The following is a 57671-nucleotide window of genomic DNA, read 5'->3' as shown; positions in this document are numbered from 1 at the left end:
CCTGCATCTGATGGCGCAGCTTTGCCAGCGTATCGGCGTCATGCTGAAGGGCGAACTCGTCGAAGTCGGCGATGTCAGGCAGGTCAGCCAGGCGCCGCTCCACGACTACACGCGCAAGCTTTGGAACGCCATTCCCCAGCTTCCGAGCAGGCCTCATCTTTCAGGAGCATTGGCATGAAGTCCGAGGCACATCCGTCCCCGGCCGGAGCCGTCATACGGCTTGAGGAGATCAGGCGCCAGTTCGGCCCGGTGCATGCGCTGAAAGGTGTCTCCTTCTCGCTCTTTCCCGGCCGTGCGCTGGCACTTGTCGGCGAATCCGGCTGCGGCAAGACGACCTGCGCCCGCATCATCGCGCGTCTCGACAGGCCGACCGGCGGCAAGCTGTTCTTTCATGGGCAGGATCTGACGGCCCAGGGGACGGCAAAGGACGAGCGTCTTTATCGCAGGGACGTGCAGATGGTCTTTCAGGATCCGTTCTCGTCGCTCAACCCTGCCTTCACCGTCAGCCATCATCTGTCCCGGCCGCTGCAGCTTCATAGCCAGAACACGTCGCGGACCGGCCTTCAGAATGGCATTACGGGATTGCTGGAAAGCGTCGGCCTGGATCCGGCCGTTTCGATGCAGAAGTTTCCGCATGAACTGTCGGGCGGCCAGCGTCAGCGCGTCAATATTGCCCGCGCGCTTGCGGTGGCGCCGAGTGTGCTGGTTGCCGACGAGCCGACCTCGATGCTCGACGTTTCCATCCGCAAGGACATCCTTGATCTGCTCGCCCGGGTGAAGCAGGAGAACGAGCTGGCGATGCTTTACATCACCCACGATATTGCGACGGCGGCCCACGTGGCCGAGGAGATCGTCGTGATGTTTGCCGGCCAGATGGTCGAATGGGGCGATACCGAAACGGTGCTCTCCAGTCCGCGTCATCCCTATACCCAGCTGCTGCTTTCTGCAGTGCCTGACGGCGGACGGCCCTTCGTGACCGGCGGCAGCGCGCGCTTCCTCGAACAGGCCGAGCGCGTCCGGTCACTCAGCCGCCCGGAATCCACCGTCATCGATAAGATCGGTCCCAATCATTTCATGCGCACCCTCGGTGCGCAGAGCTAAACAGGACGTCTTCATGGATTATCTCGTCAACTTGTCGACCCTTCCGCAGGACAAAAAGTCACCCGACGCCATGGCAAAGGCAGGCGTCACCATCCGCCGGGCACTGCCGCCTGAACTAAAGCTGATCATCCGCTGGATCGACGAGCATTTCGGCGAAGCCTGGGCAGGCGAGGCAACGGTTGCGATGACGCGCCAGCCGCCGACCTGTTTCATCGCCACGCGCGAAGGCAAGCTCGTCGGCTTTTCCTGCCACGAGGCGACCGCACCCGACTTCTTCGGGCCGACAGGCGTGGACGAAAGCCTTCGTGGGCTTGGCATCGGTCGGGCGCTGCTCTTTGCCAGCCTCAATGACCTGAAAACCATGGGCTACGGCTATGCGATCATCGGCGATGTCGGTCCGTCCGCCTTCTACGAAAAAGCCGTCAATGCCATTCCCATCCCTGATTCCACCCCCGGCATTTATGCCGGCATGCTGAAGAGCTGATTTCGACAATACGAATAGGAAAGAAACGATCATGTCCACACCGCGACCTCATGCCCTGCGACTCGAAACAGTCTGGAACCCGCCGGCCGAGGGCAAGGATTTTTCCTATGTCCTGCAGCTCAAGAACCTCAATGCCGAACCGCTGTCCGGCTTCTCACTCTGTGTCAGCGGGCCTGGGCGGATCGATCCCGCCGGTCGCGTCGAGGGTGCGACGGTTTCCAGACGGCTGTCGAATTTCACCCAATTTCATCCTCCGGAAGGCTTCGTTCTCGATAGGGGCGAGACCTGGAGGATTTCCGTCCATGCATTGAGTTGGCAGTTCCGTCATTGGACGGATGGTGCAACGAGCGCCTATCTGGCCTTTGCTGACGGCAGCACAGTCTCGCTTGGGCTCGAGCCGACGCGGTCTTCCGCCAGCAATGCACCATTGAAGCGTGGCGCGGAGATCTTTCCGGTACCTGCCACTGCGCCCGTTCAAGTTTCGATTATTCCCTGGCCGAACCACGTGGCCGTCGGTTCTCGTCAGCCCTTGCCGGCAGGGTTTTCGCTCCAGGCCGACGATCCGGACGCAAAAGCGGCTGCCGACAGCTTTAAGGCACTGGTCGACCATCTCTTTGCTGTCGAAGGCATCATCCGCACTGCAGCGGAAGGTGCTTCAACCGTCAGATTGAACAAGACTGCCGGTTTCGGCCCGGAAGCCTATCGGCTGAGCTTCGAAGGCGAGGCGATCACCGTTGAGGCGAGCAGTCGCGCCGGCTTCCTCTACGGCCTGGTGACGCTCGGGCAGATCTGGCGCGGTGCGCGCCTGCACCCAAGAACCTTCCAGTTCCCCGCCTCGGGCGAGATCGTGGATGAACCGTCAATGGGCTGGCGCGGGTTGCATCTCGATGTCGCCCGCCAGTTCTATGGCGAGGCCGAAATCAAGAAGCTGATGGCGGTGCTGGCCTGGAACAAGCTCAACCGTTTCCATTGGCACCTCTCCGATGACGAAGCCTGGCGCGTCGAAATCGATGCCTATCCGGCGCTGACCGAAATCGGCGCGTGGCGCGGTCACGGCCTTGCTCTGCCGCCGCTGCTCGGCTCCAGCCCGGCCCGCACCGGCGGCTATTATACCAAGGCTGCCATTCGCGAAATTGTCGCCTACGCGCAAAGGCTCGGCATCGACATCGTGCCGGAGATCGATATACCCGGCCATTGCTACGCCATGCTGCAGGCCATACCGGAACTGCGCGATCCGCAGGAAGCCGGCAGCTACTATTCGGTTCAGGGCTTCCCGGACAATTGCATCAATCCTGCCCGCGGAAAGACCTATGAGGTCATCGAAACGATCTTTTCGGAACTCATCGAGCTTTTCCCCTTCAAGACCATCCATATCGGCGCCGACGAAGTGCCGCTCGGCGCATGGTCAGGCTCGCCGGAGGCGCTCGAAAAGCTGCGTTCGCTCGCCGGCAATGAGGTTGCCGATGCGCATGCCAAGCGCTTGAACGTGATCACCAACACGCATGGTGCTGACGATATCCACGGCTCGGGTGCGGCTATTCTGCAAGCGGAATTCCTGAAGCGCATTCAAAGTTTCCTCGCCTCGAAGGGCTGCATCACCGGCGGCTGGGAAGAAGCGGCGCATGGCGATGTCATCGACAAATCGAAGAGCTATCTCTGCAGCTGGCGCAATGTCGAAGTCGCCGCCGAACTTGCCAACCGCGGTTATGAGATCGTCGTCTGCCCGGGGCAGGTCTACTATCTCGACATGGCGCTGCGGCCCGACTGGGACGAGCCGGGCGCCAGCTGGGCCGGCACGTCGGATGCCGAGAAGCTCTACACCTTCGATCCTGTCGGCGGCTGGACGGAAACGCAGAAGCAGAAGCTTCGCGGCATTCAGGCCTGCATCTGGTCGGAACCGATGACCGATCGCGCCGTCTTCGACCGGCTCGTCTTTCCGCGCCTGTCTGCGCTTGCCGAAACGGGCTGGACGAAACCATCGTCCAAGTCGTGGGAGCGTTTTAGGGCGCTCGCAGGGCTGATGCCGCTGCTCTACGGGCTGCAGCAGTGGTAAGCTCGGGTTAGGATTGGGACCTTTTTTGCCATCACCGGAGACGGTGATGGCAACTCCCTCCCGTTCCCGCCCGCAGCGAACAAAGGTTTGTCGAGTGCAGGGGCCTCACTGCCGTTGCCGGTAGGCAGAAGGTGTGACGCCTGTGCCCAACTTAAATGCCCGTGTCATGTGGCTCTGGCTGCTGAAGCCGCAGGCCGAAGCGATCTGCGCGATTGGATCCGGGCCGCGCAACATCGATTTGGCGCGCTCGACACGCCGGTGGGCTACCCAGCCATGCGGGGATACACCGTAGCTTGCCCGAAACATCCGCTGAAAATGAAACGCACTGAGCTGCCCGATCGCAGCCAGATCCTGCAAGCGGATTGTCTCATCGAGATGGGCCTCGATATACTCCAGGCTCCGGCGCCGCACATGAGGAGCGAGCCCGCCGCTGATCACGCAGGAACGCATCCCTCCATAACGCGGATCGACGAAGAAATCGATGATCGCCTGCGTCATCGCTTCTTCAGCCAGCAGATGACCGCCCGCCGACATCGCTTTCGTCATCTGCCGAAGCGTGTGCGCCAAGGCGGGTGCATCTGCAAAGGTCACTTCCGGAACGGTCATGAGACGAGCATCGCGGTCAAACGTCTCAGCAAACATCCGGCGCATCTGATCGTCGGGGACATAGAGATGAACGAATTCGAAGAAGTCGGTGATTTCCCATTCGGACGAGTGTCCCTGTGGCATGATGCACAGCGCTCCCGGACGGCCGCGCGCGCTGAAGCTGCCATCCAGACGACGCGTTCCGGCGCCACCCTTGAGATAAAGACTGAACGTATGACCGTTCGGCCGCTCGTAGCTCATCCTGTCCTGCGCATTGCTCCAGACGGCAGCTGATCGCCCGAAACCCAAATCGATGGCCTGTGACATCCGCGCATTGGGAGATGCCGACAAAAACCTGAAAACCGAGAGGCGGCTATCTTTCAACAATTCTTTCCCACACCTGGCCACGCCTTGCGAACAATACTGATGGACGGCCCCCATGGCGAGCAGGAAGTCCGGGCAAATCGATTTCATAGCAAGAATCTGCAAGAGACCTGCTCACGGTTCGCCTACTCGTCGAGAAAACGAGGATCACTCTATGGCAAATGCCGCTCTCTTCATCGCGACCGTTCTCATATGGGGGACGACTTGGATCGCCATTGCGATGCAGGTCGGTCCGGTGCCGGTCTTGGTCTCGGTCTTTTACAGATTTGCGGTCGCAGCAGCGATCCTCATCGCCGTCCTGGCTGTCATGCGGCGGCTCAAGCTCCCTGCCTTGCGCGATCAACCTTTCATCCTTGCGCAAGCGCTCTGCCTCTTTAGCCTCAACTTCATTTGTTTTTACAACGCCGCCGCCTCTATTCCGTCCGGGTTAATCTCCGTGATCTTCTCGCTCGCAACGATCTACAATGCGGTCAATGCGCGCCTCTTTTTCGGCGACCGCATTACAGGCCGCACGCTTCTCGCAGCGGCGCTCGGAGCAACCGGCCTCCTCCTGCTTTTCGGACAGGACGTCGTCGTCGATTTCGATATGGGCACGTTGAAAGGGATCGGGCTCGCAGCGCTGGGCACGCTGTTCTTCTCGCTGGGCAACATGGCATCGCGTCGAAACAGCGCAGTCGGAATCTCACCGCTGACCGCCAATGCCTGGGGCATGGCCTATGGCACGATCGTCCTCCTCTTCCTGATTGCCGTGACGCAAACGCCGATCGTGGCGCCGCCTGACATCACCTATCTTGCCGCTCTGCTCTATCTCGCGGCAATCGGATCGGTGATCGGCTTCACCACCTATCTGATGCTGGTGTCGCGCATCGGCTCCTCACGCGCGGCCTATGCCACCGTCCTGTTCCCGATCGTCGCCCTGTCGTTGTCGACGGTCTTCGAGGGCTACCACTGGAGCGGTCTAGGCCTGATCGGCCTAGCGCTGACGCTTCTCGGGAACGTGGTCATCTTTGCGCGGCCTCTGGCCCGTCGCTCGCCGCAGGCAGACGCAAGGATGCCGGCAGGCAGATGAGGGCCGGCGTCGGCAATCTTCTAGCCGAGCGGCTTTTGCAGAACGTCGAAGCGTGGATTGGTCTCGGAAAAGATCGGCAGGGCCGCGGCGCCGAGGATCGCCGTATCCTTGCCGGTCATGCCGATCATGACGCGGGGTACCGTCCGCTTCTGATTGGGATCGACCGGAATGTGCAGCGGCTCCAGCCGCCCGGCGAGCCGCTGCATCAGCGATGTAGATATGCTTCCTCCGAGCACGATAGTCTGTGGATCGAAGGCCAGTTCCAGAAAATCGACGGTCTGCCGCAGCGGCTGGACCGCCTGATCCAGCCAGGCATCCAGACCTTCGCCGCCTCTGGCGATCAGCGCCTCGAGTTCATCCGGCAAAAGCTCTTCGGCATTCGCAATGCCCATGAATTCATAGGCGACAGTCGGCGACACGTAGCGGTCGAGACAGCCGCGCTTGCCGCAGCTGCAGAGCCGGCCATGCGGCTCGACGATGATGTGGCCGATCTCGCCGGCATTCTGCCGGCTGCCCTTGTAGAGGTGCCCGTCGAGAAACATGCCGGCGCCGATGCCGCCGCCGCCCGCAAGGAAGAGATAGACGAAGCTGCTGAAGCCGCGGGCAACACCATGCAGGCGCTCGCCGATGGCAGCCGCCGTTGCATCGTTCTCGACAAGCACCGGCATCCTGACGCGCCGTTCCAGCTCGTAGCCGACGGGGAAGTCCTGCCAACCGGGCAGGTTCTGCGGGCTGAGCGACGTGACCCCTCCCTCCGCATAGCGACCGGGCAGGGCCATGCCGACACCGAGCAGCCTGTTGCGATCGAAGGAGAAGGCTTCCTGCAGATCCTCGACAATGGAACCGAGGACAGGCATCGCCCGCTCGGGATCGGGATGTTCGACATGGCGTTCGATGCGTGCACAGACGGCGCCCGAGAGATCGGTCAGCACACCACTGGCGCGCTGGCTGCCAAGTTCGATGCCGATGGAATAGGCCCCGTGTGGGTTGATCGAATAGGGAATGATCGGCTGGCCACGCGCAAGCTTCTGCGCTTTCGCCGGCACGAGCAGGTGAGAGCGCTGCAGTTCCTCGACTATGTTCGATACCGTCTGCGCCGTCAGCGCGGTCATGCGGGCGATCGCGGCGCGCGACAGCGGACCGTTGGTACGGATAGCCTCAATCACGACACGCCGGTTGTGTGACTTGGCCTGCTCGAGATTGGTGCCTGAAATCGCTTTCATGGTGTCTTTATGGAGTTCGAGTATCACCATTGCCACAGGATAATCACGTGGGGAAGGGGAGAAGTGTGCTGTCTTTTCAATGTGATCGCCACGACAATTGATATGGGTTGTTCCACTGGTTCTTAAAGTATCACTTTAATGGCTGCGTCGCTGCGATCGATGCAGTTGACGGCATCGGACATGCATCGAATTCATCCAGAATGATAAGGATCCGTCATGAAAATCGTTTGCCAGCAATCGACGGCGCCAGGATGAAGTTCTATGGCAGACGGAAAGCCTAACCAATTGGGACGAATCATGAATTTGCGCATCAGCCGCACCGCGGAAAACTCGGTACTCCTCGGCGTGCTGCTGATGCTTCTCGGCGATTTCCTGTTTTCGCTCAACGACGCCATGGGGAAATGGCTGGTGGCGAGCTTTGCGGTCGGTCAGGTCTTGGTAATCCGTTCGGTAGGCTCCTTTCTGATCCTTGCGCCGATGATTGCCGGGCAAGGACCGCGCTCGCTATTTCAGGTCGAGCGCGTGCCCCTGCAGATCCTGCGGGTGATCCTGACGACAGGGGATGTCGCGTTTTTCTACGCCGCAGTCGCCTACCTTCCGCTCGCCGACGTGATGACTTTCTATATGGCGGGTCCCATCTATGTGGCCGCTCTTTCGCACTTCTTCCTCGGCGAAACGATCGGCTGGCGCCGCTGGCTCGCCGTTATCACAGGCTTTATCGGCGTCGTGATAGCGCTCAGACCCTCGACGGCGATGCTATCCTGGCCGTCGATCTTCGGCCTGATCGGCAGCCTTTCCTTTGCGCTGACACTGATCCTCGGCCGCCGGCTGCGGCAAACGAACGATGCGATTCTCGTGACATGGCAGACGGTAGGCGCCCTCGTCACCGGTCTAATCTTAAGCCTGGGCGACTGGCGCGCCATGTCCGCCCTCGACTTCGTCGCGATGCTGGCACTCGGCATCGTCGCGGGCAGCGCTCATTTGATGATCACACGCGCGCTGAAACTTGCCCCGGCTTCCCTGCTTGCGCCGCTCCAATACAGCCTGTTGCTCTGGGCAATCGTGCTTGGCTATATTTTCTTCGGCGAATTGCCGGACAGGCAGATTCTGATCGGCTCCGTCATTATCGTTCTCGCTGGCCTCTTCATCTTCCATCGCAAGAACATCGCTGAGGTCACGTCCAAAGCCGATGTTTCGCCCGATGGGCATTAGAGGTTACGCGATCTTATGGCGACTTTCACTACTGGGGAGGTCTGGCCTCTCATCGTTCTCATAGATTGAACTCAGCTCGATATCCGTCGCGGTCAATCGCATTAGAAGATGTGGTGACCGCGCATCCCCTTCAGGGGACCTAATGGGCGAAAGGATAATTTTCTCGTCGAATTTCGATTGGTGCAATTGCTGCTTGCCACGCACCATTCCAGGTTTGGGTGCAGCACGGAGTCGCTTTATGATCCGCAGGCTGGTGTGCCATAGGAAATCGAGAAAACTACGCGGGTTTTTAATAATCGCCCAAGCGGCCGCGATTGAAAGGCGCAGGTTCCTCGCCTTTCTATACTGCCGGAACGCCCATCTTTGAGTAAGCGCGATGGCGCTTTCGGCTGCATAGCTAGGAAGCTGCGGATTTGCGGCGATCGAGCGCTTGATTACTTCCAAAACGCCTTGGCCCATTCGCGCGTAGTTGGAGGACATATTGCCGGGATATTTCCGATAACCCACCAGGCGTTCGGGAATGGCCTCCATGTAATAGCGCGCGGCAAGTTTAAGTTCGAAATCAAGGTCTTCGCAGCCGCCAATATCGGCTTGCGCGTATGAGCTATCAAACCCGCCTATCTCAAGCGCAACGTCCCGTCGGACGAGAAGCGCACTTCCGTTGCCGATATATTTGAAATTCAAATGTCGGGCGTAAATATAGCCCCTTGCGATATCGGATGTACCAGGCCGGATGATGTCGTCGTTCTCGTCGATGATATAATGCAGCGCGTAGACCGCAGCCCATCGCGGGGATAAGCGGGTGAGAGCGTTTACCTGCTTCTCGATTTTCGTCGGGTGCCAGAGATCGTCGGCGTCAAGAAATGCCACGAATGGGCCTGATGATGCATCGATCCCAGTATTCCTTGCAGCAGCCACACCGCGATTTGGGGTGGTAAGGAGGCGAATCCGTGAATCCGTTATCGCTATCTGCTCGACCAGTTTCGCCGTGTCGTCCGTGGAGCCGTCATTAACAACAATGATCTCTAACGCCGTATAGGTCTGGCGCATAGCGGATCGAAGCGTGCGCTCGATATAGATGGAAGCGTTAAAAGCCGGGATGACTACTGAAACCAAAGGCTGAGCAGTATAAAGAGCGTCTCCTCGATTCATAGATTATTCCTTATACCACTGCCGGAACCAGGCAGATCTGTTGTTTCATGAGGCTGGCGACCGACGATCGATGACTGACGATAACAAGTGTTCGGCCCTGATATTCTCTAAGCAGAAGGGAAAGCACCCGCGCCTCAGTCGCCTCGTCGAGCGCATTGGTGGCTTCGTCCAGGAGCAGTATCTCCGGCCGCCCGGCCAGCGCACGCGCCAGGCCAATGCGCTGCCGCTGGCCGCCCGAAAGCCTTATCGCCTCATCGCCCAACCATTCATCGAAGCCGGAAGGCAGTTTCTCGATGAACTCCGTAGCGCAAGCCAGATCGGCGGCCCGACGGACATCCTCTTCAGAAATTTCGCGGCGGAACCGGATGTTGTCGAGGACCGTACCCTCCATCAATTCGACATCCTGGCCCGAGACTGAGAGTAGCCGCAGCCAGCTCGATCGTTCGATGGCCGAAAGATCCTTGCCGTCGATGGTTATGCGGCCTTTGCTCGGCTGGATGAGATCAAGAAGCATGTTGAGGATCGTCGTCTTGCCGGAGCCGCTCGGCCCCGTCAGCGCGGTCGTCTCTCCTATCCTGATGGCGAAGCTGACATGGCTGACAGCGGGAACACTGCTGCCTTCATAAGAGAAGGAGACATCTTGAAAAACGATCTCCTTCGGTAGTTGGTTGAGCCTTTCTCCGCAGACAACTTGCCTGGCATCGTCTGCTTCGGAAATGATCGCCAGAACGTTCTGCAAGGAGGCTTCCATGCCATGCAGGGCAAGGATCTGGGAATCAAACTCCTTGATATACGGTTGAAGCCTGTAAAGAAGAATGGTGGCCGACAATGCCGCGCGGAAGTCTACCGGTAGAAATTGGGAAGACAGAATAATTGTCAGGATCACGCCGAACGTCAGCGCCTCGCTCAGAAGCGACGTCGCCGCACCCATTCGGTCGGAGCGGGACCAGGTTTTGCCGGCATCCGTGGAAAGGGCATCGAAGATAGTCTCATGGCGCTTTTCCAGACCAAAGCTTTTCACTGCCTTCAAGGTCTGCAACGTGGTCCAGGTTAGTTGCGTCAAATCTTCCATCGCCGCAAGCGCGGAGACACCGATACGCCTGTAGGTCTCGGCAAACAGGCCGAGGGTCAGGTTATGGATGACGCCGAAAATGAGCCCGAGCACGGCGATCGGCCATGCCATCACGAGCATTCCGGTCCCGAAAATGAAGATGGTCCCGAGATTGATTCCGAGCCGAACCAGGCTCGCGTGAGCCGAAGCGACCGCATGTGACTCGGTTGCTATTACATTCATGAGGTCGCTGCGCTCGTAATGCTGAAAGCGCTGAAATGGGATCGTCAGGACTTTTGAATAAAGACGGTAACGGATGTTGCCGCTGATTTGCTGGCTGACGATGCTCGCGATGATCGAATTGGTAAAACCCAGAGCAATCCTGAGGATGATCGCGCAAACGAGGATGGCGGCCAGCATCGACTTCGATATCGCGGCTTCGAACCCGCCGAAAAATGCGGGAAGCCCGGCGATTGTAGCGCTGGAAGGAGAGCCCTGCTGGCCGAGAAGAAAAACGAGGCTCACCAGGAGAGTGACGCCCACCATTTCCATCAGACCGCCGAGAATGCCGGTTACGATCATTACCGAAGTCTTCAGCCGAAGCGAAGGAACGAGTTTCAGAAGCTCGCGGAAACGAGCTGCCACGACCAGATTGAAGGCTCCTGTTGGCTTGGCGGTCACCGGTTTTCGCACGGCCGTCATGCGCCACCCACATGCGGTTTGATGAACACGCCAGTCTGATCAGCTGCCGCTTCAAAACTGTCACGGAATGACGTGCCATTCTTCGGGAAAGCGAAAACTGCCATGGCTTCCGCTATCGGCGGAGCTGGCGGCTTTCCGGTCATGCGTCCTGGCAGTCGATTTGCCAATCGTCGTGCCCGGCTTTTCGCTGACCTCCAGATTAGACGAACACCATGGATGACGAGCCGCAGGGAGAACCGCCTTACAATCATCGGCGCCAGCTTTTTGATCTGACCATGGTCCTTACTGGACAACGCCTTGCGAAAGTACCATCGTGCGGTGTCGTATTCCGCGATAGTGGCGGCGGCAGCAAGATGCGGGTAACGTTTTTTGACGTCTGCCATCACCAGGGCATGCGATTTCAGCATGCGATAGGCGTTGCTCGACATGTTCCCCTGAACAAAACGGTATCCTGTCAGAAAATCTGGGACCGGAACGAAGCGCAGCCTTTCGGCGAGCGCCAGATAAAGCTTATGGTCCTCGCATCCCTCAGCGTTTTGATCGCGTAGCGACGGATCGTAGCCACCGCATGCCAGGACATCCGAACGCGGCATGAGCGGCGTGCTGCCGTTGCCGATAAAATTCTCCCGAACCATGATTTCGAAGACGTCGCCCTTGTACAGCACGGGTTTCGAATGGGCGAAAATCACGTCGTTCACATCGATGGCCGCGTACCAGTTGTAGGCGACCCCATGCCCGTCGGGGAGGCTTGCGAGCGCTCGGAGTTGCAATTCGATCTTGCAGGGATGCCAGAGATCGTCGGCATCGATCGGGGCAATATAGCTGCCGGCTGCTTCGCGGATTGCCAGGTTGCGGGCGCGAGCCACGCCGCCGTTTTCCTGTCTCAGGACCCTGATGCGTGGATCTTGAAGGCGATATTCGTTTGCCAGTTCGTAGGTTCCGTCCTGCGAACCATCGTCAACCACAAGGATTTCGAGGTGTCCATGGGTCTGGTTCGATACGCTGCGAAGAGTATTCGCAAGTGTTTTCGCGGCGTTGTAGGCAGGAATAACAACGGTGACCAAGAGGGGCGGATCGACGTTCATGGTGCGCTATCCAATGAAGGCGTCGGGTTGGCCCATCAGTTCCGCAAAGGCCTGGAGAGGACGGTCGCCACGAACTTCAAGGCGTGGCAGGGATAAGGGATGGTCCGAAAAGCTCGTCCTTGCTGGCTTTGTTGAAAAGCCGGTCTCGTAGCCCGCTTGAGCAAGAATGCCAGGAACGCGGAAGTCGGTGGAACCGAAAGGTAGCGCGATGGACCTCACGGCCTCGCCCAGCCGGCTTTCCAGCGCATCGCGCGAAAGAACCGCTTCATTCAACAATGTAGCATTGTCCAGCGAACTTGCCGGCCTGTGAGACGCGAGATGAGACCCGAAACCGATTCCTTGCCGGTGCAGGCTCTTTATATCGGCCCAGGACATCAGCGGTGCCGTATCCCCATAACCGGCATCCCATTCCGACCTGCCGCCCACCTTATCCGTCACCACAAAGACGTCCGCGCTGAACCCGCTTTCGGCCAGAATCGGAAAGGCATCGGTGAGAAAATCGAGATAGGCGTCGTCAAAGGTCAGAACGAAGGGTCGCCCCTTGATGGGTTTGCCGTCACGCAACAGGTTGGTCAGGCTCTCGGCGCTCAGCGCATAATAGCCCTGCCGCCGGAGGAACTGCATCTGCTTGCGGAAGTCATCCGGCATCACCCGAAAACGGCGGAGCGGGTCCGGCCCGTCGAGCGCGATTCTGTGATACATGAGTACCGGAACCGAGGTCACGACCTCATTTGCCCTTGCGGCCTCGCGATCGACGCCGGCCGGCCCCCAGATAATGTATTTGGCGACGTCTGTATCGAGAGGCACACCATGGGGCTCGATATGCACGACTGGGACTGCCGTATTGCGCTTTGCGAACCGATGAACGGCATAAAGCTCGGTCTCGATCGTTTCCTCCAGTATTAGATCAGGCAGGTTTGACAGGACCTTTTTGATCGTGCCCATGCCAAACGGATTGTTCCAGTCGAACCCGGTTCTGCCAGGCTCGTCGCGCCGGAGATGGGCGTGGGCCGTGACAAGGTAACCGCCCGGTTTCAAGGCGGCCGCGATTTTCCCGCACACCTGTTCCAGACTTGCCTCGTCATCCATGAAGTAGAGGACCTCCGAACAGACAATCAGATCCTGTTCGGGCGGAAGTTCGTTTTCGACGAAATCCAGGACGCGAAGCTCCACGTTTGGAAGATCCCGGCATCTCTCGGCTGCCCTTTCAACGGCGCGGCTGGAAATGTCGGCAGCCGTCACGAAGCCTACTTTTTGCGCAAGCTTTACCGTGAACAGCCCTTCCGCGCAGGCAAGCTCCAGGGCCTTTGCGACCCCATTCGGAATGAGGCTCAGCGTCTGCTCATACTTGACCTGTTCATATACCGATACGTAGTTCCACGGATCCGGGCGCTCGAAAAAACGTTCCCAATATTCCTTTTTTGTCGCCGCTTCAGGCGGAGCCGTTTGTATTCCTCCTACCTCAGAAGGCTTGTCGGTCCTCGCGACGGCAGGGGTGGCGCGCCGTTTCTGGTAGTCGGATTCCGTCTCCAGCAAGCACGCGTCATTATTCTCTCGTCCTCTAGCTGCAGTTTCGACGAGTGCGGTCAGATGGACCTTTTTCAAGAGATGCTTGATCTGCCGCCGTCGCCCGCTGGGCTGTCGGACAATTTTGCCGAAAGCTCTCATATTGCGAACGGCTCCGGTCGCCCAAGAGCGGGCAAAGGAGAATGTTAAAGGCGTGGGTAGCCGATCTTCGGCCTGTAATTCTTCGACGATAAGTCGGATCTGAGTACGAACGGAGAGATCTCCCCATAAGGGGCCGACATGCGATCCGATATAGAGCCCTCCAGCAAAGACGTGCAGCAGCAGCGTATCGGCCCCGTCAACCTTGGGGACCCGGGCCAGTTTGTCGATATCGATGGCGGCCACCTGCAGATGGCCGAGCGCGAAGGAGCAAGACATGTCGGACGCCGAGATCGACCAGACAACGAGTTCTTCCACCCTGCGCCCGGTGCCGGGCAGGGAGTGCCGCTCAAGCAATTGGACGAGATCGAGGAATGCAGGCTTCCAACGCTCCAACACGTCGATGAGATTGGCGGGGCGCACGACTTTCAGGCCGATCTTCAATCCGTGCAATATCACTTCACTCAGGAAGTTTTCATAACCGGAAGCGTCGGGAAATTCGGGCAGAAGCTCTGCAAGCGCGGCAAGTGCGTCTCTCTCACAGAGGTTGACTGAGGCGACCCAGGCGAGCATTCGCAGTTGACCGAGAGCAGGCGCCGTCCATCGGGCGTCCTCATCAGAGTGTGGATGTCCCTCCTTCAACCATAGCGCTTGCGCCCTGTTGGTGACGCGGACTGCATCCCTCAGCATTTTCAGCGGGTCACTGGAGAGAGAGCCGGTCTTCATGCGATAGAAGGCAAGGCACCCGTCGACCTGCCGGAACGAAACTCCTGCAAACGCCATACGGAGCCAGAGATCCCATTCCTCGCAAGTCTGCAGTTCGACATCCAAACCGCCCAGCCGGATGAAAAGGTCTCGCGGAAAGACCACCGTATGAATGGCGAGCGCACAGAAGGACGAGAATTCCCACTTTGCTCTGTCGCCTTTGAGATCGGGGGGTATTTCGACATGCAGCATCCGGCCGTCCGGCGTGACACGGCGATGGCTGCAATAGGCAATGATCGGTTGCTGGCCATCGGCGGCAACCGGCAGCATGTTTTCGATGAAAGCAGGGTCCAGCCAGTCGTCCGCATCAAGCATGCAAAGCAGGGGAGCGGTCGCAAACGCGGCGGCTGCGTTACGCGCTGCGGATGCGCCGGCATTTGGCTGACGGTGGATCAGGATCCGCCTGTCCGCTTTCGCAAAGACCTGGAGCACTTGCCAGGTATCGTCTTTCGATCCGTCATCGACGACCACCGCCTGCCAGTTCGACGCCGACTGTTTTTGCAAGCTGCCGAGGCAGTCGGCCAGCGTTTTCGCCGCGTTGTAGGCGGGGATAAGGAACGATATGTCCGGCTTCGATGCGGTTACCATGCCGGCATCTTCCAGCGGCGAAGCACATACCAGGCGCCGTTCAGGCATCCCAGTATTTCCTCCTTCAGAAAGAAGGTGTCCGAGGTCGCTCCCCCGGGCAGCCGTTTCCCCAATTTTCGAAAGTAGTACCGGGGCAGGGCAAAGAGGATGCGCCGCAGATTGCCCCGGTTTCCGGTGTTCTGGTACTGGACCAGCAAAGCCGCCACATGACCGCTCATATATTGACGGATCTGTTTGGCGAGCCCTTTCATCTCCTTGCGATGGAAATGCCAGGAAACTGCCGTCGGTTCGTAGCGGCAAGTGCCGCCGTGATGGAGAAGCCGATTCCAGAACTCGGAATCGCCCGAACACCCTGCCGCACCCATATCCAGCCGCACGTCGAACAATCCGATATCGTCGAATACCTGGCGCCGGAATGCCTGGCTTGCACCCGCGCCGATCAGCCAGGCAGGCGCCCCGAATGGCGCGCTCTGGCGATAGAAGTCCTGACCGAAGTCCTGACGCTTATAACCTCTGCCAAATCCCCAATGGGTTTCGAATATCAGCTGCGCGGGCGTGGAAAGCTCTCCGGGAAGGACAAGGCCGGTAACGCATCCGATCTCAGGCCGGTCAAAGGCCTTCATCAGGTTCTCCAGCCAACGTTCGTGCAGGACAACGTCGTCATCCGTGAACGCCAGGAACTCGGTCTTTGCCGCGCGTACGGCGGCATTGCGAGCGTAATCCAGACCGACCCTGTTCTCGCGCACATAGGTCGCGCCGGCCGCCTCCACGGCGCGGCGGGTAGCATCGCCGGTTGAGGCGTTGTCGACGACGATGACCTCAACCGGAGACAGAGACTGCCTGGGGATTGACGCGAGGCATCTGGCCAGTTCATCCGGCCGATCCTTGGTGCAGATCAAGAGGCTGACGTCGCGGTTCCTGATCGGCGTCTGCATCACGTTCCGAGCATGTTCGATGGACTCTGGCAGTACGGCGCGCGCAGCCAGCGCACTTTGGTCTTCCGAGGCAGTGAGATAAGCCTGACCGACTGGAAGGCCTTCGGAAACGAAGATGACCAGCCCCGCGCCGATCGTCGCGCCATTCGCGCCTACGCAATCCGATGAAAGATCCAGGTATCGGATAGGCACGGGAAAGACATTATCCCTCATGTCACGCGGTATAGCGCCACTCATAACCACACTTTGTGCCAGGGTCGGAATACGTTCAGCGTCCTGTCTTGGCCAGTTGGAGGGATTCCGCCTGCGCCGCAGTGATGTCCATCTCCTGTCTGAACCAGTCCAATGTCCTTGAAACGCCTTCCTCATAGCTGATCGAGCACGACCACTCGGGCATGACGTAGTTTGCATTCGTCAGATCCGGCCGTCTATTCGTGGGATCATGCGGTGGCGAGGGCTCGAAGACGATAGGAATTCCGCCCATCAGGCGCGAGACATACTGAGCCACTTCGAGGACAGAGATCTCCCGATCGTTCCCGACGTTGAGCGGCCCCCGGTAGTCTGTGTCGTTCATCCAGAAATAACGCGCAAAGCCGTCAATAATGTCATCGACGTAGCCCCAGCTGCGGGATTGCATACCATCCCCGTACACGGTAAGGGGGCGGCCCGTCAGTGCCTGCGAGACGAAGTTGGAGACCGCCCTGCCGTCGTCCGGTCGCGTCCTTGGTCCGTACACGTTGAAGGGGCGAACGATTTTGACATCCAGCCCCTGCGTGCGCTGCATTTCAAACAGCAACGACTCCGTGCAGCGTTTGCTTTCGTCATAGGACGAGCGAGGCCCGGTGCAATCGACCTGCCCTTTATAGGATTCCGGCTGCGGGGAAACGAGCGGATCGCCGTAGACCTCTGAAGAAGACGTAAAGCAAAAGCGCCCCCCTTTTTTCAGAAGGTCCAGGAGACGGAAAGCTCCGATGAGATTTGCCGAAATGGTCCTCTTGGGTTCACTCATGTACCACGGCGGCGATGCGGGAGAGGCAAGGTGGTATACTTCGTCAAACTTGTCCGAAGTCTGAAGGTTTTCAACATCGGATCTTACAAACTGGAAGCGAGGGTCCCGGATATGGAGAATATTGGCCTCAAGTCCAGTCCAAAGATTGTCGACAACGATGAGCTTTTCGATGTCGCTGCGATTTAAAAGTCTATCGCACAAATGTGATCCGAGAAAACCGGCACCGCCTGCTACAAGCACTTTCTTCATGACTTCTCCTGCGGATCGCGTGTTTCAACTTGCCTATGAGAGTAGTTACAATTGAGAAAGCTCGTCTGTACCAGGAATACCTCCGCCGGATCTCCGACGGCTCATCGCGCGTGCAAATGATCAACGGCTGAAACGAAAACTGCCTTCGATGTTGCCGCACATGGCAGCCCTCGCCAGATCAAACTCCATCCAGGCAGCCCTCCTAGAGGATCACTTTCGACGCCCATACGCTGTCCTCGATTACCAGCAACAGGGGTGTTTAGCTTTTTTGTGCGCTGCAGAACACGGACTTTAGTCTGATATGATCTACTTCATCCAAAGTAGACAGAGGCGATCAAATAACCTGAGATATGCTTTCCACGCCGCGCGTAATTCATGGTTGAATCTTTCGGGAAGCGGTGTTCGACTTGAACAACAAGTTTCATCTTATTCAATCGCTGCGGCCGGAATAGAGAGGTGGCGCTCCTGTTCCGACGATAGGTCGGAACTCGTCCCAACAGGCACGTCTATTCTCTTCCGCAGATGGAACCGCTTTCTCGATTGACAGAACCGTTCTCGTCGCTATTCTATTATAAAAACCTTCATAACATAATTGTGGAACATCAAATCGGGAGCATGAAATGAAGACTTTTGTCGCATTCCTTCTCGGCACTGCGCTGGTCGCCTTGCCGGCAACCTTGGTGGCTCAGGAAAAGGGTGGCGTTGCCAACGTCGCGACGATCGGCGAGCCGCCGACGCTTGACCCGATGTCCTCGACTGCCGACCTCGTCGGCATCGTCACGCAGCATATTTTCGAAACGCTCTATACGTTCGACAAGAAGTGGAATGTCACGCCGCTTCTGGCCGAAAACCTGCCAGAAATCAGTGCTGACGGTAAGACCTATACGATCAAGCTGCGCACCGGCATCAAGTTCCACGATAACTCCGATATGACCTCGGAAGATGTCGTTGCCTCGCTGAACCGCTGGATGAAGATCGCCTCGCGCGGCAAGCAGGTAGCAGGCTTCATCGACTCCATCACCGCCGCCGATCCGGCGACTGTCAAGATCGCCCTGAAGCAGCCCTATGCGCCGTTGACCTCGCTGCTCGCCTTCAACAACTCGGCCGCTATCATCATCCCCGCTGAAAAACAGGATGAGCCGATGAAGGAATTCATCGGCACCGGTCCCTACATGCTGAAGGAGCGCAAGGCGGACCAGTATATCCAGCTCGTCCGTTTCGATGGCTATAAATCGCGTGACGGTGAGAGTGACGGTTATGGCGGCGCCCGTCACCAGTATCTCGACGAAATCCGTTTCGTACCGGTTCCGGACCCGAACACCCGCGTCGAGGCCGCCGTTTCCGGCCAGTACGATTATGTCGACTCGATCCCGGTTGAATCCTTCGACAAGCTGAAGGCATCGAGCGCGTCGCAGCCGGTCATCCTGAAGCCATTCGGTTATCCGGTCTTCGTCTTCAACACGAAGGAAGGCCTTGCCAAGAACGTCGAGGTCCGCAAGGCAATCCGTCAGGCGCTCAGCATGGAAGACATGCTTGCGGCCGCCTTCGGCAGCACGGATTTCTATACGCTCGACGGTGACATCTATCCAAAGTCGTATGTCTGGAATACGGATGCCGGTGTCGAGGGCAATTACAATGTCGCCGATCCCGAAGGCGCCGCCGAAGCGGCGAAAAAGGCCGGCTATAATGGCGAGCCGATCCGCATTCTAACCAGCCGCCAGTATGAATTCCACTACAAGATGGCGCAGGTTGCGGCCGAATACCTGAAGACAGCCGGCTTTGCCGTCGACCTGCAGGTCGTCGACTGGGCGACGCTGACGCAGCGCCGCACAGATCCGAAGCTCTGGGATATTTACATCACCCACAGCCCCTTCCTGCCGGAACCGGCGCTGATCGGGTCGCTGTCTCCGAGCTCGCCCGGCTGGTGGGATACGCCGGCGCGCAAGAGCGTCGTCGATGCCTTCACGTCCGAGGTCGATCCGCAGAAGCGGATTGCACTCTGGGCCGATGTCCAGAAGGCCATGTATGACGAATTGCCCTACATGAAGATCGGCGATTTCAACGCCGTCTCGGCCAAATCGACCAAGCTTGAAGGCGTCGATCCGGCTCCGTGGCCATATTTCTGGAACGCCTCGGTCAAGAAGTAACGCTCAATCGCGGGATACCGGTGCGCCCTGCGCCGGTATCCTTCTTCCATTGTGCCGCCCGGCACCGGGACAGACTTCATGATACGTTACATTTTTCAGCGCCTGCTTGGCATGATCGTGGTGATGTTCCTCGTCGTTACGATTGTCTTCATCATCGTGCGCGTCACCCCTGGCGATCCGGCTGCCGTCATGCTCGGCCCCGATGCGACGCCGCAGGACGTCGCCGATCTCAGGGCCAGCCTTGGTCTCGATCGATCGATCGGCGTGCAATACCTCTATTATGTAGGCCAATTACTGAAGGGCAATCTCGGACAGTCGATCTTCCTCAACATGCCCGTGACGTCTGCGCTGCTCGATCGCGCCGAACCGACCTTTTTTCTGACGATCTTCTCGCTTGCTATCGCCAGCCTCATCGCGCTTCCGATCGGCATCTACGCCGCCTACCGCCGTGGCTCCTTCGTCGATCAGGCGGCAACGACGCTGGCGATGTTTGCCGCCAGCATTCCGAGCTTCTGGCTCGGCCTCATCCTGATGCAGGTCTTTGCCGTTCGCCTCGGCCTGTTCCCCGTTTCCGGATATGGCGGACCGGGCTCGACATTCCTCGACCGCATGTACCACCTGACCTTGCCTGCCTTCGCGCTCGGTATCGTCTCCTCGGCGCTCATCCTGCGCTTCACCCGGGCCTCGATGCTCGACGTGCTCGGCGACGATTATATCCGCACGGCGCGGGCCAAGGGGCTGATCGAGCGCAGGGTTGTCCTCAAGCACGCCCTGAAGAATGCGCTGATCCCGATCCTGACCGTCCTGGGTCTCACCGCCGCCGTCCTGATCTCTGGCGCCGTCGTGACCGAGACCGTCTTTGGTCTTCCGGGCGTCGGCAATCTCGTCGTCTCGGCCGTCCTGCGTCGCGATTATCCTGTTATCCAGGGTGCGCTGCTGGTGATTGCGGCGCTCTACGTCCTGATCAATTTTGCGATCGACATGCTCTACCTGCTCGTCGATCCGAGGGTGCGCTACTGATGACGGATATTGCGATCAAGCCGGCCGAAAGCGAAGGCCGCAAATTCATCCGCCAGTTTCTAAAGCGCAAGACAGTCGCCCTTGGCTTGCTCATTCTCACAATCTTCGCACTGCTGGCGATCCTGGCGCCATGGGTTGCACCCTATTCGCCGTCGAAGCTCTCGATCATCAACCGTCTGAAGCCGCCGAGCGGGACATATTTCTTCGGCACGGACGAGTTCGGCCGGGATGTGCTGTCGCGCACCATCTTCGCTGGCCGCCTGTCGCTGCTCGTCGGCGTCGCGGTCGTTGCCTTGTCGGCGGCGATTGGGGTCACGCTCGGCCTGCTTGCGGGCTTCTTCAAGAAACTCGACACGCCGATCGCCCGCCTGATCGATGCGATGATGGCCTTCCCGGATATCCTGCTGGCGATTGCGCTTGTCGCGGCTCTCGGCCCGTCGCTGACGACGGTCATCATTGCGCTCTCGATCGTCTATGCACCGCGTCTTGCCCGCATTGTCCGCGCCTCGACGCTGGTCATCCGCGAGTTGCCCTATGTCGAGGCGGCGCAGGCGCTGGGGATTTCGACTTTCCATATCATGACGCGCCATGTGCTGAAGAACCTGCTTTCGCCAATTCTGGTTCAGGCGACGTTCCTCTTTGCGAGCGCCATGCTCGCCGAGGCGGGGCTGTCTTTCCTTGGTCTCGGCGTCAGTCCGGAAATCCCGACCTGGGGCACGATGATTGCCGCCGGCCGGCAATATATCGGCCAGGCCGACTGGATGACGCTATTCCCCGGCGTCGCCATCATTCTCTCCGTGCTTTCGCTCCAGATGGTCGGTGACGGTCTGCGCGATATGCTCGATCCTAAACTTCGAAAGGACCTTTAAATGACCGGTGAAATAGCGGGCAAGCCGCTTCTCCTCACCAACGTAAAACCCGTCGGCTTCGGCCCTGGCACGCCCGAGGGGGCAATCGACATTCTGGTCGATGCCAATGGCAAGATCGCCAAGCTCGGCCCATCCCTCGCTGCGGGTGATGACGTGATGCGCGTCGACGGCAAAGGCGCCTTCGTCTCGCCCGGCTGGGTCGACCTGCATGTTCATATCTGGCATGGGGGCACCGACATCTCGATCCGGCCGTCCGAATGCGGCGTCGAGCGTGGCGTGACGACACTCGTCGATGCCGGCTCTGCCGGTGAAGCCAATTTTCATGGCTTCCGCGAATATATCATCGAGCCGTCGAAAGAACGGATCAAGGCCTTCCTGAACCTCGGCTCCATCGGGCTGGTCGCCTGCAATCGTGTTGCGGAACTGCGCGATATCAGGGATATCGACCTTGACCGTATCCTCGAATGCTATGCCGAAAACAGCGAGCACATCGTCGGCATCAAGGTGCGCGCCAGTCATGTGATCACCGGCTCCTGGGGTGTCACCCCCGTCAAGCTCGGCAAGAAGATCGCCAAGATCCTCAAAGTGCCGATGATGGTGCACGTCGGCGAACCGCCGGCGCTCTATGACGAGGTGCTGGAAATCCTCGGCCCCGGTGATGTCGTCACCCACTGCTTCAACGGCAAGGCAGGTTCAAGCATCATGGAGGACGAGGACCTCTTCAACCTCGCCGAACGCTGTGCGTCAGAGGGCATCCGCCTCGATATCGGCCATGGCGGCGCTTCTTTCTCCTTCAAGGTGGCGGAAGCGGCAATCGCCCGTGGTCTTCTTCCCTTCTCGATTTCCACCGATCTGCATGGTCATTCGATGAACTTCCCGGTCTGGGACCTGGCGACGACCATGTCGAAGCTGCTCTCGGTCGGCATGCCCTTCGATAAGGTGATCGATGCCGTCACCCATGCGCCTGCGTCCGTTATCAGGCTATTGATGGAAAACCGCCTGAGTGTTGGTGCTGCCGCTGAGTTTACGGTCTTCGATCTCGTCGATTCCGACCTCGAAGCCACCGATTCCAATGGTGACGTCTCGGTTTTGAAGAAGCTCTTTGAGCCACGCTATGCAGTGCTGGGCAACGAGGCCTTCACCTCCAGCCGTTACGTGCCGCGTGCTCGCAAGCTGGTGCGCCACAGCCACGGATATTCCTACCGATAAAACCAGAGCATAAAAGAATCGCATGATAGGAGTTTGCGTGAACCAGTCTCCCGCCACCGCCGGCCCGCCCGTTACCGCAGTTCAACCCAGCGCAACGCCCTATGAGCGACTATCAGCGCTTGGCATAGAACTTCCTGCCCCACCGCCGCCAATCGCCAATTTCGTTACCCATGTGCAGGAGGGCAACATGCTTTACCTGTCGGGGCAGGGGCCGCGCGAGGCTGATGGATTCATGCATGTCGGCAAGGTCGGCGACGAGGTCGGCGTCGAAGCCGCCTATGCACATGCAAAACTTACCGGCATCAATCTGCTTTCCGTCATGCATGATGCGCTCGGCGATCTCAGCCGCGTCAAGCGTGTCGTCAAACTGCTCGGCATGGTCAATGCCGTGCCGTATTTCGTCGACCATCCCTCGGTCATCAACGGCTGCTCGGACCTCCTTATCGATGTCTTCGGCGAAGAGGTTGGACAACATGCCCGCTCGGCCGTCGGCTTCGGATCGCTACCGGGCAATATCACCGTTGAAATCGAGGCGATCGTCGCGCTCAGGGATTAATGAGGATGCGCATGATTGTTCCGGCCCAACAGATTGAAATTGGAGACACCCATGTCTGAGGACATCCGCACATCGATCGGCCTTCGCCCGGTCATCAACGTTTCCGGCACGATGACCAGCCTCGGCGCTTCGATCGTCGTTCCCGAGGCGATTGCCGCCATGTCGTCGATCCTGCCGCAGTTCGTCGAAATCAACGATTTGCAGCGCAAGGCGAGTGCCGTCATTGCCCGATTGACCGGCGGCGAGGCGGGTTTCGTCACCGCCTCCTGCTCGGCCGGCATATCGCTCGCTGTCGCGGGCGCGATCACGGGCAATAATCTTCTCGCCATTGAGAAGCTGCCCGATGTCGTTCCGGAGAAGAATGAAGTCCTTGTCCAGATGGGCCACGTCGTCAGCTATGGCGCGCCGGTCGATCAGGCGATCCGCCTTGCCGGCGGCAAGGTGGTGCTGGTCGGTCAGGCAACCTCCACGCATCGTTTCCACATGGAGCATGCGATTACCGAAAAGACGGCGGCTGCCGTCTATGTCGTTTCGCACCATGTCGTGGATTATGGTCTGCTGAACCTCAAGGAATTCGTCGAGATCGCTCATGCCAGGGGTGTTCCCGTCATCGTCGATGCTGCCTCGGAATATGATCTCAAGATCTTCCTGGAACAGGGGGCCGATGTGGTGCTCTATTCCGGCCATAAGTTCCTGGGCGGTCCGACTTCGGGCATCGTTGCCGGCAAGAAGGAATTGGTGCGCAACGCCTTCCTCCAGAACATGGGCGTCGGCCGCGGCATGAAGGTCGGCAAGGAAAGCATCTTCGGCGTCATGGCAGCACTTGAGGCCTGGGAAAGGCGGGACCATGCCGGCATCCGTGAGCGTGAAACAAGCTATCTCAACCTCTGGAAACAGACACTCGATGGCCGCCCCGGCGTAACTGCATTGATCGAGCCGGATCCGACCAACAACCCGCTCGATCGCATGCGCGTGATCATCGATACCGAAGAAGCGCATATCACCGCCTGGGATCTCGCCGACGCGCTCGGCGGTGGTTCTCCGCCGATCATCGTGCGCGACCATGAGGTCGAGCACCGCTACTTCTATCTTGATCCCTGCAATCTGCATCCGGGCCAGGAGAAGATCGTTGCCAGTCGTCTGGCTGAAGAGCTCGACAAGGCACGTGCCTCCAACGAGATCATCGCGACGCCGATCGAAAACCGCAGCAAGCGTCGCTTCGAAGGCGTTCTAAAGTGGCCGGACTGATCAGAATATCAGGATAAACTAAGGAAGCGATCATGACAGGCATCCAAGCACAATCCATCGCAACGGCAGAGCCCGTTCTCTCCGTCCAAAAGCTGACGACATCATTTCTGGTCGATGGCGCCTGGAAGCCCGTCGTTCGCAATGTCTCCTTCGATGTCGCTCCGGGCGAAACGGTTGCCATTGTCGGTGAGAGTGGCTCCGGCAAGAGCGTAACCTCGCTGTCGATCATGCGGCTGCTGCAGGCAGATTCCAGCCGTATCGAAGGCAGGATCATGCTTGGCGGGCGTGATCTACTCGCCCTGCCCGAGGACCAGATGCGCAAGGTCCGCGGCAATGACGTTGCGATGATCTTCCAGGAGCCGATGACGAGCCTCAATCCGCTCTTCACGATCGGCGACCAGATTTCCGAGGCGTTGCTCTGCCATCGGTCGATGTCGAAGGCCGAAGCCCGCGCCGAGACGATCCGCTTGCTCGAAAAGGTGCGAATTCCATCGGCTACCTCGCGCTTTAACGAATACCCCCATCGCTTTTCCGGCGGCATGCGCCAGCGCGTGATGATCGCCATGGCGCTTGCCTCACGGCCGAAGCTTTTGATCGCCGATGAGCCGACGACGGCGCTCGATGTGACGATCCAGGGCCAGATCCTCGATCTGATCAAAATGCTGCAGGAGGAAGAGGGGACCTCGGTTCTCTTTATCACACATGACATGGGTGTCGTGGCAGAGATCGCCGACCGGACCGTCGTCATGTATCGCGGCGAACAGGTGGAGACCGGAGCGACCGCCGATATCTTCCATCGCGGCAAACATCCCTATACCAGAGCGCTTCTGTCGGCGGTGCCGGTGCTCGGTTCCATGCAGGGTTACGAGCGGCCGCTGCGCTTTCCTGTCGTCAATACAGCAACGGGAGAATCGGACATTCCGGTCGAGACGGCCGATACGGTCGCTGCGGCCACCCGTCCGGTGCTCGAGGTCAGGAACCTCACCAAACGCTTCGACATTCATTCCGGCATGTTCGGCAAGCTGACCGGCCGCGTCCATGCGGTCGAAAACGTCTCCTTTGACCTTCATGCCGGCGAGACACTGTCGCTCGTCGGCGAGTCCGGCTGCGGCAAGTCCACGACTGGGCGTGCAATCATGCGTTTGATCGATGCCCAGAGTGGTTCCGTCATCGCCGACGGCAAGGATGTGCTGGCGCTCGATAAGGCGGGCATGCGCGAGGTGCGCAAGACCGTGCAGATGATCTTCCAGGATCCCTTTGCCAGCCTCAATCCGCGCATTCGGGTCGGCGACGCCATTGCCGAGCCTTATCTGGAACACAGAATGGGAACGGCAAAACAGGCAAAGGAACGCGTCGCAGACCTTCTCGTCAAGGTCGGCCTGACGCCCGACATGGCCTCACGCTTCCCGCATGAATTCTCCGGTGGGCAACGTCAGCGCATATGCATTGCGCGTGCGCTTGCATTGGAACCCAAGGTCATCGTAGCAGATGAAAGCGTGTCGGCTCTCGACGTGTCGATCAAGGCGCAGGTCATCAATCTGATGCTGGACTTGCAGCAGAGCCTCAATCTTGCGTTTCTGTTTATCTCACACGACATGGCCGTCGTCGAACGCGTCAGCCATCGTGTTGCGGTCATGTATCTCGGCGAAATCGTCGAAATCGGCCCGCGGGCGGCCGTGTTCGGCAACCCACAGCATGCCTACACCAGAAAGCTGATGGCGGCAGTGCCGGTTCCCGACCCTGATCGCCGCCGCGAGAAGCGGGCTGTCGCCAATGATGAGATCAAGAGCCCCATCCGCCCAATCGACTACAGTATCAAACCGCTCGAATATCGCGAGATATCGCCGGGACATCTGGTCGCCCTCTGATGACCCCTGTCAGCCGTAGCTGCTAGGGTTCATCGCTGCCACGGTCTGCAAACTGTCGGCGCCGGGAGCGCTTAGTGCTTGGTATCGTCGGCTCGAAGCTGGTCGATCGCGTCAAGCGCTTCGTCCGCCGTCCAACCGGCGCGCAATGCCGCGGCAACGAGCCGAACCTCCGCCTCCATTTCAAGCCTTAAGTATAGCCCCTCCAAGGCTTCCTTGGCCGTAACCACGTGATCGTCATGCGGCACAACTTCAGCAATCCGTGCGGTCATAGACACATTCCTTTCCTTCCTCGAAGTGGGGTTGTGCTTCTTGTTAGAGCGATAACAGGTTTTTGTGCGTCCCAGAGGGAAGATACGCAGCAGCGCCGATTTTGTTCCATCGACCATTGCGAGCGTTGAAGATTTGCAACGGCGCTTGTCTGCCGCCGCGATGGACGGCGGACGAAATTGCGGTAGAACGACAGACCTCCATCAAATCCGGAGGCCAGAGGGACCGTGACAATGCCGCGCTTGCAAGACCTGATAGACTGGATCATTGCCGAAGGACTATCTGCGGATACCATTGAGACGCTTTTGCTGGGCGTTGCGAAACGACTGACGGATCTCGGATGTCCAATCCTTCGTGCATCGATCGCGATGCCGTCGATCGATCCTCTGCAGCGGGGAATTTCGGTTGCCTGGTATCGTTCTTCCGGTTTCTCGACAGAGGTTCAAGGGCATGATGAAGCGGGTCAGGAATTGTTCCGGCGCTCCCCCATCTCCTACCTCCTGGAAAACAATCAGCAATATGCGCGTTGGCGGTTGCCGCCGGGACCGGATGCTCCGCGGATTCCACTCCTGACCGAGCTGGCGGAACTCGGAGCTACCGATTATCTGATGAGGCTTGTTCCATTCCCCGGCGATACGAGATTGGCGGGCGTCAGTTTCTCAATCGCCGTGGATGATCCCGATGGCTTTTCGAATAGTCTGATTGCCGATCTGGAGAGGTTGGTGCCGGCGCTCTCACTCGCCTGTTGCCGCATCGCGACGACGCGGATTGCGAGAGATGTCCTTGCTGTCTATACGGGCACAAGAACCAGCGAAAATATCCTCAGCGGTCATATCAGGCGCGGCGACGGTACGGCGGTCTATGCCGCGATCCTTCTTGCCGATCTCAAGAACTTTACGTCGCTCAATGAAAAGCATCGGCCCGAACGCATCGTCGCCTGGCTCAACGAGCACTTCGAAGCTATCGGCGCTCCGGTCGAACAGGAAGGCGGCGAGATCCTGAAGTTCATGGGCGACAGTCTGCTTGCCATCTTCCCTGCCGATATCGACAACCCGGCCGAGGCATGCGGCCGCGCTCTGTCGGCGGCACGAGCGGCCATATACGCCAATGCTGACGTCAATCGCAGGCGAGCGGAAGCGGGAGAGCCGGCGCTTCTCGTCGATATCGTCCTTCACGTCGGTGAAGTGTTCTACGGGAACGTCGGCGCGGCCCGCCGTCTTGATTTCACCGCCATCGGCAGAGCGGTCAACGAGGCGGCGCGCATGGAGAGGCTGGCGGACGATATCGGCCACAGCCTGCTGGCATCCGCCGATTTCGTCTTGCAGGCGCCAGGCCGTTTCGAGAAAGCCGGCATATTTCCGCTCAAAGGTGTTGCTCGTCCTGCCGCAATTTACGGTTGGCCCGATTGATATTGGGCTCGGCCATCCGGTTCTGCGCGACCGCCGGAAGGCGGTCGATCATCATTGCGATCGGTGGAATGTATCGGTTGTGCATGTAGCGCGCTCGCGCGCGCCACCAGTCCATTCATCAGCAGCCAAAGTATGAATCTCACCGCCGCCCCCGGTTCAGACAACAGATATGCTGCGCATATAGCCCCGCCAGCCGCCGAGTGCCGTGATCTCTTCTGCGTCCTTTACCGCATGGGCTTCGCAGAGGAAGCACGATACGCTGGAGCCATCCTCGAGCGTGACCTTGCCGATGCCGAGCGGGGCAGGGATCTTGGCAACGAAACGGCCGAAGCCCTCCGGTGGCAGCGCCCAGACCTCAATCTCCAGTCCATGCCCGTCATATCCCGGTTCGCGGAGGAGGCCGGGCTTCTGCGGGATGGTATTCGGGAGCAGGAAGAGGCGGTAATCACCTGCGGTGCGGCACGTCCTTACAAACTTGCCGCCCAATGTCGTCAGCTCATGATTGAGAGGCATGCCGGTCAGATGCGCGCCGACCACGGCGATGTCGATGGTATCGTCTGTCAGCGAGGCGACACGGCTCTCCTCGGGAATAGCCGCAGCGCGGTCGACACCCATCCCGGCTGCGGCTGCGCGATGCAGCGCATCGGCAAGAGGAGCCAGCGCATCGTCGGTGAAGGCTGGCGCAACGAGTGTCACGCCACCCGGCAGGCCATTGGCGCCGAAGCCGGCGGGAATGGCGATCGCCGCGCAATCGAGCAGATTGACGAAGTTCGTGTAGCGACCGAGCCGGCCGTTGAGCACGATGGGGTCGGCGAGCATATCTGCAACCTTATAAGTCGTCGGTGCTGTCGGCAGCAGCAATAGATCGGCCTTTGCCCATTCCTCTTCCGTTTTGCGCCTGAGATCTTCGAGCTTGTAACGGCCATTGAAGGCTTCGACGGCAGTCTTGCCTTTCGCGCCTTCGATGATCTTGCGAACCGTGGGATCGAAATCGGTGGCGTTACTCGACAGGAAATCTTCGACGGCCGCCAGGCGCTCGGCAACCCATGGGCCGTCATAGAGGAGAGAAGCCGCCTCACGGAAGGGCGCATAATCGAAGGGAACGATCGTCGCGCCGAGCGCTTCGGCCCGCTCGATTGCCTGATCGTAGAGGGCTTCAACGTTGGCATCGCCGAAGAACTCCCGCTCTGCGCCGTCGAGAACGCCGACGCGCAGGCCCGCGACCGGAAGGGAAGCCGGCTTGGCACGCCTGGAAAACGAGTCGGCCGCATCGAAGCCCTCGGCAACCTTGCGGATTGAGACGCCGTCGCCGACAGTCGCGGCAAAGATGGTGATGCAGTCGACACTCTTGCAGGCCGGTACGGCGCCCGTATTCGACAGCAGTCCTGGTGTCGGCTTGATGCCGACGAGATTATTGAAAGCGGCCGGCACGCGGCCCGAACCGGCCGTATCCGTGCCGAGCGCGAAGGTGGCGACGCCGGACGCCACCGTCACCGCTGAGCCGGAGCTCGAGCCGCCGGAGATGTAGTCGGCATCGAAGACCGATCGCGGCGCCCCGTGGGGTGAGCGCGTACCGTTGAGGCCGGTCGCGAACTGATCGAGATTGGTCTTGCCGATCACGATCGCACCTGCCGCCCGCAGCCGTGCAACGACAGTTGCGTCCTTCTCGGGATGATAGGCGAAAGCCGGGCAAGCGGCGGTGGTCGGCAGCCCCGCCACGTCGATATTGTCTTTCACCGCAAAGGGAATACCCCAGAGCGGCAGGCTGTTCGGCTTGGGGGCACGTTCCATCAGAGCTCGTGTTTCAGCCCGCAATGTATCCTCGGGCGTCGGCGTGATGAAGATTGCCGGATCCTTCGAGGCGGCACGACGTGTAATGACGGTTTCGATGACATCGAGCGGGCTTTGGCCGGCCTCATAGGCTGCGCGAAGGCTTGTCAGATCAAGAATGGTCGGCAGCATGAGTCAGCACTCCTCTAAAACAACAATGATATCGCCCGCTTTGACGTTTCGTCCGGGTCCGGCGCGCAGGTCGCGGACACGGCCCGGCGCATGCGCGGTAACGTTGATTTCCATTTTCATGGATTCGATGATGGCAAGCGTGTCGCCGGCCGCAACCGGTGCGCCCGGCTCGACCAGCAGTTTCCAGATATTGCCGGGTACGGCGCTGGCAATGCCGAAGCATCCCTCGGGAATATCTCCGTCCAGGCTTTCACCTGCGCCTTCGTCCGTGACAAAGCTGTCGAGGCCCGCCTCCTTCCAACGTTGGCGTTCGGCATCGAAGGCCGCCTGCTGGCTTGCCTTGAAGGTTCCGATCGAGGCGGCATTGACCCGCAACTCCCTCTCGTAAGCGGCATAGGAAAATTCCGTTTCCTCGATCCTCACAGGATAGCCGCCATATGGGAAAGCACTGCGCGCCTCCGTCAGCTCCTGGTGGCTGACGGGAAAGAAGCGGATCTGATCGAAGAAGTTCAGCAGCCAGGGCTTGCCCTTGGCAAAGACTGGTGTCTGCCGCCAGGTGTTCCACACTTGGATGGTGCGGCCGAAAAGCTGATAACCGCCGGGACCTTCCATGCCGTAGATGCACATATAGGCCCCGCCGATACCAACGGCATTTTCCGGCGTCCAGGTGCGGGCGGGATTGTATTTCGTCGTCACCAGCCTGTGGCGCGGATCGATCGGGGTCGCGACCGGTGCGCCAAGATAGACGTCACCGAGGCCGAGCACGAGATAGCTCGCATTGAAGACGACGTCGCGCACGGCCTGCTCATCCGCCAGCCCGTTGATACGGCGAATGAATTCGATATTGGACGGGCACCAGGGCGCATTCGGCCGCACGAGTTCCTGATACTTGCGCATGGCAAGTTCCGCATCCGGATCGTTCCAGGATAGCGGCAGATGTACGATGCGGCTTGGCACCTTGACGTCCTGGGCGGCCGGCAGGCTAGTCTCGATCTCAGCCAGCAGGCCGATTAGGCGTTTGCGGGTCAGGGTCGTGCCGTCATAATGGATCTGCAATGAGCGGATGCCGGGCGTGAGGTCGATGATGCCGGGCAGGCAGGCCTCGGATACGGCCTGCATCAAGAGGTGCACCCTCAGCCGCAGGGCGATATCAAGCGTCATCGGCCCGTACTCGACCAGCAGATTGTCATCGCCCTGACGGCGATAGACGACCGAGACCGGTCCATCCTCGCGTTTGCCGATAACAGGCGAGCCGGCTTCCTCCTTCGCCCGATGCACCACCGGACCGGCGATGGGATCTTCGGGCCGCGCGACGGGATGAAAGCGGATGCGATCACCCGGCTTGAACTGGCCCATCTTCCATTGTTCATCACGGGCGATCACCGCCGGGCAGACGAAACCGCCAAGGCTCGGCCCATCGGGGCCAAGAATGATCGGCATGTCGCCGGTGAAATCGATCGCGCCAATCGCATAGGCATTGTCATGGAGGTTGGAAGGGTGGAGACCAGCCTCGCCGCCATCGCTGCGAGCCCATTTCGGTGCCGGGCCGATCAGGCGCACGCCGGTGCGGGCGCTGTTGAAATGTACCTCGTAGCTCGTTGAAAACAGGGCCCGGATATCGCCATCCCGAAAGAAATCGGGTGCGCCATGCGGACCATAGACGACACCGACGTCCCAATCGCGCGTCAGATCCGCCGGCTCTGTCGCCGGCTTCGGCGGCTGGGCTGCGGCCTGACGGGCAAGATGCAGCACATGTCCTGTCTTCAGCGCACCGGTGGCGTTGCCGCCGAACTGACCAAGCCCGAAGGTGGCGCGTGAGCCGAGCACGACAGGAGCGGCAAACCCGCCTGCCACAGCAAGGTAGGCCCGCTGCCCCGGACCATCGATGCTACCGATCGAAAGGGTTTGACCGGCGCGAATGGTGGCCGGCTCATCATGCGGCAGTCTTACGCCATCGACACTCATCGCCATTCTGGCGCCGGCGAGTGCGATCACCGTGTCCGTATGGAATTTCAGTACCGGGCCGGACACCGTCAGCTCCAGCGCCGTAACTGTATCATCATTGCCGACGAGACGGTTGGCGTGACGGAAAGAGCGTTCGTCCATCGGACCGCTCGGTGGCACGCCGACATGCCAGAGACCAAGCCGGCCCGGCAGTTCCTGAATGCTCGACTGCGCGCCGGGTGCAATCACCTCGACGACATCGGGCAGGAAGGAGAAATCGCGCAGTGCCGTCGTTGCAACCTTGCCGCTGGCAAGAAGTTCGGAGCCGACAATGGCGCGAAGATAATGCAGATTGGTTTCGATGCCGGATAGCGATGTAATCCTAAGCGCTGCCTTCAGCTTTTCGATCGCCGCCGGACGGTCCTCGGCGGAAACGATGATCTTGGCCAGCATCGGATCATAGAAAGGCGTCACTTCGGTGCCGGTTTCGATCCACCCGTCGATGCGCACGTCGTCAGGAAAGACGACTTCTGTCAGCAGACCCGCGCTCGGGCGGAAATCCGCATGCGGCATCTCGGCATAGACGCGCACTTCGATCGCCGCTCCCTGAGGCCTCAAAGCTTCACTATCCGAGAGCACATCCTCGCCGGCAGCCTGGCGGATCATCCATTCAACAAGGTCGATGCCGAAGACGGCCTCGGTGACGGGATGTTCGACCTGCAGGCGGGTATTCACCTCGAGAAAGTAGAATTCCTCGCGGACCGGGTCATAGATGAACTCGACGGTACCGGCGGATTCATAGGAGACGGCAGCGCCGAGATCGACTGCAGCCTTGTGCAGACGGGCACGGGTTGCTGCCGAAAGGCCGGGGGCCGGAGTCTCCTCGACCACCTTCTGGTTCCGTCGCTGCAGCGAGCAATCGCGCTCGCTAAGCGCGATGACCTTGCCTTTGCCGTCGCCGAAAATCTGTACCTCGACATGCCGGGCCTCCGCCACAAAACGTTCGATATAGACGCGCGCATCGCCGAAGCTTGCCCGCGCGGTACGCTGCACGCTTTCGAACAAGGCCGTCAGGCCTTTCGGATCGGCGCAGAGCTGCATGCCGATGCCGCCGCCGCCGGCCGTGCTTTTCAGCATCACGGGATAGCCGATTGTCTCGGCCGCAGCGAGCGCTTCCTCGGCGCTCGAAAGTAAGCTGGTGCCGGGCAAAAGCGGCACGCCGCTCGCCTTGGCAAGGTCTCGCGCCGTATGTTTCAGGCCAAAGGAAGAGAGGTGTTCGGGGCGGGGACCGATGAAGGCGATGCCTTCGGCGGCAAGGCGTTTGGCAAAACCGATATTTTCCGACAGAAATCCATAGCCGGGATGCACTGCTTCGGCTCCTGTCGCCTTGCAGGCGGCAATGACGGCGTCAACATTGAGATAGCTTTCGCTGGCCGGTGCCGGCCCGAGGCGGACCGCTTCATCCGCCATCATGGCGGGCATGGCGAAGCGGTCGGCATCGGAGTAGACAGCGACAGAGGCAATGCCCATCCGCCTCAGTGTCTTGACGACGCGGACGGCGATTTCGCCCCGGTTGGCGATCAGGACTTTCTTGAACATGCTCAGTCCTCGCCATCCCAGATCAGCACGCGGATCGGCGTCGGGTCGAAGCCGTTGCAGGGGTTGTTGATCTGCGGGCAGTTGGAGATGACGCAGAGCACGTCCATCTCGGCGAGAAGTTCCACATAGTCTCCGGGTGCGGAAATGCCGTCGACGATCGTCATCTCGCCATTCGGCTTGATCGGCACATTCATGAAGAAATTGATATTCGGGACGATATCGCGCTTGCTCATGCCGTGCTTGCTGACTTCGAGCACGAAATTGTCGCGGCAGGCATGCAGGTATTTCGTACCGTGGCCGAAGCGCACCGTATTGCTCTCGCAGGAGCAGGCGCCGGCGGATGTGTCATGACGGCCGCAGCTGTCAGCCGTCATGGTCAGCATGACATTGCTTTCGTTCGACATGATCTTCGTGCCGACGCCGATATAGGCGGCGCCCTGCATGCGCATCGTATCCTGATTGGAATAGCGCTCGGAGAAATCATCGGCGCGGTAGAAGAGCGTGTCGATCGCCTGCTGGCCGAAACTGTCCTCGATGCGGATCGTCTGGCCCTTGCGCACGATGCCGGACCATGGGGCTTCCGCAGCGATGAAATGATCCTGAGCGGCATTGTGCAGGCTGCGGGCAGGGGAGGTCTGAATGAAATCGGACATCGGTTTCTCCTCAGGCCTGCATCAGGGCGTTGTTTTCGAAGCCGCGCACGGCTTCGGCGGTTGCTGTGCGGCAAAGATCATCCGTAGCCGGCATTGCTGCCTTGTAGCGGGTGATGACAATGGGCTTCGGCTGGTAGGCAGGATCGGGATCGAGCGGATGCGGACAATTGGAGAAGCCGACCAGCATGTCCATCTCGGCGCGCAGTTCCACATAATCGCCGCTGTTGGAACGTTTTCCCTGCCAGCCAAAGTTCCCGGCCTCGGCAAGGCGCACCGGCGCGAAGAGATTGAGGATGCCCGGAATATCGCGACGGTCGAGGCCGAGCTTGACGGCAACGAGGACGAGGTTGTCGCGGGTGTTACGGGTCTTTTCGCCGGGATATTTCGCCGCGTTCGAGGCTGCCGTCGAGCCTCCCATCAGGCAGTCATGGGCGCCGGAACTATCCTCTGTTATCGAGAACATGACGCGGCCCATGTCGGAGAAAATCAAGCGTCCCCTGCCGAGGGCCGTCGTCCACTGAACCTTGGCGGTGTCGACGAGATTGATCCGCTCGCTCGTATCATCGGCATTCCAGGCGACGAGCGCCACCGTGGAATTGCCCTCGGCCTGATCGACCCGGATCGCCTCGCCGCGCTGAAGTTTGGTTGACCAGTACCAGCCGCCGGGAATGGTTTCCTGATGGATGATCGCGGCGGCGTCGATCGCCGGCGCCGGCAGCTGACTTGCCCCGGGCAGCGCCTTAGGCGCGAATTCCAGGCCCTTCTTCTGATGCTCCTCGTAGCGCGCGCGATTGGCGGCGATCTCTTCCGGTGAGCGTCTCACATGCATCATAGCATCTCTCCTGACGGTGCCAGGTCGTCCCGGCCATGCCCCAGGGAAGCGACCGGGCCGTCCCGGTCGGGGCTGAAAATCGATGACTGGCCGGCGAGGCGCGGAGGCCAGATGGAAATATCCTTGGTAATGGTGGCGCCGTAGCGCTCCTTCTCTTCCGGACGGTCGCGACGGCGTTCAAAGGCGACGACGCGGCTCGCCAGTGTGAAGGCCTCGCGCATGTCATGCGTGACCATGACGACGGTCATCTGCGTTTCGTGCCAGAGCCGCTTCGTCAACGTGTGGATCTCTGCGCGGATGCCGGGGTCGAGTGCGCCGAAAGGCTCGTCGAGCAGCAGCACTTTTGGCTTCATGATGAGTGCTTGGGCGAGTGCCAGGCGCTGCTGCATGCCGCCGGAAAGCTGTGCTGGATATTTGCTCTCCGAACCTGCAAGCCCGACCTCTGAAATTAGTCGGCGCGCTTCGTCGATGGCGTCGCGGCGAGCTGCGCCGAAGAGCTTTGCCTTGTAGCGCGCGGCGGACAATTCCTTGCCGAGAAGCACGTTGCCGAGCACTGTCAGATGCGGAAAGACGGAATAGCGCTGGAAGACGACGCCGCGATCCGATCCCGGTTCCGGCGGTAGCGGCTCGCCGTCGAGCAGGATTTTGCCTTTCGTCGGTTGCTCCTGGCCGAGCAGCATGCGCAGGAAGGTGGTCTTGCCGCAGCCCGACGGGCCGACGAGGGCGACGAAGGCGCGGGAGGCGACGGTCAGCGACACGTCCTCCAACACGATCTGGTCGCCATATTCCTTCCAGACCTTTTCGATCTTCAATTCGCTCATGCCTGCTTCTCCAGTTCCGACCAGGGGAAGACGGCGATGCGCAGGCGATCGAGCAGTGCATTCATGACCACGGCAAGCAGCGTGATCCAGACGACGTAGGGGAAGATGATATCCATCGAGAGATAGCGGCGGACGAGGAAGATGCGGTAGCCGAGACCGGAATCCGAGGAGATCGCTTCGGCCGCAATAAGGAACAGCCAGGCCGGGCCGAGCTGGAGTCTCAGGCAGGTGATCAGCCGCGGCAGGACCTGCGGCAGCACGACGCGCAGGCCGATCTGCCAGGAGGAGCCGCCAAGCGTTTCGGCCTTGACGATCTGCTCGCGCGGCAGTTCCAGTGCCTTCAGTGCCAGGTCGCGGATCATCGTCGGCGCGACACCGATGACGATGAGGGCGATCTTCGACGTCTCTCCGAGCCCCATGACGATGAACAGAATCGGCAAAAGCGCAAGCGGCGGAACCATGGAGATCGCGGCAACAAACGGGGCAAGCAGCGCCCTCAGATAGGGCAGCATGCCGATCAGCATGCCAACTGCGAGCGCGATCGCAGTCGAGATGCCGAGGCCGGAGAGCAGGCGGATCAGGCTTGCCCCCGTATCCGACCAGAGCAGAAATTCGCCGGTCCGCTGGTCGGCGACGAAGGCCAGACGGTTGATCGCATCGGCAAAGCCGGCAAGGCTCGGCAGAAGCTTGTCATTGGCGTTCTCAGCCAGTCGCGCAGCCGAGCCGAAGGCATAGGCAAGGGCGAGCAGCACGAAGGGCAGCAGCATCAAGGCAAACTGCGCGCCTCGGCTCGGCCTCGTGTTGATCCAACGCATGGGAAATGCTCCGCTGGTGAAAGGACGGGGCGCGGCTAAGCCGCGCCGCCATTGCGATCAGAGCGAACCGTCGGCGGCTGCCTTCATGTAGGTCTCGGTGAAGCGCAGCTTCACATTGCCGGTATCACCCAACACCTTGCCATCAGGCATTTCGATGCCGATGACGTCAGCGGAGGGCGCGCCATTGCCGAGCAATCCCTTCTCAAACAGGAAGTTGCGCACCAGATCCATGGTCTTCGGCAGGCCGGGCGAGGCAGTGAAGGCAACTGCATCGGCTGGCTTGTCGAACAGCTTGGTGGCGGCAAGCTGGGCTTCGAAGCCTGCGAGATCGGTGCCCGAAGCCGAACCCATGGCCTCGCGGGCAGCTTTGCCTTCGGCGGTATCAGCACGCAACAGGGCTGCCGTCTCGTACCAGATGCCGGCCAGCGCCTTGCCGAAATTCGGATTGTCCTTCAGCACGCCGCTATTGGCGACCATCAGGTCGATGATTTCGCCCGGCACCTGCGAACTGTCGAAAACCTTTTTGGCGGTGGGATCTTCGAGAATGGTGGAGACCAAAGGGTTCCAGGTGACGACGGCGGTGACATCGGGCGTCTTGTAGGCCGCAACCATATCAGCATCCGACGTGTTGACCACCTTCACGTCACGCTCGGTTAGCTTGATGCTTTCGAGCGCGCGGGCGAGCAGATAGTGCGAGACGGAGAATTCGACGAGATTGACGTTCTGGCCTTTGATATCGGCAAGACCCGCCTTGTCTTTAAGGATAACGGCATCATTGCCGTTCGAGAAGTCGCCGACGATGACGGCGGTCGTATCGACACCGCCGGCAGCCGGGATCGACAGTCCATCCATGTTGGTCAGCGTCACCGCGTCGAAGGCGCCGGCCGTGTACTGGTTCATCGACTCCACGTAGTCGTTGAACTGCGTGACATCGATCTTGATGCCGTATTTGTCGGCCCATTTCTTAACGATGCCGTGGTCAGCCGCATAGCCCCATGGCATCCAGCCGACATAGATGGACCAGGCAACCTTGAATTCGGTCTTCTGCTCGGCCCTGCCGATAGAGCCAGATCCGAGCGCCAGCGAAGCGGAAAGCGCAGTTATGGAAAGGATTCTCGAAAAAGTCTGCATTGAAATTCCCCTTTTGCTTTTCTTCAAAAGGGATCGGCAATGACCATCGTGCCGCCAATCCCTTGGCTTACGAGGTCTCCCGGGCTTTTGTCCCGCCGTGCACCCGACAGGATTTCTCCCCCGTCGGTAGTAGCTCTCGGACCAGTCGCGCTTTTTACAAACGCCGGAACCCTAGCCACCAACTCTGCTTTTATCGAAGCAAGCGCTGTGCCAGATTATGAATGTGCTTGATTTTCAAAGATCGGCAGACGCCGAGCTTCGTTTTAGATGAAAAGTGCATACTCATGCCTAATTTATGGGCTGATCGTGGCTTTGTGTAAGCAGGGTGCATAAAACTGACGCGCTTCCACGACTGAGCATGGTGCCGTCATTCGTGCCAACGGGGTGATTTCTTTGGCGCCTGCACCGCTGGAAACAGTGATTGCCGCCTGGTTACGAAGCTAGGGCCGTGCCCAACTGGCGGTCTGACGATCTACGGAATATCTCTCGACTCCAATTCCGGGCAGCTTTCTTCGTTTCCGAACGTGATCTCCTTGCGATCTCCGTCAAGCGTCAGTCCCCTGAAGATCAGAACGTTGTCGTCGCGATAGACGATCTCGCTTCGGTAAATACCGGCGCGTATTGCTCTGTTCTTTGCCCGGCTGACGTTGCATTGGCCGATCGGCGGCGAGACATGCCAAGTGGACGTGCCTTGCGTATCGGTTTGCCAACCGGCAGCGGAAACAAGCATCGAACTGACGAGCAGAGCAAATGCCGACAGTAAAAGTTTGAGCGGCAATCGAGATTTCACGACGGTACTCCCAGGCAATTCAACTATCGATGCCGCTGCTATTATCTGAAATTGCTTGCCAGATCATCCGATGGTGCGCCGACCGGCTTTGACTTTTCAGGGAATGGTGAACAATCACGCTCATGATCGATGGGAGATGCCTCCCGGGGATTCATGTTTTAGGTGTCGTGCATGTGCCACGAAGCCGTGCCAGCAGTCGGCGATGAGCTCGATGCCGCTGATCCGCTTTCTTAAAGATCTGAAACAACCCGCCGTTCTCAATCCCGCGGCACGCCTGGAAGTGCCGCCGTTTCGCCGAACCAGTCGAGTGCGGAACTGCACCAGATCTGGCTCTTCGGCTTCAGCGCGACACGCTGGTTGATGCTGCCCCAGCGGATGCCCCAGCTAAGGGCGTCCTCGTCGACGCCCGTGGTGAAAAGCGGCGAGCCACATTCCGGGCAAAAGTACTGCAGGCGCTTGCGGCCGTTATCGGCGGTCTTGGTATAGAGTTTCGGTGGATTGCCTGTCAGGCGCACGGCCTCGCGCGGCACACTTGCGGTGACGCGATAGGGTGAGCCGGTCAGCCGCTGGCAATCCGTGCAATGGCAGATGGAGATCGCGTCGGGGTCGATGTCGGCCTCATAGGTAACGAAGCCGCAATGACATTGCCCGTCGATATTCATGAAGGCTGGTCCTCTCACCGCACGAACTTGACGGAAGGTAGCGGCTCGCTGCCCGGCGTCAATGTGCGGCTCGCGACCCGTGACAAGGCCAAGTCTCTGGCTTGCAGATCGTCCGGCGCTTACCAACATGTCCGGTCAAAGTGTTGGATTTGCCCGCCTCGGCGCTTTGAAGGCGTCTTGCGGACGCGTGGCCACTTAACTCCTGCCGTCGGAAGAGATCCCAATCGCAAATCCGTCGCCACGTGGATCATGGGCGCCAAGTGCCACGCCTTCCGCATCGATGGCAATCACGCCTGCCTGTCCTGCAAGCGGGCTCTGCGCCTCGATCGGAGACAGCGCGTGGCCTCGTGCCATCAATTCGGCAAACACCGCTTCACCGGCATCGCTTTCCAGCTTGAGGCTGTCGCGGCTGTCGGAAAAGGTCCTGCCGAGAAGAAAGCGCGGACCGGCCAGCGCCACAGCCGGCTCCTCCTCGAAATCGATCAGCCGCGTCAGCAGCATCGCCAGTGTCTGTGGCTGCCCATCGGCACCCTGCGTGCCGTAGAGCAGGGCGGGTTTGCCGTTTCGCAAGCCGAGGCCAGGGTTCAAGGTGTAGAATGGACGTTTACCGGGAGCGATGCCATTGACATGTTTGGGATCGGCCGAGAAAGCCGCACCGCGGTTCTGCCAGAGAATTCCGGTATCGCCGACGACCACGCCGCTGCCCCAATCGAAATAAGTGCTCTGCAAGACGCTGACGCTGCCCCCCGCTGCGTCGGTTGCGGCGAAGAACACGGTATCGCCGCTACGAAAGGGAGCCGGCCATTCGAGGGCTCTTACGGGATCGATCGAAGCTGCCGCCTGCGCGAGATGTTGCGTGCTCAGCCAGTCCCCCACCGGCTGCGGTGCGACATCGGGATCGGCAATGCCGCCACGGTCGAGAAAGGCGCGTTTGACGGCTTCGACGCAAAGATGCAGATGGTCGGCGCTGCCGGCCTTTTTGGCGGCGAGATCGAAATGGGCGAGAATGCCCATGATCGCCAGTGTCGACAGACCTTGTGTCGGCGGCGGCGGAGCAAGCAGCTCGAAGCCGCGATAGGGGAGGCTGAGTGGCGCTACTTCGCGCGTTCCGGTCGCCATGAGATCGCCGGCGGTTAATGGGGAGCCCGCCGCCTGAAGCCCTGCCGCGATCCTCGCGCCGAGTTCGCCGTCGTAGAAGGAGCGCGGTCCGTCGCGGGCGATCAGCGAAAGCGAGTGCGCCAAATTCCTCTGCCGAAACAGACTGCCGGTTTCAGGTGCTGCGCCATCCGGCATGAAGAGCGTTGCAAAACCCGGCCAGCCGGCCACTTCCGCCTGTCGGAATGTGAGCCAGAAGCTTTGCGAGCGCGTGACCGGAAATCCCTCTTCGGCGTGGCGGATCGCATCGGCAAGCAAGGTAGGGAAACCGATCTTTCCGCCCCAGTGCCGTGTGGAATAGTCGTATGCGTGGCGCCAGGCGTCGACGGCGCAGGCCGAAGTCAGTGCAGAAAGCGGTCCCCGCAGCGGAATGCTGCCGTCGAAATTCGGCAGTTCCCGCGCCGCCTGGCCGATGCCGAGAAAACATGTCCTCCGTCCACTGTGATCTGCAACGATCCAGACGGAATCGCCGCCGAGCCCGCAGAAATGCGGATAGACGACGGCAATCGTGCTGCCGATGGCGATGGCAGCCTCCAGCGCATTGCCGCCAGCTCGCAGGATCGCCGCGCCTGCCTCGCTCGCCAGCGCATGCGGAGACGTCACCATGCCGCTGCGTCCGGCTGCCTGTTTTCCGAAGTACCGGTCTGCCGGTGTCGCCATGTTTAAATCCCGCTGGATCTATGGTCTGTAAAGCGCGCGATAGTTTCGATAGCCCCGATCATAAACGGCAGCGTTGTCGGGGTTGGGGGTGATCCATTCACCCTGGCCGACAAAGGCTGTTACGCCGGACCAGTCCCCGGTGAGCCCAGCGCCGATCGCCGCCGCCCAGGCGACGCCGAGGCACGAGCCGGGATGGCCGGTGAGACCCTGCAGCGGTTGCTGCAGCACATCGGACACGATCTGCATCCAGATATGGCTCTGCGATCCTCCGTCCGAGACGATGAAACGCGTCGTCGGATGACCGATGTCGTTCAGGACGTCGATGTGATGACGCAGCGCATAGGCATAGGCCTCCAGCAGCGCCCGCCAAAGATGGCCAATATGGTGCGAGAGCGTCAGCCCGTCGATCAAGCCGCGTGCGCTGGCATCGTGGATCGGCGTCTTCTCGCCGAGGAAGTAGGGCAGGATCGTCAGCCCGTCCGCCCCGGCCGCGCACTCCGCGGCCAGCCGATCGAGATAGCGGTGCACCGATATTCCCTCCGCCTTTGCCGCGATCTCCTCGCGTCCGGCGAAGGTGCGGACGAACCAGTTAAGTCCCGAGCCGCCGGTCGACATGCAGCCGTTCGGCATATAGAGCCCCGGCACAAGATGATAATCGAGGAACATGCGCGGATCTGGCCGGGCGACATCCGTCGCTGTCAGGATATCCACCGCGCCGCCGAATTTCAGCAGCACGTCGCCCGCCTTGTTGATCCCCGCCCCGAAGGCCGAGGCGATCATGTCGGCTGCCCCACCGATAACAGCCGTTCCGGATGAAAGCCCCGTTGCCCTGGCGGCTTCACCGGTCACATGGCCAAGCACCTCGTGCGACACGGTCTTTTGAGGAATGGCGTCCCGCCGAACTCTGGCAAACGCTATCAATTCGTCGTCGAGCCTGCCGGTGTTGATATCGATGAAACCCGCTTCCAGTGCCCAGTTCTGCTCGATCGCCTTCGTTCCGGTCAGCTTCCAATTGATGAAATCATAGGAACCCATAACGCTTGCAATGTGCTCGAAGATCTCGGGCTCATGCCGGGCGATCCAGCGCAGCTTTGCCGTCACCAACTGCTGGTTGATGCCGTTTCCTGCTCTGCGGAGAAAATCCGCCTCATTCCACTCGGCCCTGAGCTCCTCGACCTCCTCGCCGCAACGCCCGTCGCTCTGCTGGATGCTGGGCCTCAGCACCTCGCCGGCGTCGTCAAGGAGCACAACGGCCGGCAGCATGCCGGTCACACCGACAGCCGCGATTTGCCGTGCCTCGATCCCACTCGTCGCGATCAGTTCCCTGGTAATCTCGCAGACATTCGCCCACCATTCCGCCGGGTCTTCTTCGGCCCATCCGTGCTGCGGCGAATGAAGCGTCGAAGGCCGCGAGGCAAGCCCCAGCACGCGGTTTGGCAGTTCGATCAAGATGCCGATGGTGGAGGTGGTGCCGATATCGAGGCCAAGCGTAATGGACATAAAGGTTCCCGTCGTTTAGCGCAGCTTGTCGACGATCTCCATGAAACGCCTTACCCGGTCGCCGTCGACGGGGTTCCAGGTATTGCCGTCCACCTTGAAATGCGTGCCGATGATGACGCCGCTGGCAACGCTCAGTATCTCGCGCACATTGTCTTTGTTGACGCCCGTATTGGCAAAGACCGGAACGTCCCGCACCGTCTCACAGACGCGCCTCAGGTCCGATTGATCGACTGCCTGCCCTGTCAGCGGTCCTGAAACCAGTATGGCATCGGCGAGCGACGAGAATACGGCGCTTTTTGCCCTGAGCTCAATCGGGCGCTGGTCTAACGAATGGGCAAATTCGGCGTTGATGTTAAAGAGCATCTTCATGTCATCGCGGCCGAGACTGTGCCGCAGCCGCGCTGCCTTGGCGCAATCGGGCTGCCAGACACCCATGTCAGAGGCGAACACCCCAGTGAATATCTCGCGAACGAAGCTCGCACCGGTTACCGCGCCGATCGCAACGCTTGCCGAAGGATCCCAGAGATAGTTCACGCCGAACGGCACGGTCAGATGCGGCTTCACCCGCTCGACGATCGAGGTCATCGCCGCCAGTCCCTCCGGCGGCGCCTGGAAGACGTAGGGCCGGTCGTTCTCGTTGCCGAACATGATGGCGTCGACACCGCCCACCTGCAGTTTCTCGACATCGGAAAGCACGTCGTCGACGAGCCTGTTCAGCCCGCCGGCAGCGTCATAGGCTGGCGAGCCGGGCAAGGCGCCGATATGCGCCATCGCGATGACCGCCTTCTTCTTGACGCCAAAAAAATCAAAGATCATGCGAGAACTCCTTGAAGCGCAATCGGATGGACGGGCATCCGCGGGGGACGGATGCGGGAGAGGGCAGATCAAAGCAGCGGCTGCTCCTCGGGCGCGATGCGCACCTGAACGCCGGCAGCAGCGAGCGCATCGGCAAGTTCGGCCGGCGGCATGGCATCAGTGATCAGCACGTCGAATTGCTGCAGTGGCGCAATATGCACCAGCGACATGCGCTTGAATTTGGTGGAATCGCAAAGCACCACCTTCTGCGTCGCGCGACGCAGATAGACCCGCTTCATATCGGTGTCCTCGAAGGAATAGTCATAGATTCCCTGCGCCGTGATCCCGGATACGCCGACGAAGGCAATGTCGAACCAAAGCTCCTCGAATTGCGCGACGGCCGATTGGCTGCTGATCGCCATTTCTTCGCCGCGCATGCGTCCGCCGGGCAAGTAGACCTCGCCGATGCCAGTGCCGAGCTGCATGGCGTTGCGCACGCTGTTGGTAAATATCTTCATATGCGGCTGGTTGAGCAGCAGACCGGAGAGCAGATAGGTCGTGGTGCCGACGTCCAGCGCCAGCGTGCGCGCGCCGGCAGCAATGCCTGCTGCTGCCATCGCGATAGCCCGCTTGGCGGTGGCATTGCGTGTCAGCCGGGATTCGAAGGTCGGCTCCTCGCGATCGACAACTTCACCGGCAATTGGCTCGAAAGCCTTGCCGCTGCGCACCGCGCCGCCATGCGTGCGCACCAGCCTGCCATCTTTTTCGAGTTCAATCAGGTCGCGGCGCACGGTCATTTCGGAAACGGCAAGCTGCGAGGCGATATCACTGACGGAGACCGCGCCTTTGCGTGCCAGCGTCTCCAGGATGCGCGCATGCCGCACATGGGCCAGAACCTTAGGCTTCTCCGCTGCGGCGACCATCTGCTGTTCCGCGTCCATGATGCGCTTCTCATCCTCCCGCCGCAGTTCGCGGCTGCACCTGTCTGATTGTTGCTTTTTGTGTACCGAATAATTCGAACAAATTCAAACACAAATTTCTCTTGTCGTGTACGATTTTGTTGATATATGATCGACGATGTCTCCATTTCACGAGGGCGGTATGCAGTCTCCGAGCTATCCAGAACTCTCCGGCAAGCGTGCGATCGTCACCGGCGGAGCGACGGGGATAGGGCGCGCGATCGCGACTGCCCTATCCCGCCAGGCAATCCAGGTCGCAATCTGCGACATCAATCTGGCTGCCGCCGAAAAGACGGCGACCGAGATCGGCAGCGGAGCGACCGCGCATGCGATCGACGTTCGTAAGCGCGCCTCCGTCGAGGCGACTTTTTCCGAGGTGGTCGAGAAGGTGGGTGGTTATGATATCCTCTGCGCCAATGCCGGCGTCTCCACGATGCAGCACGCGCTGGAACTGACGGACGAGGAGTGGGACTATAATTTCGACGTCAACATTCGCGGCATCTTCCTGACCAACCAGATTGCTGCCCGCCGTTTCACGCGCACCGGCACTGGCGTCATCGTCAATACGGCCTCGCTTGCCGCAAAGATCGGCGCTCCGCTGCTGGCCCATTATTCTGCCAGCAAATTTGCCGTGCTCGGCTGGACGCAGGCGCTCGCCCGCGAGCTCGCGGCTTCGGGCATCCGCGTCAACGCCGTCTGTCCCGGTTTCGTCAAGACGGGCATGCAGGAGCGCGAGATCGCCTGGGAGGCGAGCCTGCGCGGCGTCACGCCCGAACGCGTCGTTGCGGATTATATCGCGCAGACGCCGCTCGGCCGGCTGGAAACGCCGGAGGATGTGGCCGATGTCGTCGTTTTCCTCTGCTCGAATTCGGCTCGCTTCATGACCGGGCAAGGCATCAATGTCACCGGCGGCGTCTATACGACCTGAGCCTTCAGGATCCGCAACAGGCCTTCGTTCATCAGGGAAAGAGCATGGCTGAAATCGTCTTCGACCAGGTCAGCAAGAGCTACGGCGATGGTTATGCGGCGATCCGCAACCTCAACATGACCATACGCAACGGAGAATTCCTGGTCCTGGTCGGCCCCTCTGGCTGCGGCAAGTCGACGGCGTTGCGCATGATCGCCGGCCTCGAAGAGATTACCGGTGGCCGCCTGACGATCAACGGCGCCGTCGTCAACGACCTTGCCCCGCGCGACCGCGATATCGCCATGGTCTTCCAGTCCTATGCGCTCTACCCACATCTGACGGTGGCCGACAATATCGGCTTCGGCCTTCGCGTGCGCGGCCTCGACAAGGCCGAAATCGCCCGCAAGGTGCAGGAGACAGCGAAGCTCCTGGAACTCGAGGACTATCTCGCCCGCAAGCCTGCTCAACTCTCCGGCGGCCAGCGCCAGCGCGTCGCCATGGGCCGGGCGCTCGCCCGCAGCCCCCAGGCCTTCCTGATGGATGAGCCGCTTTCCAATCTCGATGCTCGCCTGCGCGGCCAGATGCGTGCCGAAATCGCCCGCATGCAGAAAATATCTGGCATCACCACGGTCTATGTCACCCATGACCAGGTCGAGGCCATGACCATGGGCGACCGCGTCGCCGTCATGAAGAGTGGTGTGCTGCAGCAGCTTGGCGCGCCGCGCAGTCTTTATGATCAGCCGGCCAATCTCTTTGTCGCAAGCTTCATGGGCTCGCCGGCGATAAATCTGTTGGCCGTCGATCTCTTTACGACGGATGACGGTCCTGAAGCCCGCTTCGGCGGGGCTTCCATCCTGTTTTCCGGCGAGGCGCTTGCGGAACGGCCGGCCATCGCCGCTGCTGCCGGCCGCCCGGTCGTGCTTGGCATCCGCCCGGAAGCGTTTCAGCCGGTCGACGCCGGCGGTCTGGCCGGAACCGTCACTTTCGTTGAGGATCTCGGCGCCAGCCTTCTCGTCCATGTCGAGGTCGAAGCTGCCGACCGGCTGAAATCGCTTTCGGCCGAAGAGGATGACGTGCCGCTATCGGCTCCACGCCTGCGTGTCGTCATTGACGGGACCAGCAGCGTGAAAATCGGCGAGCGCCTGTCGCTTACCGCCGATCCCGCCCGCATCCATGTCTTTGATGCCGCGACGGAAGCGGCGATCCGCGCCTGAGTGCATCACCTTTTTAGTGAATGCCCTTCGTTAAGCCCTGCACGAAATAGCGGTTGAGCAAGAGCACGATCAGTACGATTGGGATCGTCGAGAAATGCGCCAGCGCGCCGAGCGTGCCCCAGGTGATGTCTTTCGTCCCGTACGCTGAAAGCAGCGCGACCGAGATTGGTTTGGAATCCAGCCGGGTCAGGAACATCGGGTAGAGGAAGTCGTTCCAGGAGAACATCAGACAGAAGAGCGTGGAGGCCACGACGCCCGAGCGCACCGCTGGCAGAGCCACGCGCCGGAAGGAGCCGAACAGCGTGCATCCATCCGTCAGCGCGGCCTCTTCCAGTTCCTTCGGCAAGCTGCGGAAATAGGAAAACATCATCCAGGTGACGAAGGCGGAGTTCAGCATCGCATTGATGAGAACGACGGCGATCCAGCTGCCGAGCAGCCCGATATCGCGCATCATAAGATAGAAGGGGATCAGCGCAGCGACAGCCGGCACCATGCGGATCGCCATGAAGAAATAGGCAACGGCAACGGCATAGCGGCTCGTCGAGCGGGCCAGCGCATAGCCGGCCGGCACGCCGAGCAGCAATGAGAGGATGACGGAACCGCCGGCGATCAGAAGGCTCGATGATAGCAGGTTCCACACGTCGAACAGGCGGAAGACCGTCGCAAATTGCTCGAAGGTCGGCATGAAGGTCAGTTTCGGGGGGATCGAGAAGATGTCACGCGAGGGCTTGTAGGCGGTCGAGGCCAGCCACAGGAAAGGCAGCAGGAAAAAGGCGAGCATGACCAGAATGAAGCCGCGCTCGCCGATGCGGCTGAGACTGCGTTTGCTCATCGCCCGTTTGCCTTTCTGTCCGCCTTGCGGATCAACAGAATGAAGCCTGCCGCGATCACGGCGATGCAAATCAGCGTCAGGTTGGCAATCGCCGAGGCGCGGCCGATATTGAAGAATTCCAGCCCCTGCTTTACCGCATGCAGCATCAGTGTGTTGGTCGCGTTGCCCGGCCCGCCGCCAGTCGTCACATAGACGCTGTCGAAAACCCGGAAGGCATCGATGGTGCGCAGCGTCAACGCCAGCAAGATCGAAGGCAGCATCAAGGGAACGACGATGGTCCTCAGCCGCTGCAGCGCTGTTGCTCCATCCGCTTCGGAAGCCTCGAGAATATCGCCCGGCAGCGCTTTCAGGCCCGCAAGCAGGATCAGTGCCACCAACGGCGTCCATTCCCAGATATCGACGAAGATAAGGGTCGCCAGCGCCGAGTTCGGATTGGCGAAAAGTCCGCGCGGGTCGGAAATCCCGAACTCGGCAAGATAATAGCCGATGAGGCCGTAGTCGGCGAGCAGCAGCGCCCGGAAGATCAGCCCGACGACGAGCGGCGTGATCGTCACCGGAATCAGGATCAGCGCCAGGCAGATCCGGTTGAAGCGGTCGTCGCGCCAGAGCGCCAGCGCAATGGCAAAACCGAGCAGCAATTCGACGCTCACGGCACCAACCGTGAAAATGAGGGTGTTGACGAACGCACCGCGCGTCACGGTATCGGAAAGAAGATCGACATAATTGCCGAGCCCGACGAAATGCGTCCGCGCCGGTTTCAGCAGATTGTATTCGTAGAGACTGAACCAGATGCCCTGCGCCAGCGGCCAGACACCGATGACAAGCACGTAAATCATGGCCGGTAAGGTCATCAGGATGAAGAACAGGCGCCTGCGCTCGAGATAAGAAACGCTCAAGGCGGGGGAGGGCTTCAGCGCGGAAATGAGGGATAGGGTCACGTTACGTCCATCAGGTTCCTGGTTCGATGCGCGACATCGGGATAGAGCCCGGAGCTCAACCGATCATGAAGCCTGTGGCGCGTCGGATCAATGGGCTGGAAACAGCGGGAAGCGTGCCCAGGATCCGGATGACTTCGGTCGCGTTGACCAAGATCCGAAGCTGCATCCAAATCGAAGAGGAAGACTATTCTGCCGAAAACCACTTCTATTTTCGGCAGAGTGCTTCAGGCGCGGCCCAGGGGAGGGAACTGTGCAGCGTCAACCGTCGTCAAAAGAGCTTCGCAGCCGCTTCCTGAGCGGCATCGAGTGCCATCTTGGGATCGGCGTTGCCGACAAGTACGTCGTTGACGGCGGTGCCGAGCAAGTCTTGGATTTCCGGATATTGCGGGATGCGCGGGCGATATTCGCCGTCACCATGCTCGAATGTCTCGGCGATGACGGGCAGGAAGGGGAACTTCTTCAACAGATCGGGATCGGTCATCTCGCTCTTGCGCAGGAAGCTGCCGGCGCCCATCATGTTGAACTCCTTGTGCACCGGCGGGCTGGTCAGCCATTTGATGAAGGCCCAGGCCGCTTCCTTCTGCGTGTCCTTGATGCTGGCGTTGATCGCCATGCCCCAGCCGCCGATCCCGTAAAGCTTCGGCAGGCCGGCGCCGCGCGGGGCGGTCGTGATCGCCACCTTGTCGACGATCTTGGAAATTGCAGGATCGTAGTAGCCGGGAGCGCCGACCGACCATGTCTGCATCGTCGCGGCGATGCCCTGGCGGAAGCTTTCCTCGCGCCCGCCCCAGTCATAGTTAACGGCCCCGGGAGGAGCCGCCTTCATGAAGAGGTCCTTATAGACGGTCAGGCTCTTGATATTGGCTTCGGAATTGAGTGCCGGCTTGCCATCTGAGCCAAGGATCGAACCACCCATCTCGGTATTATACTGCATCCAGTCCTGGGCGACTGCCGGGCCTTTCTGGCCGTTGGCAACGAATCCGTAAATCTTCTTGCCGGGATCGGTCAGCTTGTAGGCTGCCGCAATCATTTCTTCCATCGTCGCCGGCGCCTTCAGGCCGGCGGCATCGAACAGATCCTTACGATAAGCGAGCACGTTGGCGTAACCGGCAAAGGGGAAGGCAACCTGCTTGTCGCCCCAATGGCCAAGCGCGTTGAGAAGCGTCGGATAAATGTCATCGAGCTTCAATTCGGCGGCGTCGCGTTTCATCCATTCGCTGAGGTCGACAGTGTATTTGTTTTCGGCATACTGGCCGGCCCAGACGATATCCATCGTCACCAGGTCGTAGCCGCCGGTGCCGCCGACGAAATCTGTCGTCGTCTTGGTCAGAAGCGAGCCGTAGTCGAGAATGTCGACCTTGACGGTGGCGCCTGTCTCTTCGGTGAATTTCGGCGCGATGGCAGCCAGAACAGCTGCGAACTGGTCGTTTTGCGAGGCAAGCGTCAGAGCGATGCCTTCGTATTTCCTGTCGGCGCCGATGGCGGAGCCCACGAATGCGACCGAGACGAGGCCTGCGATCGCAAATTTCCCTGCAATACTGCTGAGCGATGTCATGTTTGCTCCCCTTTTTTGGTTGGCCAGAGGCAATATACATCAAACAAAATCGCACTCAAGCGCACTTGACAAAAAACGCTAAACATTAAAAATCACAAATTAGAACATATTCGCGCATAAATGTCCATATTTTGTGCGCGTTGCATAAAAAATGGCAGTGAACTGAACGTTTTCTGCGCGTCTATACTATCCTGTCCAACGCTCACGAGCTGCACATTCATGAAGATCACGCCGGACGAGCGCCTGAGAGAGCTGGAACGTCGCGCCGATGATGAGATGGCGCGCATAGAGGCGTTCTGCGCCGACTGGCCGAAACTCGGCGATGAAGACCGCGACGATTTCCATTCCGTCGTCATCTGCGGTGCCGGCCTCTCCGGCCTGTCGATCGCCTTCGCCCTGAAGCGGCGCGGCATTAGGTCGGTTCATGTGATAGATCGGAGCGAAGAGGGCAGGGAAGGCCCCTGGATGACATGCGCCCGCATGCGGACCCTGCGCTCACCGAAATATCTGTCAGGCCCCGACCTCGGCATTCCGAGCCTGACGCTGCGCTCCTGGTACGAGGCGATGCATGGTGCCGATGCGTGGGAAACGCTCGACAAGATCAGCCGGCAGGATTGGATGGCGTATCTCGTCTGGTTTCGCAGGACTGTCGGCATCGAGGTCGAAAACGGAACAACCCTTTCGTCGATAAATCAGGCTGAGGGCGGACTTGCGCTCGCCCTGGCGAAAAGCGACGGCACCAGCCGCACGATCACCTGTCGCCATTTGGTGATGGCCACCGGTATCGATGGCTGCGGCGGCCCGCGTGTACCTGCGATGGTCAAGACGCTGCCGAAATCCGCATGGACGCATAGCAGCGAGCCGATATCGATCGATTTTCTTGAGGGCAGGGATGTCTCAATCCTTGGCGGCGGAACGTCGAGCTTTGATTGGGCAGTGGCGGCGCTTGAGGCCGGAGCCAGAGAAGTCACGATGTTTGCGCGCAGCGCCGATCTGCCGCGCACGGAGGTTCTCGCATGGACTAACTTTCCCGGTTTTCTCGGCCATTTCGCCGAACTGCCGGATCTCGATCGCTGGCGCTTTGCTCATCTCTATTTCAATTTCAAGGTACCGCCGACGCAGGAGCAATATGATAAGGCCTGCAGCCACCCCGGTTTCACCCTGCGCCTCGGCTGCGATGTCCGCGAACTCTCGATGGACGGCGGCAGCATCCGGCTGACGACCGCAAGCGGCATCTTCCGGGCCGATCATCTTCTGCTGGGCACCGGCTACGAGATTGATTTCGCGCTCAGGCCCGAGCTTGCCGGCCTCGTCGATTCCGTCGCGCTTTGGAAACACCGCTTTCAGCCGCCGCAGGGAGAGGAAAGCGCCCTGCTTGCCAGCCATCCCTATCTCGGTCCTGGTTTCGAACTCGTTCCAAGACAGTCCGAAGCCGGCTGGGTGTCGCGCATCCACATGTTCAATGCCGGCGCTCTGGTCAGTCTCGGGCCGATCAGCAACGGCGTCACCGGCCTCAAATACGGCGTGCCGCGCATCGTCGGCGCCCTGGTGAAAGCGCTGTTCATCGAGGACTCCAATCGGTATCTTGAATCATTGGCCGCCTATGGTGAACCACATTTCGATCCTGGCATAGACGAGACCGTCACGACACCAAGGGAGGTTTTGACATGAGGCAGGCTGCCGCCGTTCAAGTTTCGGGATTGGAGGCCATCCTTTCGCGGGCACGCGAAGACAGCGTCGAATTTCCCTATCTCCTCGCCAACCACGCGCCGATGGTGCTGATCGCGCTCGATCGCCTCGGCGCCTCGGCGGAACGGCTGGAGCAATGGTATGAGCATTATCGCGCGAACAATCGCCTCCCGCCTATACCGCCCCCCGTTGCTCCAATTGCCCGGACAGCCTGGATCGACGCGCTTGGCGATCGCGCGCGCGAGGCGGATTATCGCGCCTTCTTCATCGCCGAAACCCGCAGGCTCGGCATTGATGCCGTTATCCGCACCTATCTCCCTGCCATGGTGAACGGCCTTGCCGGCAGCGCCACGCATCCGCTGATGCGCCTTGCCTACGGTGTCCTCAAGAAGGACGACGAGGAGGTCGGCACCGCGCTCGGTTATTGGGCGGCCTGTTATCTGCCGCTGCCGCCCGCGACCGGCCGTGCTCCCGATACGGATGATCCAGGACGCGTCCTTGCCGACGTCGGCAATATCGAAGGTATTCGGAGCTACGAGCCTGAAACCGATCTGCTTTGGCATAATATCCGCGCCGTCGCCGCACTTCCGGGCTTCCGTCCTGTTATCGACCGCCTTGCTTTCAAGGCCGATACGCCGCGCCGCATGGCCGCGACCTCGCTCGCACTCTTCGCCGCAACCATGGATTTCTCCGCACTCCATTCCGTCACCGGCTTGCACTGGCTGCGCCTCGTTTCCCCACACCTCCAAGACGCCGAGCCTTTCTACCGAGCTTTTTGGCAGGTGATCGCCGCGCTGGTACCGAAGATCGGTTTTCCAGCACTTCCTACCGCCGAGGCATTGGAAGAGATGCGCGCCCGACAAGCACCTGAGTGGGAGGAGATCAAACACGCCGCGATTGCTTCGGATGACGAACACGATGTCAGCCTGGTCTTCTCCGCCTTGCAGGAGGAGGAGGTTTGGCAGGATCCGCTCTATCGCGTCGTGGCGGCGCGCAGGCTTGGGCTTATTGCATAGTGGATGATGGTAGATGACGCCGAGCCTCGTAATCGAAAACGCCAGAACCGAAGCCGGTGAGATCGTCTCGCTCATTCTGGATAATGATCGGATCGCTGCGATCGGCCCGAATGCAACGGCCGGCATCGGTCCCGCAGTGCCGCATTTCGATGCGGCCGGCGGCCTGCTCTGCCCTCCCTTCGTCGACGGTCACGTTCACCTCGATAAGACACTGATTGGCTTACCTTTCATTCCCCATATCCCGGGCGATACGGTCGCCAAGCGTATCGAGGCGGAAAAATCCCTGCTGCGCACGGTGGCTCTGCCGGTCCAAGCCCGCGGCGGCGCCCTGCTGGAGAGGCTCGCAGCCTACGGCACGCTCTCCGTTCGCAGCCACGTCGATATCGATACCGACATCGGCTTGAAAGGCCTCGAGGCCGTGCTCTCGCTGAAGCAGAGCCATGGTCATCTCGTCGATATCCAGACGGTCGCCTTTCCACAATCTGGTGTGCTGCGCAATCCCGGCACCGCGGCGCTGCTCGATGCGGCCATCGCCGCAGGCGCCGACCTCGTCGGTGGCCTCGATCCCGCCGGCATCGATAACGATGTGACCGGGCATCTCGACGCGATCTTCGCCGTCGCCGGTAAATACGGTGTCGGGCTGGATATCCACCTGCATGACGGCGGCGCGCTCGGCGCGTTCGAGCTTCGGCAGATTGCCGACCGCACGGCAGCCCTCGGCCTCGAAGGCAAGGTGGTCGTCAGCCATGCGTTCTGCCTTGGCGCGTTAGAAGATGTCGATTTCGGCCACACGGCTGCGGCACTCGCCAGATCGGGTGTGGCGATCATGACCAGCGCGCCGGGTCCCGTGCCCATGCCGCCCGTCAAGCGGCTCGTTGCCGCCGGCGTTCGGCTCTTCTGTGCCAATGACAACATCCGCGATGCCTGGTCGCCTTTCGGCAATGGCGACATGCTGGAGCGCGTCGGCATCCTCTGCGATCGCCAGGATTTCCGTTCGGATGCGGACTTGGCTGCGGCTTTTCGTTTGGCGACGCACGCGCCGGCCGAAATCCTCGGCCGCCCCGTCGGGCCGCTTCAAGCCGGATCACTTGCCGATTTTGTCATCCTGCCTGCCGTGTCGTTGGCAGAGGCCGTCGCCGTTCGTCCTCTTGACCGGACCGTCTTCCGCCGTGGTGTCATCATCGCCCGTGGCGGCCAGTTGGTCGCCTGAATTTTCCGTCAATGTACAGCGCATGGGAGCATCGCCGATGAAGGGCCGACTCTGGATACAATCGCCACTTGCCATCATGGCCGAGGGCGCTGGAGGTGGTGGCATCGTCATCGAAAACGGTCGTATCGTCGAGCTGGTCGCAGCTGGAGGACAACCGGCGCTGCCCGTCGATGCCCGCTTCGATGCCGGCCGGCACGTCGTCATTCCCGGTCTCGTCAACGCCCATCACCATATGTTCCAGACCCTGACGCGCGCTCATCCGGCCGCGATCAACAAGTCGCTCTGGCCGTGGATCCGCGCGCTCTACCCGATCTGGGCAAAGCATATAACCCCTGAAGCCTTCCGGCTTGCCGTCCGTCTCGGGCTGACGGAACTGCTGCTTTCCGGCTGCACCACGACATCCGACCACCACTATCTCTATGCCGCCGGCCTCGAAGACGCGATGGATGTCGAGGCCGAGGAGGCGGCCAGCCTCGGCATGCGCATCACGCTGACGCGCGGCAGCCTTAACATTAAGGACCAGCAGGGAGTCATTTCGCCCGGCAATGTCGTCCAGGACGATGACGTGATCCTTGCCGATAGCGAGCGCGTGTTGCGGCGCTACCACGACCGGTCCGAGGGAGCGATGACACAGGTGGCGCTCGCGCCATGTGCGCCTTTCGACGTCACGCTGGACCTAATGCAAAAAACGGCGGAACTGGCGGAGCGCCATGACTGCCGACTCCACACCCATCTGGTCGAGACACGCGCGGAAGCGGAATTTTGCCGCAGCAAATTTGCCTGCACGCCGGTGGAATATCTCGACCGCTGCAACTGGCTGAATTCGCGCACCTGGCTTGCCCACGGCATCCATTTCGATGATGCTGAAATCGCCGAGCTTGGCCGACACGGCGTCGGCGTCTGTCACTGCCCGACCTCGAACATGGTGCTTGCCTCTGGTATGTGCCGCACCAGCGAGATGGAAGCCGCAGGCGTGCCGGTCGGCCTCGGCGTCGACGGCTCGGCGTCCAACGACAATTCCAACTTGATGGAAGCCGTGCGCCACGCGCTGATGCTGAACCGGCTGACCTACGGTGCGGAGACCGTCACCCATTTCGACGCGCTGCGCTGGGGAACCGCCGGCTCGGCAAAACTGCTCGGACGCGATGACATCGGCACCATCGCGCCAGGCCGCCAGGCAGATCTCGCCTTTTACAAGCTTGACGAACTGCGTTTCTCCGGCGCCGGTGATCCGCTGGCCGCCCTGGTTCTCTGCGGCGCCACCACGGCCGACCGCGTCATGATCGCAGGCGAATGGCGCGTCACCGACGGTATGCCTACGGGTGTCGACATCGAGGCACTCATCGCCGATCACAACTGCGCCGCCCGCAATTTTCTTTTGTCGGTCTGAGGAGGTCCCATGGCGATCGACTTCGTCGTCCGCAACGCCCGGCTGGCAGGTTCGACCGAACCGACCGATATTGCCTTCGAGGCCAGCCGCATCGCGGCAATCGCGCCTCGCATCGTCTGCGATGCGCCGCATTATGATGCCAGGGGGAAATTCGCCTGCGGCGGTCTCATCGAGACTCACATCCATCTAGACAAGGCTGGTATCATCGGCCGTTGCAGTCTCTGCACGGGGACACTCGCGGAGGCTGTCAGCGAGACCTCCCGGGCCAAGGCCGCCTTCACCGAGGAAGACGTTTATGCACGTGCCGCCGCGGTGGTCGAAAAGGCGATCCTCAACGGCACCAGCCGCCTGCGCACCTTCGTCGAGATCGATCCGCGCGCGGGCTTCCGCTCCTTTGAGGCGATCCGGCATCTGAAAGCCGATTATCGCGATCTCATCGATATCGAAATCTGCGCCTTTGCCCAAGAGGGCCTGACGAACGATCCCGGCACGGAGGAGATGTTGGAACAGGCGTTGAAAGCGGGGGCCGATCTGGTGGGAGGCTGCCCCTATACCGATCCCGAACCGGCCGAACACATCCGCCGGATCTTCGACCTCGCCGTGCGCCATGACGTCGCCGTCGATTTCCACCTCGATTTCGATCTCGACCCCTCAGGCTCTTATCTTCCGGATGTCATCGCCGAGACCGTCGCTCGCTGCTATCAAGGGCGCGTGTCGGTCGGCCATGTGACCAAGCTCTCGGCTTTGCGCCCGGAAGAGTTGGAGCCAATCGGCCGCGCACTCGCCGAGGCTGGCGTGGCGTTGACCGTCCTGCCTGCCACCGATCTGTTCCTGACCGGCCGCAATTCCACCCATCTCGTTCCGCGCGGCGTGACACCCGCTCACCGCCTGGCAGCACTCGGCGTCATCACAACCATCTCGACCAACAACGTTCTGAACCCGTTCACGCCCTTCGGCGACGTTAACCTGATGCGCATGGCCAATCTCTACGCCAATATCTCCCAGATCGGCACTCCCAATGGCCTTGACGAGATCTTCGCCATGATCACGACGCAAGCGGCCATCCTCCTGGGAATAGAGAGCAGCTACGGCATCGCGATTGGCAACGCTGCAGATGTCGTCGTCCTCGACGCTCCGTCGGCCGCCGACGCCGTTGCGACCATCGCGCCCGCGCTCATCGGCTGGAAAAAAGGCCGCCGAAGCTTCTTCCGACCCCAGCCGCAGCTTTTTTTGGCGTAAAGGGGCGCTCGGGAGGCAGTGGACCAGGATTCCCGAACCGGGCTTTCGAAAGGAGCGAAAGTGTTGATGCCCTCCCGAGGGCGACGCGATCGATCGGAGCTAGGCGCCCATATGAGCAAACTACGCAGGGAGTTGGATGCCGCTGGTGTCGGCGAACTTCGCAAAGGGGTAGGGCACCGGCGCCCATGATGTCCTTTGCTATCTCTCAAGCCAGTTCTGGAGGTTGAGGCCACGAATGCGCTGAAACTCGCGCATATTGTCCGTCGCCAGTGTCAGGTCCAGCGCACGGGCATGCGCGGCAATGAGCAGATCGTTGAGGCCGATCGTCTGGCCGGCAGCTTCTAACTCCGCACGAATGTCACCGTACTTTATATCGGCGGGGACATCCAGCGGCAGTATCGGAAGCGCTCTAAGTATGCTTTCGACCTCCAGCGGCTTATCGTTTATAAAGCTTAAGGTCGGGGCGCATTGGAAGCATTCGCGGTAAATGAGCCAACAGAAACAAAATCGCCCAGATGTTCCATAACCTATCTTATGCGATTCTTTGTTGTAGTGGGGGTGGGTTCAAAGTTGAAGTGTCCTGTTTCTGCAAAGTAAGAATGTCACTCTCCCCGGGTTCTGAGGACCTGGGAGATTGCGGATGGGACTGATTGCGATGAGCGAGCGTGACCTGCAGCGGATTGAGGTTTTGTCGAAGGTGATCGACGGCCGGATGACGGTGGTGTCGGCGGCGCATGTGCTTGATCTGAGCGAGCGCCAGGTGCGCCGGCTGCTGGAGCGGATCGGCACGGACGGTGCGGCGTCGATCCGGCACAAGGCGATCGGCCGGCTGTCGAACAACCGGATCAGTGACGGTGTGCGCGATTACGCGATGACACGATGACACTGGTCCGCGAGCGTTATGCGGATTTCGGACCAACCTTGGCGACCGAGAAGCTTTTCGAGCGCGATGGATTGCGTGTGTCGCGCGAGACGTTGCGCAGCTGGATGGTGGAGGCCGGACTGTGGTTGTCGCGCAAGCAGCGGCGGACGTTTCATCAGCCGCGGCTGCGACGCGAGGCTTATGGTGAACTGGTGCAGATCGATGGGTCGGAGCATCGCTGGTTCGAGGATCGCGGACCGCCTTGCTCGCTGCTGGTGTTCGTCGACGATGCGAAGGGCAGGTTGATGCAGCTGCGCTTCGTGCGTTCCGAAAGTGCATTCACCTACTTCGAGGCACTGGCGCTCTACCTCAAGCGGCACGGCGCACCAATTGCCTTTTATTCCGACAAGCATTCGGTGTTTCGGGTGGCGAAGAAGGACGCCAAGGGCGGCCAGGGCATAACCCAGTTCGGCCGGGCGCTGTGCGAGCTAAACATCGAGATCCTTTGTGCAAATTCGAGCCAGGCCAAGGGTCGTGTCGAGCGGATGGATCGGACGCTGCAGGATCGGCTGGTCAAGGAATTACGGCTGGCTGGCATCGACAATATGGAGGCAGGCAATGGGTTTTTGTCGGGCT

46 protein-coding genes, 2 pseudogenes and 1 riboswitch (1 of these 49 running past the window's edge) are annotated in these 57671 nt (G+C 60.2%); of the genes and pseudogenes, 22 read left to right on the top strand and 26 right to left on the bottom strand.

Going from position 1 to position 57671, the window contains the following annotated elements:
* The 4 genes in view from JNB85_RS26155 to JNB85_RS26140 are tightly spaced (at most 31 nt apart) and all read left to right on the top strand, a layout consistent with a single transcriptional unit that may run on beyond the window.
* Positions 1-178, top strand: partial view of an ABC transporter ATP-binding protein gene (locus JNB85_RS26155; RefSeq protein ID WP_220337340.1) — the 3' portion only. It extends 638 nt beyond the left edge of the window; only the last 178 of its 816 coding nucleotides appear in the window; the start codon falls outside the window, past its left edge; its stop codon occupies positions 176-178.
* Entirely contained in the window at positions 175-1101 is a 927-nt protein-coding gene (locus tag JNB85_RS26150) for an ABC transporter ATP-binding protein (RefSeq protein ID WP_220337339.1), read from the top strand. The genes JNB85_RS26155 and JNB85_RS26150 overlap by 4 nt, the downstream gene beginning before the upstream one ends.
* A gap of 13 nt (positions 1102-1114) precedes the next feature.
* The gene (locus JNB85_RS26145; RefSeq protein ID WP_220337338.1) at positions 1115-1585 is read left to right on the top strand and encodes a GNAT family N-acetyltransferase; all 471 of its coding nucleotides are present in this window, start codon (positions 1115-1117) and stop codon (positions 1583-1585) included.
* 31 nt (positions 1586-1616) lie between these two features.
* Positions 1617-3638, top strand: coding sequence for a beta-N-acetylhexosaminidase (locus tag JNB85_RS26140; protein WP_220337337.1), 2022 nt, complete (start codon positions 1617-1619; stop codon positions 3636-3638).
* Between the two features lie 105 nt (positions 3639-3743).
* Here JNB85_RS26140 and JNB85_RS26135 read toward each other — a convergent pair whose 3' ends face one another.
* Positions 3744-4607, bottom strand: a complete 864-nt coding sequence (locus tag JNB85_RS26135) for a helix-turn-helix domain-containing protein (RefSeq protein WP_476748515.1) — start codon at positions 4605-4607, stop codon at positions 3744-3746.
* A 154-nt stretch (positions 4608-4761) separates the two neighbouring features.
* Between JNB85_RS26135 and JNB85_RS26130 the strand changes: the two genes are divergently transcribed.
* A complete protein-coding gene (locus JNB85_RS26130) occupies positions 4762-5676 on the top strand; it encodes a DMT family transporter (RefSeq protein WP_220337336.1) in 915 nt (304 codons plus the stop codon).
* A 20-nt stretch (positions 5677-5696) separates the two neighbouring features.
* Here the strand turns inward: JNB85_RS26130 and JNB85_RS26125 are convergent, their stop codons facing one another.
* Positions 5697-6899 (bottom strand): ROK family transcriptional regulator, encoded by a 1203-nt coding sequence (locus JNB85_RS26125; RefSeq protein WP_220337335.1) that lies wholly within the window; start codon positions 6897-6899, stop codon positions 5697-5699.
* Between the two features lie 297 nt (positions 6900-7196).
* On the opposite strand from JNB85_RS26125, the gene JNB85_RS26120 reads away from it, so the two are divergent.
* Positions 7197-8111 (top strand): DMT family transporter, encoded by a 915-nt coding sequence (locus JNB85_RS26120; protein WP_220337334.1) that lies wholly within the window; start codon positions 7197-7199, stop codon positions 8109-8111.
* Between the two features lie 3 nt (positions 8112-8114).
* Here JNB85_RS26120 and JNB85_RS26115 read toward each other — a convergent pair whose 3' ends face one another.
* The 6 genes from JNB85_RS26115 to JNB85_RS26090 are packed head-to-tail and all read right to left on the bottom strand — an operon-like array spanning position 8115 to position 17312.
* Positions 8115-9263, bottom strand: coding sequence for a glycosyltransferase family 2 protein (locus JNB85_RS26115; protein WP_220337333.1), 1149 nt, complete (start codon positions 9261-9263; stop codon positions 8115-8117).
* A gap of 10 nt (positions 9264-9273) precedes the next feature.
* On the bottom strand, positions 9274-11016 hold the full coding sequence (locus JNB85_RS26110) for an ABC transporter ATP-binding protein (RefSeq protein WP_220337332.1): 1743 nt from the start codon (positions 11014-11016) through the stop codon (positions 9274-9276).
* Positions 11013-12101, bottom strand: coding sequence for a glycosyltransferase family 2 protein (locus JNB85_RS26105; RefSeq protein ID WP_220337331.1), 1089 nt, complete (start codon positions 12099-12101; stop codon positions 11013-11015). The genes JNB85_RS26110 and JNB85_RS26105 overlap by 4 nt, the downstream gene beginning before the upstream one ends.
* Before the next feature lie 6 nt (positions 12102-12107).
* The gene (locus tag JNB85_RS26100; RefSeq protein ID WP_220337423.1) at positions 12108-15119 is read right to left on the bottom strand and encodes a glycosyltransferase; all 3012 of its coding nucleotides are present in this window, start codon (positions 15117-15119) and stop codon (positions 12108-12110) included.
* Entirely contained in the window at positions 15113-16291 is a 1179-nt protein-coding gene (locus tag JNB85_RS26095) for a glycosyltransferase family 2 protein (RefSeq protein WP_220337330.1), read from the bottom strand. The genes JNB85_RS26100 and JNB85_RS26095 overlap by 7 nt, the downstream gene beginning before the upstream one ends.
* 31 nt (positions 16292-16322) lie before the next feature.
* On the bottom strand, positions 16323-17312 hold the full coding sequence (locus JNB85_RS26090) for an NAD-dependent epimerase/dehydratase family protein (RefSeq protein WP_220337329.1): 990 nt from the start codon (positions 17310-17312) through the stop codon (positions 16323-16325).
* 620 nt (positions 17313-17932) lie between these two features.
* On the opposite strand from JNB85_RS26090, the gene JNB85_RS26085 reads away from it, so the two are divergent.
* The 7 genes from JNB85_RS26085 (at position 17933) to JNB85_RS26055 (ending at position 26229) form a co-directional block, all read left to right on the top strand.
* Positions 17933-19459, top strand: a complete 1527-nt coding sequence (locus tag JNB85_RS26085; RefSeq protein WP_220337328.1) for an ABC transporter substrate-binding protein — start codon at positions 17933-17935, stop codon at positions 19457-19459.
* Between the two features lie 78 nt (positions 19460-19537).
* Complete coding sequence (locus JNB85_RS26080; protein WP_220337327.1) at positions 19538-20479, top strand: ABC transporter permease; 942 nt, start codon at positions 19538-19540, stop codon at positions 20477-20479.
* A complete protein-coding gene (locus tag JNB85_RS26075; protein WP_220337326.1) occupies positions 20479-21348 on the top strand; it encodes an ABC transporter permease in 870 nt (289 codons plus the stop codon). Before JNB85_RS26080 ends, JNB85_RS26075 begins: the two co-directional genes overlap by 1 nt.
* Positions 21349-22557 carry an amidohydrolase/deacetylase family metallohydrolase gene (locus tag JNB85_RS26070; protein WP_220337325.1) on the top strand — a complete coding sequence of 403 codons (1209 nt, stop codon included), beginning with the start codon at positions 21349-21351 and terminating at the stop codon, positions 22555-22557.
* Between the two features lie 22 nt (positions 22558-22579).
* Positions 22580-23113 (top strand): RidA family protein, encoded by a 534-nt coding sequence (locus tag JNB85_RS26065; protein ID WP_220337324.1) that lies wholly within the window; start codon positions 22580-22582, stop codon positions 23111-23113.
* A 51-nt stretch (positions 23114-23164) separates the two neighbouring features.
* Complete coding sequence (locus JNB85_RS26060) at positions 23165-24361, top strand: aminotransferase class V-fold PLP-dependent enzyme (protein ID WP_220337323.1); 1197 nt, start codon at positions 23165-23167, stop codon at positions 24359-24361.
* Between the two features lie 32 nt (positions 24362-24393).
* Positions 24394-26229, top strand: a complete 1836-nt coding sequence (locus tag JNB85_RS26055; RefSeq protein WP_220337322.1) for an ABC transporter ATP-binding protein — start codon at positions 24394-24396, stop codon at positions 26227-26229.
* 71 nt (positions 26230-26300) lie between these two features.
* Here JNB85_RS26055 and JNB85_RS26050 read toward each other — a convergent pair whose 3' ends face one another.
* Positions 26301-26498: a hypothetical protein gene (locus tag JNB85_RS26050; RefSeq protein ID WP_112545346.1), complete on the bottom strand. Its 198-nt coding sequence runs from the start codon at positions 26496-26498 to the stop codon at positions 26301-26303.
* Positions 26499-26729: 231 nt separating this feature from the next.
* Between JNB85_RS26050 and JNB85_RS26045 the strand changes: the two genes are divergently transcribed.
* A complete protein-coding gene (locus JNB85_RS26045; protein ID WP_220337321.1) occupies positions 26730-27905 on the top strand; it encodes an adenylate/guanylate cyclase domain-containing protein in 1176 nt (391 codons plus the stop codon).
* A 156-nt stretch (positions 27906-28061) separates the two neighbouring features.
* Here the strand turns inward: JNB85_RS26045 and atzF are convergent, their stop codons facing one another.
* The 13 genes from atzF to JNB85_RS25980 form a co-directional block, all read right to left on the bottom strand.
* Entirely contained in the window at positions 28062-29867 is a 1806-nt protein-coding gene (gene atzF / locus JNB85_RS26040) for an allophanate hydrolase (RefSeq protein WP_220337320.1), read from the bottom strand.
* Between the two features lie 3 nt (positions 29868-29870).
* On the bottom strand, positions 29871-33410 hold the full coding sequence (uca, locus tag JNB85_RS26035; protein ID WP_220337319.1) for an urea carboxylase: 3540 nt from the start codon (positions 33408-33410) through the stop codon (positions 29871-29873).
* 2 nt (positions 33411-33412) lie between these two features.
* Complete coding sequence (locus JNB85_RS26030) at positions 33413-34063, bottom strand: urea amidolyase associated protein UAAP2 (RefSeq protein WP_220337318.1); 651 nt, start codon at positions 34061-34063, stop codon at positions 33413-33415.
* A gap of 10 nt (positions 34064-34073) precedes the next feature.
* Positions 34074-34895: an urea amidolyase associated protein UAAP1 gene (locus JNB85_RS26025; protein WP_220337317.1), complete on the bottom strand. Its 822-nt coding sequence runs from the start codon at positions 34893-34895 to the stop codon at positions 34074-34076.
* Positions 34892-35716, bottom strand: a complete 825-nt coding sequence (locus JNB85_RS26020) for an ABC transporter ATP-binding protein (protein ID WP_220337316.1) — start codon at positions 35714-35716, stop codon at positions 34892-34894. Before JNB85_RS26020 ends, JNB85_RS26025 begins: the two co-directional genes overlap by 4 nt.
* On the bottom strand, positions 35713-36531 hold the full coding sequence (locus tag JNB85_RS26015) for an ABC transporter permease (protein WP_220337315.1): 819 nt from the start codon (positions 36529-36531) through the stop codon (positions 35713-35715). Before JNB85_RS26015 ends, JNB85_RS26020 begins: the two co-directional genes overlap by 4 nt.
* 57 nt (positions 36532-36588) lie before the next feature.
* Positions 36589-37662 carry a putative urea ABC transporter substrate-binding protein gene (locus tag JNB85_RS26010; protein WP_220337314.1) on the bottom strand — a complete coding sequence of 358 codons (1074 nt, stop codon included), beginning with the start codon at positions 37660-37662 and terminating at the stop codon, positions 36589-36591.
* Positions 37663-37736: 74 nt separating this feature from the next.
* Positions 37737-37848: riboswitch (guanidine-I (ykkC/yxkD leader) on the bottom strand.
* Positions 37849-38134: 286 nt separating this feature from the next.
* Positions 38135-38452 carry a hypothetical protein gene (locus JNB85_RS26005; protein ID WP_220337313.1) on the bottom strand — a complete coding sequence of 106 codons (318 nt, stop codon included), beginning with the start codon at positions 38450-38452 and terminating at the stop codon, positions 38135-38137.
* Between the two features lie 257 nt (positions 38453-38709).
* Positions 38710-39114 carry a GFA family protein gene (locus JNB85_RS26000; protein ID WP_220337312.1) on the bottom strand — a complete coding sequence of 135 codons (405 nt, stop codon included), beginning with the start codon at positions 39112-39114 and terminating at the stop codon, positions 38710-38712.
* A gap of 195 nt (positions 39115-39309) precedes the next feature.
* On the bottom strand, positions 39310-40875 hold the full coding sequence (locus JNB85_RS25995; protein WP_220337422.1) for a gamma-glutamyltransferase family protein: 1566 nt from the start codon (positions 40873-40875) through the stop codon (positions 39310-39312).
* Between the two features lie 72 nt (positions 40876-40947).
* Positions 40948-42429: an FGGY-family carbohydrate kinase gene (locus JNB85_RS25990; RefSeq protein WP_220337311.1), complete on the bottom strand. Its 1482-nt coding sequence runs from the start codon at positions 42427-42429 to the stop codon at positions 40948-40950.
* Positions 42430-42444: 15 nt separating this feature from the next.
* Positions 42445-43245: a BtpA family protein gene (locus JNB85_RS25985; protein ID WP_220337310.1), complete on the bottom strand. Its 801-nt coding sequence runs from the start codon at positions 43243-43245 to the stop codon at positions 42445-42447.
* A gap of 68 nt (positions 43246-43313) precedes the next feature.
* Positions 43314-44165, bottom strand: coding sequence for a DeoR/GlpR family DNA-binding transcription regulator (locus JNB85_RS25980; protein WP_220337309.1), 852 nt, complete (start codon positions 44163-44165; stop codon positions 43314-43316).
* Between the two features lie 160 nt (positions 44166-44325).
* On the opposite strand from JNB85_RS25980, the gene JNB85_RS25975 reads away from it, so the two are divergent.
* Positions 44326-45111 carry an SDR family NAD(P)-dependent oxidoreductase gene (locus tag JNB85_RS25975; protein ID WP_220337308.1) on the top strand — a complete coding sequence of 262 codons (786 nt, stop codon included), beginning with the start codon at positions 44326-44328 and terminating at the stop codon, positions 45109-45111.
* A 44-nt stretch (positions 45112-45155) separates the two neighbouring features.
* Positions 45156-46304 carry an ABC transporter ATP-binding protein gene (locus JNB85_RS25970; protein WP_220337307.1) on the top strand — a complete coding sequence of 383 codons (1149 nt, stop codon included), beginning with the start codon at positions 45156-45158 and terminating at the stop codon, positions 46302-46304.
* Positions 46305-46317: 13 nt separating this feature from the next.
* On the opposite strand, the gene JNB85_RS25965 is transcribed toward JNB85_RS25970, so the two are convergent.
* The 3 genes from JNB85_RS25965 to JNB85_RS25955 all read right to left on the bottom strand — a co-directional run bounded on the left by JNB85_RS25965 (position 46318) and on the right by JNB85_RS25955 (position 49629).
* A complete protein-coding gene (locus JNB85_RS25965; RefSeq protein WP_220337306.1) occupies positions 46318-47136 on the bottom strand; it encodes a carbohydrate ABC transporter permease in 819 nt (272 codons plus the stop codon).
* Positions 47133-48074: a carbohydrate ABC transporter permease gene (locus tag JNB85_RS25960; RefSeq protein WP_338050357.1), complete on the bottom strand. Its 942-nt coding sequence runs from the start codon at positions 48072-48074 to the stop codon at positions 47133-47135. The genes JNB85_RS25965 and JNB85_RS25960 overlap by 4 nt, the downstream gene beginning before the upstream one ends.
* 268 nt (positions 48075-48342) lie before the next feature.
* On the bottom strand, positions 48343-49629 hold the full coding sequence (locus JNB85_RS25955) for an ABC transporter substrate-binding protein (protein WP_220337305.1): 1287 nt from the start codon (positions 49627-49629) through the stop codon (positions 48343-48345).
* 219 nt (positions 49630-49848) lie between these two features.
* Here JNB85_RS25955 and JNB85_RS25950 point away from each other — a divergent pair, with 219 nt between their 5' ends.
* From JNB85_RS25950 to JNB85_RS25930, 5 genes are read left to right on the top strand one after another with little or no spacing between them, the layout of a single operon-like run.
* Positions 49849-51300: an NAD(P)-binding domain-containing protein gene (locus JNB85_RS25950; protein WP_220337304.1), complete on the top strand. Its 1452-nt coding sequence runs from the start codon at positions 49849-49851 to the stop codon at positions 51298-51300.
* Positions 51297-52334, top strand: coding sequence for a questin oxidase family protein (locus JNB85_RS25945; RefSeq protein WP_220337303.1), 1038 nt, complete (start codon positions 51297-51299; stop codon positions 52332-52334). The genes JNB85_RS25950 and JNB85_RS25945 overlap by 4 nt, the downstream gene beginning before the upstream one ends.
* 13 nt (positions 52335-52347) lie before the next feature.
* Entirely contained in the window at positions 52348-53544 is a 1197-nt protein-coding gene (locus tag JNB85_RS25940) for an amidohydrolase (RefSeq protein ID WP_220337302.1), read from the top strand.
* Between the two features lie 37 nt (positions 53545-53581).
* On the top strand, positions 53582-54934 hold the full coding sequence (locus tag JNB85_RS25935; RefSeq protein WP_220337301.1) for an 8-oxoguanine deaminase: 1353 nt from the start codon (positions 53582-53584) through the stop codon (positions 54932-54934).
* Between the two features lie 9 nt (positions 54935-54943).
* Positions 54944-56173 carry an amidohydrolase family protein gene (locus tag JNB85_RS25930; protein WP_220337300.1) on the top strand — a complete coding sequence of 410 codons (1230 nt, stop codon included), beginning with the start codon at positions 54944-54946 and terminating at the stop codon, positions 56171-56173.
* 198 nt (positions 56174-56371) lie between these two features.
* On the opposite strand, the pseudogene JNB85_RS25925 reads toward JNB85_RS25930, so the two are convergent.
* Positions 56372-56602: pseudogene (locus tag JNB85_RS25925) on the bottom strand (PIN domain-containing protein); the annotation flags it as partial.
* A gap of 211 nt (positions 56603-56813) precedes the next feature.
* On the opposite strand from JNB85_RS25925, the pseudogene JNB85_RS25920 reads away from it, so the two are divergent.
* Positions 56814-57671 (top strand): annotated as a pseudogene (locus JNB85_RS25920) (ISNCY family transposase); the annotation flags it as partial.

It is taken from the genome of Rhizobium mesosinicum, assembly GCF_019511345.1.
Classification (GTDB): domain Bacteria; phylum Pseudomonadota; class Alphaproteobacteria; order Rhizobiales; family Rhizobiaceae; genus Rhizobium; species Rhizobium mesosinicum.
Note: the sequence above shows the minus strand (reverse complement) of the source record. Positions and strands in the feature narration are given on the sequence as shown.

What these genes read in the sequence shown, in the direction of transcription:
- JNB85_RS26150 (WP_220337339.1), top strand. Translation starts at nt 175, where the DNA reads ATGAAGTCCGAGGCACATCCGTCCCCGGCCGGAGCCGTCATACGGCTT.
- JNB85_RS26145 (WP_220337338.1), top strand. Translation starts at nt 1,115, where the DNA reads ATGGATTATCTCGTCAACTTGTCGACCCTTCCGCAGGACAAAAAGTCA.
- JNB85_RS26140 (WP_220337337.1), top strand. Translation starts at nt 1,617, where the DNA reads ATGTCCACACCGCGACCTCATGCCCTGCGACTCGAAACAGTCTGGAAC.
- JNB85_RS26130 (WP_220337336.1), top strand. Translation starts at nt 4,762, where the DNA reads ATGGCAAATGCCGCTCTCTTCATCGCGACCGTTCTCATATGGGGGACG.
- JNB85_RS26125 (WP_220337335.1), bottom strand. Translation starts at nt 6,899, where the DNA reads ATGAAAGCGATTTCAGGCACCAATCTCGAGCAGGCCAAGTCACACAAC.
- JNB85_RS26120 (WP_220337334.1), top strand. Translation starts at nt 7,197, where the DNA reads ATGAATTTGCGCATCAGCCGCACCGCGGAAAACTCGGTACTCCTCGGC.
- JNB85_RS26115 (WP_220337333.1), bottom strand. Translation starts at nt 9,263, where the DNA reads ATGAATCGAGGAGACGCTCTTTATACTGCTCAGCCTTTGGTTTCAGTA.
- JNB85_RS26110 (WP_220337332.1), bottom strand. Translation starts at nt 11,016, where the DNA reads ATGACGGCCGTGCGAAAACCGGTGACCGCCAAGCCAACAGGAGCCTTC.
- JNB85_RS26105 (WP_220337331.1), bottom strand. Translation starts at nt 12,101, where the DNA reads ATGAACGTCGATCCGCCCCTCTTGGTCACCGTTGTTATTCCTGCCTAC.
- JNB85_RS26100 (WP_220337423.1), bottom strand. Translation starts at nt 15,119, where the DNA reads ATGGTAACCGCATCGAAGCCGGACATATCGTTCCTTATCCCCGCCTAC.
- JNB85_RS26095 (WP_220337330.1), bottom strand. Translation starts at nt 16,291, where the DNA reads ATGAGTGGCGCTATACCGCGTGACATGAGGGATAATGTCTTTCCCGTG.
- JNB85_RS26090 (WP_220337329.1), bottom strand. Translation starts at nt 17,312, where the DNA reads ATGAAGAAAGTGCTTGTAGCAGGCGGTGCCGGTTTTCTCGGATCACAT.
- JNB85_RS26085 (WP_220337328.1), top strand. Translation starts at nt 17,933, where the DNA reads ATGAAGACTTTTGTCGCATTCCTTCTCGGCACTGCGCTGGTCGCCTTG.
- JNB85_RS26080 (WP_220337327.1), top strand. Translation starts at nt 19,538, where the DNA reads ATGATACGTTACATTTTTCAGCGCCTGCTTGGCATGATCGTGGTGATG.
- JNB85_RS26075 (WP_220337326.1), top strand. Translation starts at nt 20,479, where the DNA reads ATGACGGATATTGCGATCAAGCCGGCCGAAAGCGAAGGCCGCAAATTC.
- JNB85_RS26070 (WP_220337325.1), top strand. Translation starts at nt 21,349, where the DNA reads ATGACCGGTGAAATAGCGGGCAAGCCGCTTCTCCTCACCAACGTAAAA.
- JNB85_RS26065 (WP_220337324.1), top strand. Translation starts at nt 22,580, where the DNA reads ATGATAGGAGTTTGCGTGAACCAGTCTCCCGCCACCGCCGGCCCGCCC.
- JNB85_RS26060 (WP_220337323.1), top strand. Translation starts at nt 23,165, where the DNA reads ATGTCTGAGGACATCCGCACATCGATCGGCCTTCGCCCGGTCATCAAC.
- JNB85_RS26055 (WP_220337322.1), top strand. Translation starts at nt 24,394, where the DNA reads ATGACAGGCATCCAAGCACAATCCATCGCAACGGCAGAGCCCGTTCTC.
- JNB85_RS26050 (WP_112545346.1), bottom strand. Translation starts at nt 26,498, where the DNA reads ATGACCGCACGGATTGCTGAAGTTGTGCCGCATGACGATCACGTGGTT.
- JNB85_RS26045 (WP_220337321.1), top strand. Translation starts at nt 26,730, where the DNA reads ATGCCGCGCTTGCAAGACCTGATAGACTGGATCATTGCCGAAGGACTA.
- atzF (WP_220337320.1), bottom strand. Translation starts at nt 29,867, where the DNA reads ATGCTGCCGACCATTCTTGATCTGACAAGCCTTCGCGCAGCCTATGAG.
- uca (WP_220337319.1), bottom strand. Translation starts at nt 33,410, where the DNA reads ATGTTCAAGAAAGTCCTGATCGCCAACCGGGGCGAAATCGCCGTCCGC.
- JNB85_RS26030 (WP_220337318.1), bottom strand. Translation starts at nt 34,063, where the DNA reads ATGTCCGATTTCATTCAGACCTCCCCTGCCCGCAGCCTGCACAATGCC.
- JNB85_RS26025 (WP_220337317.1), bottom strand. Translation starts at nt 34,895, where the DNA reads ATGATGCATGTGAGACGCTCACCGGAAGAGATCGCCGCCAATCGCGCG.
- JNB85_RS26020 (WP_220337316.1), bottom strand. Translation starts at nt 35,716, where the DNA reads ATGAGCGAATTGAAGATCGAAAAGGTCTGGAAGGAATATGGCGACCAG.
- JNB85_RS26015 (WP_220337315.1), bottom strand. Translation starts at nt 36,531, where the DNA reads ATGCGTTGGATCAACACGAGGCCGAGCCGAGGCGCGCAGTTTGCCTTG.
- JNB85_RS26010 (WP_220337314.1), bottom strand. Translation starts at nt 37,662, where the DNA reads ATGCAGACTTTTTCGAGAATCCTTTCCATAACTGCGCTTTCCGCTTCG.
- JNB85_RS26000 (WP_220337312.1), bottom strand. Translation starts at nt 39,114, where the DNA reads ATGAATATCGACGGGCAATGTCATTGCGGCTTCGTTACCTATGAGGCC.
- JNB85_RS25995 (WP_220337422.1), bottom strand. Translation starts at nt 40,875, where the DNA reads ATGGTGACGTCTCCGCATGCGCTGGCGAGCGAGGCAGGCGCGGCGATC.
- JNB85_RS25990 (WP_220337311.1), bottom strand. Translation starts at nt 42,429, where the DNA reads ATGTCCATTACGCTTGGCCTCGATATCGGCACCACCTCCACCATCGGC.
- JNB85_RS25985 (WP_220337310.1), bottom strand. Translation starts at nt 43,245, where the DNA reads ATGATCTTTGATTTTTTTGGCGTCAAGAAGAAGGCGGTCATCGCGATG.
- JNB85_RS25980 (WP_220337309.1), bottom strand. Translation starts at nt 44,165, where the DNA reads ATGGACGCGGAACAGCAGATGGTCGCCGCAGCGGAGAAGCCTAAGGTT.
- JNB85_RS25975 (WP_220337308.1), top strand. Translation starts at nt 44,326, where the DNA reads ATGCAGTCTCCGAGCTATCCAGAACTCTCCGGCAAGCGTGCGATCGTC.
- JNB85_RS25970 (WP_220337307.1), top strand. Translation starts at nt 45,156, where the DNA reads ATGGCTGAAATCGTCTTCGACCAGGTCAGCAAGAGCTACGGCGATGGT.
- JNB85_RS25965 (WP_220337306.1), bottom strand. Translation starts at nt 47,136, where the DNA reads ATGAGCAAACGCAGTCTCAGCCGCATCGGCGAGCGCGGCTTCATTCTG.
- JNB85_RS25955 (WP_220337305.1), bottom strand. Translation starts at nt 49,629, where the DNA reads ATGACATCGCTCAGCAGTATTGCAGGGAAATTTGCGATCGCAGGCCTC.
- JNB85_RS25950 (WP_220337304.1), top strand. Translation starts at nt 49,849, where the DNA reads ATGAAGATCACGCCGGACGAGCGCCTGAGAGAGCTGGAACGTCGCGCC.
- JNB85_RS25945 (WP_220337303.1), top strand. Translation starts at nt 51,297, where the DNA reads ATGAGGCAGGCTGCCGCCGTTCAAGTTTCGGGATTGGAGGCCATCCTT.
- JNB85_RS25940 (WP_220337302.1), top strand. Translation starts at nt 52,348, where the DNA reads ATGACGCCGAGCCTCGTAATCGAAAACGCCAGAACCGAAGCCGGTGAG.
- JNB85_RS25935 (WP_220337301.1), top strand. Translation starts at nt 53,582, where the DNA reads ATGAAGGGCCGACTCTGGATACAATCGCCACTTGCCATCATGGCCGAG.
- JNB85_RS25930 (WP_220337300.1), top strand. Translation starts at nt 54,944, where the DNA reads ATGGCGATCGACTTCGTCGTCCGCAACGCCCGGCTGGCAGGTTCGACC.